52 protein-coding genes and 3 pseudogenes (1 of these 55 cut by a window edge) are annotated in these 52,980 nt (G+C 65.8%); 22 read left to right on the top strand and 33 right to left on the bottom strand.

Annotation, left to right across the window (positions count from 1 at the left end):
- Nucleotides 1-408: 408 nt before the first annotated feature.
- The gene (locus OG985_RS50020; protein WP_371674797.1) at nucleotides 409-831 is read left to right on the top strand and encodes a DEAD/DEAH box helicase family protein; all 423 of its coding nucleotides are present in this window, start codon (nucleotides 409-411) and stop codon (nucleotides 829-831) included.
- Nucleotides 832-1,096: 265 nt separating this feature from the next.
- On the opposite strand, the gene OG985_RS50015 is transcribed toward OG985_RS50020, so the two are convergent.
- Entirely contained in the window at nucleotides 1,097-1,876 is a 780-nt protein-coding gene (locus OG985_RS50015; RefSeq protein ID WP_331718660.1) for a hypothetical protein, read from the bottom strand.
- 1,803 nt (nucleotides 1,877-3,679) lie between these two features.
- On the opposite strand from OG985_RS50015, the pseudogene OG985_RS50010 reads away from it, so the two are divergent.
- Both OG985_RS50010 and OG985_RS50005 read left to right on the top strand, forming a co-directional pair.
- Nucleotides 3,680-3,787 (top strand): annotated as a pseudogene (locus tag OG985_RS50010) (IS5/IS1182 family transposase); the annotation flags it as partial.
- A gap of 222 nt (nucleotides 3,788-4,009) precedes the next feature.
- Nucleotides 4,010-4,498 (top strand): hypothetical protein, encoded by a 489-nt coding sequence (locus tag OG985_RS50005; protein ID WP_331718658.1) that lies wholly within the window; start codon nucleotides 4,010-4,012, stop codon nucleotides 4,496-4,498.
- A gap of 6 nt (nucleotides 4,499-4,504) precedes the next feature.
- Here OG985_RS50005 and OG985_RS50000 read toward each other — a convergent pair whose 3' ends face one another.
- From OG985_RS50000 to OG985_RS49990, 3 genes are all read right to left on the bottom strand, one after another.
- Nucleotides 4,505-4,672 (bottom strand): hypothetical protein, encoded by a 168-nt coding sequence (locus OG985_RS50000; protein ID WP_331718657.1) that lies wholly within the window; start codon nucleotides 4,670-4,672, stop codon nucleotides 4,505-4,507.
- A gap of 499 nt (nucleotides 4,673-5,171) precedes the next feature.
- Complete coding sequence (locus OG985_RS49995) at nucleotides 5,172-5,465, bottom strand: hypothetical protein (RefSeq protein WP_331718656.1); 294 nt, start codon at nucleotides 5,463-5,465, stop codon at nucleotides 5,172-5,174.
- Complete coding sequence (locus OG985_RS49990; RefSeq protein WP_331718655.1) at nucleotides 5,414-5,773, bottom strand: hypothetical protein; 360 nt, start codon at nucleotides 5,771-5,773, stop codon at nucleotides 5,414-5,416. The genes OG985_RS49995 and OG985_RS49990 overlap by 52 nt, the downstream gene beginning before the upstream one ends.
- Nucleotides 5,774-5,952: 179 nt before the next feature.
- Between OG985_RS49990 and OG985_RS49985 the strand changes: the two genes are divergently transcribed.
- Complete coding sequence (locus OG985_RS49985) at nucleotides 5,953-6,675, top strand: putative transposase (RefSeq protein ID WP_331718654.1); 723 nt, start codon at nucleotides 5,953-5,955, stop codon at nucleotides 6,673-6,675.
- Here OG985_RS49985 and OG985_RS49980 read toward each other — a convergent pair.
- From OG985_RS49980 to OG985_RS49960, 5 genes and pseudogenes are all read right to left on the bottom strand, one after another.
- The gene (locus OG985_RS49980) at nucleotides 6,656-8,821 is read right to left on the bottom strand and encodes a putative transposase (RefSeq protein ID WP_331718653.1); all 2,166 of its coding nucleotides are present in this window, start codon (nucleotides 8,819-8,821) and stop codon (nucleotides 6,656-6,658) included. The genes OG985_RS49985 and OG985_RS49980 overlap by 20 nt on opposite strands.
- A 563-nt stretch (nucleotides 8,822-9,384) precedes the next feature.
- Nucleotides 9,385-9,594 (bottom strand): annotated as a pseudogene (locus OG985_RS49975) (transposase); the annotation flags it as partial.
- Between the two features lie 101 nt (nucleotides 9,595-9,695).
- Complete coding sequence (locus tag OG985_RS49970; RefSeq protein ID WP_331718668.1) at nucleotides 9,696-10,205, bottom strand: flavin reductase family protein; 510 nt, start codon at nucleotides 10,203-10,205, stop codon at nucleotides 9,696-9,698.
- A gap of 148 nt (nucleotides 10,206-10,353) precedes the next feature.
- On the bottom strand, nucleotides 10,354-10,644 hold the full coding sequence (locus OG985_RS49965; protein WP_371674796.1) for a hypothetical protein: 291 nt from the start codon (nucleotides 10,642-10,644) through the stop codon (nucleotides 10,354-10,356).
- 45 nt (nucleotides 10,645-10,689) lie between these two features.
- Entirely contained in the window at nucleotides 10,690-10,917 is a 228-nt protein-coding gene (locus OG985_RS49960) for a hypothetical protein (RefSeq protein WP_371674795.1), read from the bottom strand.
- A gap of 165 nt (nucleotides 10,918-11,082) precedes the next feature.
- Here OG985_RS49960 and OG985_RS49955 point away from each other — a divergent pair, with 165 nt between their 5' ends.
- On the top strand, nucleotides 11,083-11,832 hold the full coding sequence (locus tag OG985_RS49955; RefSeq protein ID WP_331718638.1) for a transposase family protein: 750 nt from the start codon (nucleotides 11,083-11,085) through the stop codon (nucleotides 11,830-11,832).
- Nucleotides 11,833-12,064: 232 nt separating this feature from the next.
- Here OG985_RS49955 and OG985_RS49950 read toward each other — a convergent pair whose 3' ends face one another.
- The 10 genes and pseudogenes from OG985_RS49950 to OG985_RS49905 form a co-directional block, all read right to left on the bottom strand.
- A complete protein-coding gene (locus OG985_RS49950; protein WP_371674794.1) occupies nucleotides 12,065-13,378 on the bottom strand; it encodes an NtaA/DmoA family FMN-dependent monooxygenase in 1,314 nt (437 codons plus the stop codon).
- A gap of 95 nt (nucleotides 13,379-13,473) precedes the next feature.
- Nucleotides 13,474-14,625, bottom strand: a complete 1,152-nt coding sequence (locus OG985_RS49945) for an extracellular solute-binding protein (RefSeq protein WP_331718650.1) — start codon at nucleotides 14,623-14,625, stop codon at nucleotides 13,474-13,476.
- Nucleotides 14,618-15,769, bottom strand: coding sequence for an ABC transporter ATP-binding protein (locus OG985_RS49940; protein ID WP_331718649.1), 1,152 nt, complete (start codon nucleotides 15,767-15,769; stop codon nucleotides 14,618-14,620). Before OG985_RS49940 ends, OG985_RS49945 begins: the two co-directional genes overlap by 8 nt.
- A complete protein-coding gene (locus OG985_RS49935) occupies nucleotides 15,766-16,503 on the bottom strand; it encodes an ABC transporter permease (RefSeq protein WP_371674793.1) in 738 nt (245 codons plus the stop codon). Before OG985_RS49935 ends, OG985_RS49940 begins: the two co-directional genes overlap by 4 nt.
- A gap of 35 nt (nucleotides 16,504-16,538) precedes the next feature.
- Nucleotides 16,539-17,417 carry an ABC transporter permease gene (locus tag OG985_RS49930; protein ID WP_371674792.1) on the bottom strand — a complete coding sequence of 293 codons (879 nt, stop codon included), beginning with the start codon at nucleotides 17,415-17,417 and terminating at the stop codon, nucleotides 16,539-16,541.
- Nucleotides 17,418-18,405: 988 nt separating this feature from the next.
- Nucleotides 18,406-18,888: pseudogene (locus tag OG985_RS49925) on the bottom strand (IS6 family transposase); the annotation flags it as partial.
- A 38-nt stretch (nucleotides 18,889-18,926) separates the two neighbouring features.
- The gene (locus tag OG985_RS49920; RefSeq protein ID WP_331718632.1) at nucleotides 18,927-19,469 is read right to left on the bottom strand and encodes a hypothetical protein; all 543 of its coding nucleotides are present in this window, start codon (nucleotides 19,467-19,469) and stop codon (nucleotides 18,927-18,929) included.
- A gap of 94 nt (nucleotides 19,470-19,563) precedes the next feature.
- Nucleotides 19,564-20,406, bottom strand: a complete 843-nt coding sequence (locus OG985_RS49915; RefSeq protein WP_331718633.1) for an IS5 family transposase — start codon at nucleotides 20,404-20,406, stop codon at nucleotides 19,564-19,566.
- Between the two features lie 39 nt (nucleotides 20,407-20,445).
- Nucleotides 20,446-21,054 carry a transposase gene (locus OG985_RS49910; RefSeq protein WP_331718646.1) on the bottom strand — a complete coding sequence of 203 codons (609 nt, stop codon included), beginning with the start codon at nucleotides 21,052-21,054 and terminating at the stop codon, nucleotides 20,446-20,448.
- A gap of 556 nt (nucleotides 21,055-21,610) precedes the next feature.
- The gene (locus OG985_RS49905; RefSeq protein ID WP_331718645.1) at nucleotides 21,611-21,913 is read right to left on the bottom strand and encodes a hypothetical protein; all 303 of its coding nucleotides are present in this window, start codon (nucleotides 21,911-21,913) and stop codon (nucleotides 21,611-21,613) included.
- A gap of 47 nt (nucleotides 21,914-21,960) precedes the next feature.
- On the opposite strand from OG985_RS49905, the gene OG985_RS49900 reads away from it, so the two are divergent.
- Entirely contained in the window at nucleotides 21,961-22,407 is a 447-nt protein-coding gene (locus OG985_RS49900; protein ID WP_331718644.1) for a DUF6233 domain-containing protein, read from the top strand.
- Nucleotides 22,408-23,955: 1,548 nt separating this feature from the next.
- Here the strand turns inward: OG985_RS49900 and OG985_RS49895 are convergent.
- The gene (locus OG985_RS49895; RefSeq protein WP_371674791.1) at nucleotides 23,956-24,798 is read right to left on the bottom strand and encodes a GNAT family N-acetyltransferase; all 843 of its coding nucleotides are present in this window, start codon (nucleotides 24,796-24,798) and stop codon (nucleotides 23,956-23,958) included.
- 190 nt (nucleotides 24,799-24,988) lie between these two features.
- Entirely contained in the window at nucleotides 24,989-25,687 is a 699-nt protein-coding gene (locus OG985_RS49890) for a hypothetical protein (protein ID WP_331718640.1), read from the bottom strand.
- 468 nt (nucleotides 25,688-26,155) lie between these two features.
- Here OG985_RS49890 and OG985_RS49885 point away from each other — a divergent pair, with 468 nt between their 5' ends.
- Nucleotides 26,156-26,368, top strand: coding sequence for a DUF1918 domain-containing protein (locus OG985_RS49885; RefSeq protein ID WP_331718639.1), 213 nt, complete (start codon nucleotides 26,156-26,158; stop codon nucleotides 26,366-26,368).
- A 388-nt stretch (nucleotides 26,369-26,756) separates the two neighbouring features.
- On the opposite strand, the gene OG985_RS49880 is transcribed toward OG985_RS49885, so the two are convergent.
- On the bottom strand, nucleotides 26,757-27,506 hold the full coding sequence (locus OG985_RS49880) for a transposase family protein (RefSeq protein ID WP_331718638.1): 750 nt from the start codon (nucleotides 27,504-27,506) through the stop codon (nucleotides 26,757-26,759).
- 484 nt (nucleotides 27,507-27,990) lie between these two features.
- Between OG985_RS49880 and OG985_RS49875 the strand changes: the two genes are divergently transcribed.
- From OG985_RS49875 to OG985_RS49865, 3 genes are all read left to right on the top strand, one after another.
- Nucleotides 27,991-29,199, top strand: a complete 1,209-nt coding sequence (locus tag OG985_RS49875) for an IS701 family transposase (protein WP_371674790.1) — start codon at nucleotides 27,991-27,993, stop codon at nucleotides 29,197-29,199.
- 67 nt (nucleotides 29,200-29,266) lie between these two features.
- Nucleotides 29,267-29,401, top strand: coding sequence for a hypothetical protein (locus tag OG985_RS49870; protein WP_371674789.1), 135 nt, complete (start codon nucleotides 29,267-29,269; stop codon nucleotides 29,399-29,401).
- 105 nt (nucleotides 29,402-29,506) lie between these two features.
- The gene (locus OG985_RS49865) at nucleotides 29,507-30,034 is read left to right on the top strand and encodes a hypothetical protein (RefSeq protein ID WP_331718636.1); all 528 of its coding nucleotides are present in this window, start codon (nucleotides 29,507-29,509) and stop codon (nucleotides 30,032-30,034) included.
- Nucleotides 30,035-30,775: 741 nt separating this feature from the next.
- On the opposite strand, the gene OG985_RS49860 is transcribed toward OG985_RS49865, so the two are convergent.
- The gene (locus tag OG985_RS49860; protein ID WP_331718635.1) at nucleotides 30,776-31,339 is read right to left on the bottom strand and encodes a Uma2 family endonuclease; all 564 of its coding nucleotides are present in this window, start codon (nucleotides 31,337-31,339) and stop codon (nucleotides 30,776-30,778) included.
- Between the two features lie 225 nt (nucleotides 31,340-31,564).
- Nucleotides 31,565-33,772, bottom strand: a complete 2,208-nt coding sequence (locus tag OG985_RS49855) for a putative transposase (RefSeq protein ID WP_331718634.1) — start codon at nucleotides 33,770-33,772, stop codon at nucleotides 31,565-31,567.
- 114 nt (nucleotides 33,773-33,886) lie between these two features.
- Here OG985_RS49855 and OG985_RS49850 point away from each other — a divergent pair, with 114 nt between their 5' ends.
- Together OG985_RS49850 and OG985_RS49845 are read left to right on the top strand one after the other, a co-directional pair.
- Nucleotides 33,887-34,729 (top strand): IS5 family transposase, encoded by an 843-nt coding sequence (locus OG985_RS49850; protein ID WP_331718633.1) that lies wholly within the window; start codon nucleotides 33,887-33,889, stop codon nucleotides 34,727-34,729.
- Nucleotides 34,730-34,823: 94 nt separating this feature from the next.
- Nucleotides 34,824-35,366, top strand: coding sequence for a hypothetical protein (locus OG985_RS49845; protein ID WP_331718632.1), 543 nt, complete (start codon nucleotides 34,824-34,826; stop codon nucleotides 35,364-35,366).
- 38 nt (nucleotides 35,367-35,404) lie between these two features.
- On the opposite strand, the gene OG985_RS49840 is transcribed toward OG985_RS49845, so the two are convergent.
- The 9 genes from OG985_RS49840 to OG985_RS49800 all read right to left on the bottom strand — a co-directional run bounded on the left by OG985_RS49840 (nucleotide 35,405) and on the right by OG985_RS49800 (nucleotide 44,323).
- The gene (locus OG985_RS49840) at nucleotides 35,405-35,941 is read right to left on the bottom strand and encodes a hypothetical protein (protein WP_331718631.1); all 537 of its coding nucleotides are present in this window, start codon (nucleotides 35,939-35,941) and stop codon (nucleotides 35,405-35,407) included.
- A gap of 37 nt (nucleotides 35,942-35,978) precedes the next feature.
- Nucleotides 35,979-36,551, bottom strand: coding sequence for a transcriptional regulator (locus OG985_RS49835; RefSeq protein WP_331718630.1), 573 nt, complete (start codon nucleotides 36,549-36,551; stop codon nucleotides 35,979-35,981).
- Nucleotides 36,552-36,648: 97 nt separating this feature from the next.
- The gene (locus OG985_RS49830) at nucleotides 36,649-38,205 is read right to left on the bottom strand and encodes a helix-turn-helix domain-containing protein (protein ID WP_331718629.1); all 1,557 of its coding nucleotides are present in this window, start codon (nucleotides 38,203-38,205) and stop codon (nucleotides 36,649-36,651) included.
- 22 nt (nucleotides 38,206-38,227) lie between these two features.
- Nucleotides 38,228-39,670 (bottom strand): hypothetical protein, encoded by a 1,443-nt coding sequence (locus OG985_RS49825; RefSeq protein ID WP_331718628.1) that lies wholly within the window; start codon nucleotides 39,668-39,670, stop codon nucleotides 38,228-38,230.
- Between the two features lie 276 nt (nucleotides 39,671-39,946).
- Nucleotides 39,947-40,225, bottom strand: coding sequence for a helix-turn-helix domain-containing protein (locus tag OG985_RS49820; RefSeq protein WP_371674788.1), 279 nt, complete (start codon nucleotides 40,223-40,225; stop codon nucleotides 39,947-39,949).
- Between the two features lie 82 nt (nucleotides 40,226-40,307).
- Nucleotides 40,308-40,781: a PCC domain-containing protein gene (locus tag OG985_RS49815; RefSeq protein WP_331718626.1), complete on the bottom strand. Its 474-nt coding sequence runs from the start codon at nucleotides 40,779-40,781 to the stop codon at nucleotides 40,308-40,310.
- Nucleotides 40,782-40,809: 28 nt separating this feature from the next.
- Nucleotides 40,810-41,787, bottom strand: a complete 978-nt coding sequence (locus OG985_RS49810; protein WP_331718625.1) for an asparaginase — start codon at nucleotides 41,785-41,787, stop codon at nucleotides 40,810-40,812.
- Between the two features lie 41 nt (nucleotides 41,788-41,828).
- Nucleotides 41,829-43,466 carry a helix-turn-helix transcriptional regulator gene (locus tag OG985_RS49805; protein WP_331718667.1) on the bottom strand — a complete coding sequence of 546 codons (1,638 nt, stop codon included), beginning with the start codon at nucleotides 43,464-43,466 and terminating at the stop codon, nucleotides 41,829-41,831.
- A gap of 518 nt (nucleotides 43,467-43,984) precedes the next feature.
- Nucleotides 43,985-44,323 (bottom strand): GntR family transcriptional regulator, encoded by a 339-nt coding sequence (locus OG985_RS49800; protein WP_371674787.1) that lies wholly within the window; start codon nucleotides 44,321-44,323, stop codon nucleotides 43,985-43,987.
- A 598-nt stretch (nucleotides 44,324-44,921) separates the two neighbouring features.
- Between OG985_RS49800 and OG985_RS49795 the strand changes: the two genes are divergently transcribed.
- From OG985_RS49795 to OG985_RS49750, 10 genes are all read left to right on the top strand, one after another.
- Nucleotides 44,922-45,335 (top strand): hypothetical protein, encoded by a 414-nt coding sequence (locus OG985_RS49795; RefSeq protein WP_371674786.1) that lies wholly within the window; start codon nucleotides 44,922-44,924, stop codon nucleotides 45,333-45,335.
- A 334-nt stretch (nucleotides 45,336-45,669) separates the two neighbouring features.
- A complete protein-coding gene (locus OG985_RS49790) occupies nucleotides 45,670-45,978 on the top strand; it encodes a WhiB family transcriptional regulator (protein ID WP_331718621.1) in 309 nt (102 codons plus the stop codon).
- A gap of 206 nt (nucleotides 45,979-46,184) precedes the next feature.
- The gene (locus tag OG985_RS49785) at nucleotides 46,185-46,400 is read left to right on the top strand and encodes a DUF5999 family protein (protein WP_331718666.1); all 216 of its coding nucleotides are present in this window, start codon (nucleotides 46,185-46,187) and stop codon (nucleotides 46,398-46,400) included.
- On the top strand, nucleotides 46,393-46,521 hold the full coding sequence (locus OG985_RS49780; RefSeq protein WP_371674784.1) for a hypothetical protein: 129 nt from the start codon (nucleotides 46,393-46,395) through the stop codon (nucleotides 46,519-46,521). Before OG985_RS49785 ends, OG985_RS49780 begins: the two co-directional genes overlap by 8 nt.
- Nucleotides 46,522-46,576: 55 nt before the next feature.
- Nucleotides 46,577-47,770: a hypothetical protein gene (locus tag OG985_RS49775; RefSeq protein WP_331718620.1), complete on the top strand. Its 1,194-nt coding sequence runs from the start codon at nucleotides 46,577-46,579 to the stop codon at nucleotides 47,768-47,770.
- 237 nt (nucleotides 47,771-48,007) lie between these two features.
- Nucleotides 48,008-49,648, top strand: a complete 1,641-nt coding sequence (locus OG985_RS49770) for an FtsK/SpoIIIE domain-containing protein (protein ID WP_331718619.1) — start codon at nucleotides 48,008-48,010, stop codon at nucleotides 49,646-49,648.
- Between the two features lie 166 nt (nucleotides 49,649-49,814).
- Nucleotides 49,815-50,813 (top strand): bifunctional lytic transglycosylase/C40 family peptidase, encoded by a 999-nt coding sequence (locus OG985_RS49765; protein ID WP_331718618.1) that lies wholly within the window; start codon nucleotides 49,815-49,817, stop codon nucleotides 50,811-50,813.
- Nucleotides 50,814-50,816: 3 nt separating this feature from the next.
- Nucleotides 50,817-51,092, top strand: a complete 276-nt coding sequence (locus OG985_RS49760) for a hypothetical protein (protein ID WP_331718617.1) — start codon at nucleotides 50,817-50,819, stop codon at nucleotides 51,090-51,092.
- 5 nt (nucleotides 51,093-51,097) lie between these two features.
- Nucleotides 51,098-52,375: a hypothetical protein gene (locus OG985_RS49755; RefSeq protein ID WP_331718616.1), complete on the top strand. Its 1,278-nt coding sequence runs from the start codon at nucleotides 51,098-51,100 to the stop codon at nucleotides 52,373-52,375.
- Nucleotides 52,376-52,465: 90 nt separating this feature from the next.
- A protein-coding gene (locus OG985_RS49750; RefSeq protein ID WP_331718615.1) for a hypothetical protein crosses the window boundary here: on the top strand, nucleotides 52,466-52,980 show its start. The gene runs 559 nt beyond the window's last position; the window shows 515 of its 1,074 coding nt (coding positions 1-515); its start codon is at nucleotides 52,466-52,468; the stop codon falls past the right edge of the window.

Raw genomic sequence — 52,980 nt, 5'->3', positions numbered from 1 at the left:
TTCCCGCGCTCCGCGCGGGAGGGCGGAACTCCGTTCTGCCTGGCCGTATCGCTCCGCGATACGGCGATCCGGCTGACGCCGGATCAGTCCCGTACCGGCCTGCTCCGCAGTCCAGTACGGGACCTGACGCACCCTCCGGGCGGCCCAAAAAGGCGGCAGTAAGGAGAGGGGCTCGCTCGTATCTCTGACCGCTGACTCTAGGTCGACTCATCACATCTCCACACTTCCAGAACAAACGGCGTGCGTCACTTCTGCTGGGTAGATAGAGTCTGGGATGTTAGGTAGGTACCTCTCCAGGTAATTTTGGGTCGGAGCGGTGAGGGACTGGATGGATTCCAGTATCTGAGTTCCTTGAACTGAGCAGCCCTCGATTCGCCTCGTGGAAAGAAGCGAGAGAAGGAGTAAAGAATGTCACCTGTGACGTTGCGTCCGCATCAGGTTGAGGCCGTTGATTCGGTTCTGAGGGTTCTCTCTGAGCCGCCGGAGGGGTTGCGGGCGCAGGTAATTGCTGCGACTGGGTCCGGTAAGACGCTGATCGGTGTGGAGTCTGCGAACCGTCTTTCGGCGCGCCGGGTGCTGGTTTTGGTGCCGACGTTGGATCTGCTGGTGCAGATGGCCGGCGCGTGGCGTGGTGGTGGTCGGCGTGGGGCGATGGTTGGGGTGTGTTCTCTGCGTGCTGAGGAGAGTCAGGGTGTGCCGTGTACGACGGATCCCGGCGAGTTGGTGGCGTGGACGGCGGGGCCGGATCTGGTGACGGTGTTTGCGACGTATGCCTCGGTCGGGCAGGGCGTGTTGCAGGCCCGACGCGGAAAGCGGTCTTGCGATCAGTGAGCTTGTTCAGCTTGGCACCGATCGGGTGACGGCCGTCTCCGCAAAGTTGCCGATCACTGCAGGCCGTGCCGCGGTCAACCTTCGGCACCCATTCACCTTGGGGAGTGGCCGCTGAAGAGGCTCAGTGAGCGTGTCCGCCTGAGGGAGCAGGAAACGGCGCATCCACTACCTGGTGACTGGACCCCTGATGGAGCCCGCAGCGACACGCACTCGGAGAGAACCACCCCCCGATTGGCCACTGGAGCTCACGACGGATCGAGGCTGACTACGGCTGCTCCGCGTAGATACCGTATGCGATCCCGCCGGTGGTGCCCTTATCTGCTTCGAAACGCACTTCGAGAGCTCGGCTGTCAGACGTAATCCCGAAGTCCGCCGTTGCAATGGATCCATCATTCCAACAGGGGTACTTCTTGCTGGCCATGGCCTTTCCGGAAACAGCCGAGATGGTGACCGATCCGACGCCTTTGCATGCAGCCTGAATTTTAATTGCTTGCCTCTTCTTGACGGTTATCGGGGAGAGGTCTGTGAGCTCGCGCACACCAAGGATTCCTCCGCCTATATATTCTTTTTCACCATCGTCGAACAGTGTAGCCTGTGCTTGACTAGCCATCATTCGGTCTTGGGCAGGGGCGGTGGCTGTATTGATCTGATGGGTGATGGCTGCAACGGCGCCCCCGCTGCGCCCTGTGATAAAAACGTCTATAACACTTCCCATCGCAGTGAAAAAGTGTGGCTCTACCGAGGCGGTGTCGTTGGGACACGTGTCTATGATGGTTTTGCTGCGGTGGCTGGACGTGACGGTGAGCGAGGCGGTTCTACCACCAGTACAGGCGAGATCGACTTCTACCGTCTCGCCTGGCTGGAGTTGGCTGTGGTATTTTGCGCGCAATGGTCCTTGCCGGTTCACACCAGCCAGCATCCCGAGCTTGCGAGCTTGGGGAAAAAGGTGCTCAGATTCAGGGCTATCCAGTGCTATGTTCACCCAGTTCAGCCGCTGCTTTTCAGTACGGGTGAGTTTCGCGGCTCGTGTTTCCTTGTGACCCACTGCGTCAGTGTCGGGTAGGTTGCTGCTACATGCGCCAGTCCCAGCCAGTGTTGCCATGACTATAACTCCGGTAACGACGGCGCCGCGGGAACGGGACAGCCACGCGAGGTTCATGTTTTCTCCTAGCTAGGGCTTGATCAGGTCGGTTTTTGTGGTGCGTGTCCTTTGGGCCGGGTGTTGCGTTGAGGGCGTGTGACTCCGGACGGGATTGCTGTGGTGCGTGGTGAGTTGGAGGCGTTCGCGGCGGAGGTGTTCGAGCCGTTCGCGCGCAAGGATCACCTGCCCCACCTGCCAGCGCGGCAGACCACACCCGTACGCCCGAGGCCTTGGACCGCTGTCATCAGCCATGTGATCGTCAGGCTCCACGCCCTGCCGAACCCCGGTTGACCAGCCACATCGCCCGTCCCGACAACACGCACCACCACACCGGTGAAGTGGAACCCGGCGCCCACCCGACGCGAGAGCCGGGCCCTCGGCCTGCCCCAGCCCCGAAAAGACCCCACCACACAAACGCAGAGTCCCCGTCAACAAATCGACGAGGACTCATGAACGATCGAGGCTAAGCTCGTCGCAACACTGAAGTGATCATGTATTGCAACGTTCGCTGGAATGTGCCCCTACATTTTGGCGTCACTCCGCCCGGGTGCAAGTCAAAGGCGACCCACTCTACGGGAATCAGGACATGCTGCGACGGTTCAGCTGCTTTTAGCATCAAGCCACAGGTGAGCCTGCGGTAAAATATGTGCCGTTACTCAGGGTGATTTGACTGTTGTTCGCAAACTGCCCGCCGGAGGGGTTAGTGAACGGCCCGATACAGGCTGTCGGCGAGCTGCCCTTCGGGACACTCAGAGAAACGCAACCAGTTACTGGAGCATTTGGGACAGTAAGCCTCTGTGTGACGGTCGCGGTCATGGTGGACACCGTGTTCCGAACGTACGTAATCGGACGGACCATGGTACCTGAGCGTTCTATACATGACAGCAAAGCCGGGGCCAGAGCTCGCACTCCAGTTACCACAGAATGTGCCACTTTGGAGCGCAAAAGCAGTCCCAGGGGACCAGATGAGACCTGTAAGTGCTACCGCAAGCGAACCAGCCGCGATAGTCGACTTCCTGCGTATTTTATACTTCATGCGCTCATTTCCACTTTCATGAGTCATTTGGGCTCAGTCGCAGACGTTAATATAGAGGGTTGCGGTCGCATCGGTTGCACTGATGGCGATAGGGGCTTCAGAATATGCGAAAGATCGATTGCCGCTCGATCGTCTCAATGACGACACGATAATAGGCGAGTAAAAATTGCTCAGATCAGATTGACCGATACCGACGCGCCCGCTACCGAGGACGTGCCGAGACCCACCTCGAACACGTCTATAGTGCCGCCGTCGCCCTCAACATCTTCCGGCTGGCCTGGTGGCACGACAAACTCGAACCGATGCCACACCAGCAGCCTCGCAGGACTCGACCCGCCGGCGTATGCCTTCAGGCCGCGGGCGTCGGCGGATGCGGTCGTCTCCGATCTCGGCGAGCACCCGGGCTCCGACTGGTGCCGAGGCCGGGGAAGCTGAGGATGATCTCAGCGTCCGGGTGCTGGGGGGAAAGCGCGGTGGCAGCTCGACGGCACCTGGAGGCGGATCCTGGAGCAACTACATGCCCAGGCCGACGCGCAGGGTCTGATCACCTGGGGATGTGAGCGTGGATTCGACTGTCTGCCGTGCCCACAGCACGCCTCCGGTGCGCGTAAAAAAGGGATCTGCAGCGCGAGCCGCCCGGCGGGATCGACACCGAGCCGGACGACCATGGCCTCGGACGCTCCCGAGCCGGCCTGACTACAAAGATCCACCTCGCGACCGAGCAGGGGCAAAGGCCACTGTCGCTGCTGATCACTGCCGGGCACCGGCACGACAGTCCGTAGATGACTGTCCGCTTCTCCATCCGAGACCAGATCACCGGCCGCCGCGGCCTGACCGAGAGCCGACTGCCGCCTCGACCACGTCCTGACACACCGCCAGACGCCTCCACCCCCGACAACGCCCCTGCCACGGTTCGGGAAAATGAGCAAACATTACCCACCCCTTTCCGTTCCCCGTGAACGTCTACTCTTTTAAAGCCACTAGCGTGCAAAGGAAAAAAGATGCGCAAAGTCAATTTTCAGTCCTCTCGAATGGCGATGGTCGGACTGGTGGCCGGGTTGCTACTTGCCCCGACCGCTGCTACGGCCGCCACATTCTTCACGATCCAGGGCGCGAACGGTTTCAATGCCAACGTCACGAGTGCGCACAGGCTTTTGACCAGTTCAGCAGATGAGGCGAAGGCTGTTCACGTATTCAGCGTCTCTCCTGGCTCGGAGAAGCAAATCTACGTGGTGCCGACAGGGTCAAAGCTAGTGGTAACCGATGTAACTTCTCACGTCGCCCCCTTCAATGGGCAGATTTCAGGAGTAAATGTGCGCATCTGCGGATCCGAGGAAAGCGGCCTGATCTCCACTGCGGCCGGCAATCAGGACGAGACGGTTTCGGAACATCTGGGAGTCGGGAAGGCTTTTCCTGCTGGAACGAAAATCTGCACTAACAGCTCAGGAAGCCAAGGGGCGTTCGTGAATATGCACGGCTACCTGCAGTGACGCTTCTCAACGAAAATGTACGTCGTCGACCAGGACCAGCTGGGTGCCCATCTCGCACAGCAGCTCGCATACGGCGTTGGTGATCTGGATTTGGTTCATCCGCTCCAGCATCGGCAGGCCGAGGAAGCGGGCGAACTCGCTGATGAGCATCTTCGGGGTGGAGGACGGCGGCACGGTGATGAACAGGACCGGCAGACGCCGGTCCTGGTTCGGGTGGCGGCGCCGGTCGGCGAGTTGGTCTTCTCGGTGGTGGCTGGCCCGGAGATGATCAGGCCGCGTCTGGCTCCGCCCTGCTGGCCACGGTTGAGCAGCTGCAGGCGGCGTACCGCGGTGGAGATGGTGTCCATGGCGGGGGTTTTAAGCACCACGAAACGTGCGTGGTACTCCTCCCGTTGCTCCAGCGCCCTTTAAAGGCCGTACCGCAGGACTCTCCTCGAAGAACGACGTCCTGAGCAGCCTCAAGCCACGGGACCTGACGCGAGCACCCCAGAGGGTCCCGAAAACGCACATCGATCAGGCTGGTATCTACAGCCGCAGCATCTTCGCGTCGAACAGCACCGCCCGCACTGTGCCGCTCGGGGATGCGGCACCCCGCCCCGGGCACCGCGGACGATGCGGCCTCCTGGCTGCTGTCGATGATCACGTACTCCACACAACGCCAACACCGTTGCGTTTATCGTCGCGGGCGGGATGCAAGTCCGTGTTCGAGGAACATGACGTCGGCGTGGAAGGTGTAGTTCTGGCTGGTCGTGGGGTGTTGTCCGGCGTTCGGGCCGTACTTGCTGGTGGGGCTCTTGCGGGTGCGGGCCTTGATTCGGGGACGGCGCCAGGCGGGCAGGAGTGCGTCCAGGACGGCCCGTCCGATCGCGCCGACCAGGTCGGCCGGACCGTGGGTGAGGATGTTGCCCGCGGTGATCACCTGGTCGGCGGCGCTCTGGAGCAGGACGGTGAAGCTGATCCGGTCCATGTCCAGACCCGGCGGGTGCCGGCCGCGTCCGAAGCGGTGCGGATGAGTGCCTGGTAGGTGGTGAGCAGGGCGTAGACCTCCTGGTCGAGGCCGGGCAGGCTGCGGGAGCGCAGGACACGGCCGTCCAGCATCGTGGCCTTGATCGAGAAATACGTCGTCTCCGCCTGCCCCCGATCATGGTAGAGCCGTACCAACTCGTCAGCCGGGTAGCGGATGGGGTCGAGCAGGCTTGTGAGCAGGCGCCACTGCTCGTGGCGGACCGTTCCGTCGGCCAGGCGCACGGTGATCTGGGCTTCGATGACCCGCACGCGGAGGAACGAATGAGGAACTGTGCACCGCTGGCCTGCACGTCGCGCAGGAACTCGTTGGCGTCGAAGGCGGCATCGGCCAGCAGCAGCATGGAGCGGTCCAGGGCGCCCAGCAGGCGGCCGGCGTAGGTGAGTTCACCATCGGATTCGGACCGAAGGCGGCGGCCAGGATCGCGCGGGTGCCGGGAGCCGGAGCCGAAGCCGAAGCCGGAGCCGAAGCCGGATCGGGCGAGGTGGTGTATCTGGCGGATGAGCTGGTGGAGTTCGACGGCTACGGAGTGTGCCGGCAGCTTTCCCTGTTCGAGGACGGGGTGCTGCGACTGCAGGTGCTGACCAGTGACATGACCGCGGGCGCCGCGTCGCTGCTTGCCTGGCTGCGCTCGCGCTGGCGGATCGAGAACGCCATCAAGGACCTGGCCCGCCTGCACGGCATCGACTGGCTGTGCGACTACCGCATGACCGAAACCGATGACACCACACCGGTCGACAACCCCGCCCGCGCCGCCGCCCTGCAGACCGTCCGCGACCGGGAAAAGGACCTCGCCGCCGCCGAACGCCGCCTGGCCCGCCTCATCGAGTCCCCGCTCCGCCCCGTCGCGAAGATCAACCAGCAGATCCCCGCCGCCCGCACCGACGTGGACGAGGCCAAAAAGGCCCTGACCACCGCCAAGACCGAGCTGAAGCAGATCCCGGTCAAGATCCCCGCCAACCAGCTCCACCCCGGCCGGCAGCGTGCCCTGCCCGCGATCGGGCGGCGCACCCTCCAGATGGTGCTGCGGATGCTGGCCTACAACACCGAACTCTGGCTCGCCGACCGCCTCAACAACTACCTGCGCGACAACAACGAGTACCGGACCCAGACCTCCGGAATCGGGTTCTTGATCACTGTTGAGTCGGGGTGAGGTGGTAGGTGATCGGGCGGGGGTCGCCGGGGAGGTGGGGTGGGGTCTGGTTGATTTCGTCGATCAGCAGGGTCAGGGCGTGGGTCAGGCGGGGGCTGCCGGGTGGGTCGAGGGTGACGGTGATCTTCTTCGGCTGGTAGTCGAGGGTGCCGTGGAGGTGGAAGAGGCTGCGGGTCAGGGTCCGGTACTCGTTGTTGTCGCGCAGGTAGTTGTTGAGGCGGTCGGCGAGCCAGAGTTCGGTGTTGTAGGCCAGCATCCGCAGCACCATCTGGAGGGTGCGCCGCCCGGTCGCGGGCAGGGCACGCTGCCGGCCGGGGTGGAGCTGGTTGGCGGGGATCTTGACCGAGATCTGCTTCAGCTCGGTCTTGGCGGTGGTCAGGGCCTTTTTGGCCTCGTCCACGTCGGTGCGGGCGGCGGGGATCTGCTGGTTGATCTTCGCGACGGGGCGGAGCGGGGACTCGATGAGGCGGGCCAGGCGGCGTTCGGCGGCGGCGAGGTCCTTTTCCCGGTCGCGGACGGTCTGCAGGGCGGCGGCGCGGGCGGGGTTGTCGACCGGTGTGGTGTCATCGGTTTCGGTCATGCGGTAGTCGCACAGCCAGTCGATGCCGTGCAGGCGGGCCAGGTCCTTGATGGCGTTCTCGATCCGCCAGCGCGAGCGCAGCCAGGCAAGCAGCGACGCGGCGCCCGCGGTCATGTCACTGGTCAGCACCTGCAGTCGCAGCACCCCGTCCTCGAACAGGGAAAGCTGCCGGCACACTCCGTAGCCGTCGAACTCCACCAGCTCATCCGCCAGATACACCACCTCGCCCGATCCGGCTTCGGCTCCGGCTTCGGCTCCGGCTCCGGCTCCGGCTCCGGCTCCGGCTCCGGCTCCGGCTCCGGCTCCGGCTCCGGCTCCGGCTCCGGCTCCGGGGGAAGGGTAGGGGTGGGCGGTGGGCTTGATGAGGGAGATCTTCAGTTTGCCGCGCCGGTAGGTGATCCAGTCGGTCTCGAAGGACCGGCAGACGTTGAACACGCTCGCGTAGGCGCCGCCGCGGTCGAAGCCGAGCATCAGTTTCGCCGCGGGGCCGGTGATGGCCCGCAGTTGTTCCAGTGCCTCGGGCAGGGTCCGGGTCAGCCCCGAGGGCTCGCCGGTGAGGAACGCCACCGCGCGGCCCCGGTAGTCGGTGACGAGCGTGTCACCGTGGCCCTTCTGGGCCTGCTTGCGTTTGTTGTTCCAGCCCCGGCCCACCGGGCGGGCCCCGGCATAGGGCACGAAGTGATCGTCCACGTAGTACACGCCCAGCGCGGGCGCGTCCACGGCCAGCATCGCCGCGGCCAGCTGCCGCTGCACCGCCAGGGGATCGCACGCATCGGCGATCGCCGCCAGCTGCGGGCGCAGCGTGCGCAACTCCGGGAGGCGGGCCAGGCCCGCCAGCGCGCCGGCCTCCCGCCGGTCCAGCAGTTTCGCCCCTTCGAGCGAGGAGATCCCCAGCCCGAACGCCAACGTCACCGCGCACAACAACGCGGCGTCATCAGCCTCGCGCGACGAGGTCGTCCGCAACGAGGCGAAGGTATCCGGCACTCCGGAGCGGGCCAGGAACGCATGCCCCAGCATCGCCCCTGCATACCGCGAGCGGACCTGCCCAGCCCGCACACCCTCCAGCTCTGGAGCAGCGTCCCCGGCCGGCCCGGGCTGCTCCGCTCCCTCGGCAGGCAGCTGGAGTTCAGGTTGTGGCGCTATCGCGCCATGCCTGGCGAGCAGCAGGCTGATCTGGGAGCGGTGGATGCCCAACCGCGCCGCGATCTGTTCCTGAGACCATCCCTGACCGGCCCACCGCCGGGCCTGCTCCACTTGACGCGGAGACAGCTTCGGGCGCCGCCCCATCGGCTTGACCAGGCCGGCCGAGCCATCCCGGCGGGCCCGCCCGCGAAGCATCGACACGTACTGCGGGGTCAACCCGAAGGCGGTGGCCGCTTCCTGAACCGCGACGCCCGCATCAGTGACGGCCACCACCGCGAGATTACGCATCCCGCGATCCGCCGCGTCATACACGAACAACACCGACACACCGCGGCTGACCAGGCACTTCCCATCGACCTCAACCCGGCGCAGCACAGAGGGTTCCGGCATCCCCGGAAGCTCCAGCACGATGGTCTCGGTCACCAGGAGACCCTATCCATTCGCCAGCCATCTCAACAACTTTCACACAATCAGCACCGCAGAAAGCACGCAGGTCAGCGAGGTTATCCACAGGTCACTACCGGAGGTCTGGGACCCTGACCCGCAGCCTCTTCCACCTCCACGGCACCCTCGACTACCAGCCGAAGAAGATCACCGTCACCCTCGACCCACCCGGCAGCCCCCGCCTGACCCACGCCCTGACCCTGCTGATCGACGAAATCAACCAGACCCCACCCCACCTCCCCGGCGACCCCCGCCCGATCACCTACCACCTCACCCCGACTCAACAGTGATCAAGAACCCGATTCCGGAGGTCTGGGACCCTGACCCGCAGCCTCTTCCACCTCCACGGCACCCTCGACTACCAGCCGAAGAAGATCACCGTCACCCTCGACCCACCCGGCAGCCCCCGCCTGACCCACGCCCTGACCCTGCTGATCGACGAAATCAACCAGACCCCACCCCACCTCCCCGGCGACCCCCGCCCGATCACCTACCACCTCACCCCGACTCAACAGTGATCAAGAACCCGATTCCGGAGGTCTGGGCCCGACATCGGTCAGCACGGTCTTCGTCCGGGTCCCGTTGCGGCTGTTCCCGCTGTTCCTGCCCACCGCGTCGTGCTTTTCATACCCGACGTGGTCGGTGATCTCGCCCTCCAGAGCAGACTCGAGCACCCGCTTGGTCAGCTGCTGCAACAGCCCGCCCTCACCGGTCAGTTGCAGCCCGTCCGAACGTGCACGGTCCACGAGCATCGCGATCAGCTGCTGGTCCGACACCGCCCCCGCGGCCGACTCCTGCACACACTCCGTCTCGACAACGGACTCACTCAGCTGGCGTCTCTTACGAGCCGAAGTCAGTAGTCGCTGAGAGTGTGGAAGCGTCCTTGGTGGTGGAGTAGTGGGCGGCTGTTTCCAGTCGCCTCGCCGGAGACGGTTTCGGCGATGACGATGCAGTGGTCGCCTGCCGGTATGTGCTGCACGATATGGCACACCAGCCAGGCGAGGACGTCGTCCAGTACTGGTACGCCCTGTGGTCCCCGGCGCCAGTGAGTGGGGAGGGCGAAACGGTCGGTGCCGCTGCGGGCGAAGGTGGCGGCCAGGTCGCTCTGGTGCTCGCTGAGTATGTGCACGCCGACGTATTCGGCCCGGGACACGGCCGGCCAGCTGGAGGAGCGGGTGCCGATGCCGAACGAGATCAGGGGCGGTTGGGCGGCGACCGAGGTGAGCGAGGTGGCCGTGAATCCGACGGGGCCCCGGTCGCCGTGGGCGGTGATGACGGCGACGCCGGCCGCGTGTCGGCGGAAGACGGAGCGCAGCAGGTCGGGCGGGTCAGGGCACGGGGGTTCGGCGCTCGGGTGGGGCATGCGGTGGGCCTGACGGTCATTGTTGGTCGCAGTCATGCGCACGGCACCGGCGGGATCACACTCCTCGGTCCGGCTGTCACGACGTGCCGCCTGCTCCAGGGTTTCGTTTGCTCGCACGGTCATCTCCGTGAGGATCCTTGAGGGCGGGTCAGCCTGTGCTGGTTCTGGTTCTTTCAAATGCTGGACGGGTTAGGCGGCGTCGAGGTTGGCCCAGTGGTCGATGAGTCCGTCGGTATCGGAGTTGGTTCCCGGTGTGGTCGGCGAGTGCGGTGATAATCATGTCGCCGCGGCCGTGTTCGTCGTCGGCGCGGGTGGCGGCCCAGCTGGTGGCGGCTGAGGCGGGCTGGGGGCCGCCGTCGCCGACGTGGACCTGGACACAGCCGGAGCGGTCCGCTGCGGCGTGCAGGTGCAGGACGACGGTCGGCAGGGCGTGGGTCACAGCGTTGGTGACCAGTTCGGAGATGATCAGGAGGGTGTCGTAGATCTAGTCTTCGTCGAGTCCCCAGCCGGCCAGGATCGGGCGGGCTTCGTGGCGGGCGGTGGCGGGTGCAAGCGGCCCGTGTTCCAGCGGCAGGCCGAACACGTGGTCACCGGCTGGCATGGCATGCAGCGACCGGCGCGGCTGCCGAGTGGGGGAGATCGTGGTGGTCGTCATCGGGATCACTGCCTGGCGGGAGGGGGCCGGAATGCTTTTTCTGGCTACTTCCAGCACACCCCAGAGGGTACAGATGACCCTGAGCAATCAATACCCAGAGCCTTTTTCACTTGTACGGCCTGCGGGTGAGCGTCGGTGAAGTGTTGACGGTGGCGTGCCGAACGGGGCATCCCGTTGGTTTGGAGAGTCGCCAGACATAACCTTCACCTGCGGAGATGCCCCGTGTTCTCCTATCCTGCCGGATGCGATGTCGATCCGGAGCTCCTGGAGCTGGTCACGATGGTGATCGCGTCCTGTGAAGCCGGCCGGCGCTGCAGACTGCGTCCGTACGACCGGGCCCGGTGCACCCTGGTCTACCTGCGCAAGCACGACACCCTCGAACAGATCGCCGCAGGCTTCGGCATCAGCACGGCCACCGCCTGGCGCTACGTGAACCACACGATCGGGCAACTTGCGGAGCACGCGCCGTCGTTGACCGAGGCGCTCACCAGTCATCACACGGACGGCTACGTGCTGCTGGATGGCACCGTCGCGGAGACCGACCGGGTCCAGGCGCCGGGGCACTTCTCCGGCAAGGTCCGCCGCGAGGGCGTGAATCTGCAGGTCATTGCGGCAGAAGAGGGCAAACTGCTGTGGATGTCACCCGCCCTTCCGGGCGGCACCCACGATGTGACGGCCGCCCGCGAGCACGCCATCGTCGACACCTGCGCGCGACTGGACCTCGAGATCCTCGCGGACAAAGGGTACGTCGGGACCGGCGGCACTGTGATCACCCCGATCAAACGACGGCCCGGAACCGAACTGCCCGACAAGCACAAGACGTCGAACAAGGTCCACGCCGCACTGCGTGCTCCCGTCGAGCGAACCATCTCCCGGATCAAGCAGTGGCGGATCTTCCGGCATGCCCGCGTCAGTCCGAACAGACTCACGTCAGTAGCTGCCGCGATCCTCACCCTCATGATCTACACGTGAAAAAGGCTCCCAGATGCGGGAAAATCGGACATAGGTATGCTTCGCAGGTAGAATCCATCAGTGATGTCCTGCTGCCGGTACTACAGCCGGACTTCGGCGGTACCGCAGGTCGGCGCCCTGTAGGTGACGGCAAGTTACTGACGGTCTGTGAGATTTGAGACGGATGATCACGCAAGCCGAGAAGGCCCCCACTCAACCTGACAACACCCGATTCACCTCAATAACCCACAGGTCAATCGTCAGAGAGATGTTCGCGAAGAGTGGATCCTTTGTATTCTTGCCGGAACCGACCGCGATCTTGAAGGACGGGAATTACGAGTTCTACGAACTCGTGGAGCGACCCGGGGAGGTAGTGTGTCATCAACAGAAATCCGTCACCGCCTGCCTCATCGTAGAGGTGCTCCAGCTGGTCGGCGACTTGCTCGGCAGTTCCGACTACATGTGGACTGATGCCGCAGCCATAGAGCTTTCCGGCTTCGCCGACGGTCACCGCGCGACCGTAATTCTTCGCAAGGGTATCCAACAGTCCTCGACTTCCGGTATCCGTCCCAGCACTTTCCAACGGATCATCGAGCTCGAAGATCGAGCCGTCAATTCCGAAATGTGCCGACATGAAGGCGAGACCACCTTCTGCTGGCACCGAATTAAAGATCATTTGCTCTTTCGCGTGTGCCGCCTCTGACGTCTCGCCGATGATCGGGAGAACACCCCACAAGATACTCACACTGTTCGGGTCGCGCCCTTGCGCTACCAGTTTCTCCCTGAACTTTTCTCGTTGCCTTCTCATGGCATCGCCGGTGAACTGGATCGCGAAAACGACCTCGCTGTGGCGTGCACAAAATTCAAGGCCCCGGTCGGACTGCCCGGCTCCAGCAATCACGGGTGATCCTTCAGGGGCTGGCGATACATTCAGAGGGCCCTTGCTTTTGAAGAAACGACCCTCATGGTTGATCGGTCGAATTTTGGTGGGATCTCCCCAGATTCGTTCCTCCTTGTCCAGCACCATGGCGCCTCGGTCCCAGCTTTCCCAGAGCTTTTTGCAGACTTCCACATACTCATCCGCTCTGTCATAGCGCTCGGCGCTCGGCATGACACTATCGCGCCCGAAATTCTCACTCTCTGCACGGTGTGAGCTCGCGACTGCATTCCAACCGACACGGCCTGAGGTCAGGTTGGCGAGTGTCGCGAACGTGCGGGCGGTCGTGTAGGGATGCGTATAAGTGGTGGACGCGGTTGCCACCAGGCCAATCCGACTGGTCACAGCCGCCATGTAGGGGAGGAGTGGCATTGGGTCGTGTGCTGGAAACTGAAGTGAGTACTTGATCGCCGCATCGGGGGAACCAGCGTAGTTGTCGTTCGCCGCCATGGTATCCCCAAGGAATACCATGTCGAATTTTCCCCGTTCGAGGGTGCGTGCGATATCTTCCCAAAAAGCAGGGCTTCTCCAGTCATGCCCAGTGATCTGGCGTGGAAGTGACCATTCACCTACGATGTGTTGTGTGGGGCCGTTCACGAGAACGACCCCGAGATGCATTCTCTTGGTCACTGCGATTCCTTGCTTTCGACGGCTCTACAGCCCTGCCGAATTCGAGTCTTCTCCTGATCGAGGTCTCATGGCCCTAAGATCAGTCGGCGAATCCGCTAGCCGACCTGCCAAGCCGTATATTTCTCAAACGCGGCAACGTAGTTTTTTGACCACCACTCCGGGTCGGCAATGATCGCCTGGCCTGCATGCTCCTTCGTGGTCGGCAGAAACGACGTTTGAAGCTTGTCTAGCTTGGGCTCTGCCTTGGGATTGACAATGCCATAGGCGATGAGTTCAGGAATCGGCGCCTGCGCCTCAGGCGTCAAGGTGAAGTTGATGAATTCCATGGCTGCATCAATGTTTTTCCCTCCTTTTAGGGCGAGCGAGCAGATGGTGTAGGTGAAGCTCTGGTTCCACTGCGCCCCAAACTGGGCACCATTCTTCACCGCGTCGTATCCGCGGCCTGATGGGATCAGGCTCAGTGCTACCTGTTTCGACTCGAGTTGCTGCGACGACTTGGCAAAGTCGTCATAGAAGACAATGTGCTCCTTGAGGGGTTGGAGCTTAGTCAGTGCTTCGTCGATGTTCATTGGGTAGAGTTCATCTGGAGCAGTTCCCGTTCCGAGCAGGGCAACTTCCAGCGGGGCGATCGCAGCATAGGTGGGGAATCCACGCTTGCCCGGGTACTTTTCCAAGTCGAAGAAATCGACCCAGGATTTCGGCGGGTCTGCCGCAAACTTGTTGTCGTACATTTGGATCATCGAGTACACGAGATTTGGCACCGCGAACTTCGTCGCCTGGGATCTAAATTCTGGCGCGAGTTGGCTGATGTCTACCACTGACGTATTGATCGGCTCGAGCCAGTCTTCGTGCGCCAGCGCCCACCATGTGGTCTGGTCCACAACGTCCCATGTTACGTTCCCGCTGTCGATCTGGACCTTGATTTTGGCGTCCTCGTATGCAGGACCGTCTTGCCGGATTGTGGCTCCGGTCGCCGCCGCGAAGGGCTTACACCAGGCCGTGTTCTCAGCCTGTTGATAAGCCCCGCCTGAAGATGCGAACGTGAGCGTCGTCCCGGTGAGGTTCGGCAATGTGCCCGTCGAAGTGGCCTCGCTGGATTCGGGTTGGGTGGCTGTGCTGTTCCCGTCGTTGTCGCTGCAGCCAGCGAGGCTCATCAAGCTGAGGCCGGTCACCGCTCCGGCGGCTTGGCGCAGAAACGTGCGCCTCGGCCACTGCTGTTCTTCGTGCTTAGGGGTGATGTTAGGCATGCGCGTCCATCTCCTTCTCTGGGACAATGACTCCGCTGTCGGCCTGCCAGCTGACTGTGACTCGCTCGCCTCGCCGAATCCATGAGATTCGATCCCAGTCGTCTCTTGCGTAGCCGGCTCTACCATCGAGGTAGATGAGCTTGATTTTGGTGCTTGCGCCGAGATATGCGATCTCGGCGACGACGGCCTCGGTATGGTTCATAGCGTGAGGTTCTGACTGAGTGAAACCTGCATCACCGGGTGTAAGCCGCAGATGTTCTGGTCTCACGACCAGCGTTCCCCGGGCTGGGAAGTCACCGATTAATGCGGGCGCTCGAAACTCGAAGCCTCTTCCGTTGACGATGACATATTCACCGCTTCTTGTCAGATCGCCGTTGAAGCAATTTGCCTCGCCGAGAAACTCGGCCACAAATGTACTCCGCGGATGCTGATACAGATCTCGCGGCGTTCCCTGCTGCTCGATCGATCCCTCTGACAGCACTGCGATCCGGTCGGACAGTGCAAGGGCTTCCTCTTGGTCGTGCGTAACGTGTACGACCGTAACAGCTAGGTCGTGGTGAATTCGCCGGATCTCGATTTGCATCTGGTCTCGAAGCCTCTTGTCAAGTGCACCCAGTGGTTCGTCCATCAGAAGGATCTGAGGGGAGAACACCAGAGCCCTGGCTAGGGCTACCCGCTGCTGCTGACCTCCTGACAGTTCACGTGGATAGCGACTGTCATGCCCGCGAAGGAGAACAAGATCCAGCGCTCGCGCGACTTTTTTCTTTGTTTCTGCTCTGCCGACCTTCCTCTGGCGCAAGGGAAATGCGATATTATCGAACACGGTCATGTGCGGGAATAGGGCATAGTTCTGAAACACCACGCCAATGTTCCGGCGGTGAGCGGGAAGGCTATGCACAGGAATGCCATTGACGAAGACGCCTCCCGCATCTGGCAGGATGAACCCCGCAATCACATTAAGCGTCGTTGTCTTCCCAGAGCCGCTTGGGCCGAGAAGAGTCACAAATTCCCCCCGGTCAACTCGCAGGTTGATTGACCGCAGCACATGGGTGTCCGAAAAATCTTTCTTGATGTCGCGCAGCTCCAAGGCCGCCACGCCGTCAACTGGCCGACCCTGATGCTCGACCTCAGGTGAACTGATCATCTTGTAACCTTCCGAGCAAGGGCCACTGCCAAGGCTGCCGAGATGGTGATAAGCATCGTGAAGGTGGAAGCTACTGCAACGGTCGGGTCGATATTAAAGCTTAGGCTGCTGAACATCACCACGGGCAAGGGTCGAACGTCAGAATTCTGCAAGAGCAGCGAGACAACCAACTCATCAAATGATGTGGCAAACGCCAGGACGGCGCCGCCCGCAACGGATGGCAGGAGGATCGGAAGCGTGACTTTCCTAAAGGCTCGCCACGGGGTTGCCCCAAGACTTGTTGCGGCTAGCAAGAGCTGCCTATCCAGGCCGATGAGGCCGGAGAATACTGTTACCGTGACCAGCGGGGTAGCGAGACAGGAATGAGCAAGCATCAGTCCTAGAAATGTTCCGGCAAGTCCCCACTCAATGTATACCGCATAGATCCCGACCGCCGAGGCAATTAGTGGGATCGCCAGTGGAGCCAAGACGATCACCCACAGGAGGATCTTCCCGGCGAACTCACGGTCCAGTGCGAACGCCAGCGAGACGCCCATAACTGTTGCAATGGCGGTAACGGCGAGCGCAAGCTCGATGGAGGTTGCGAGTGATCTGCCCCATTCTGGATTATCGAGAAACTCCCGATACCAGCGAAGTGACCAGATCTCTGGAGGAAATTGAAGTGACCTTTTTCCGGTGAAACTCAGCGGAATAACAACAAAAGCTGGTGCCACCAGAAGCAGGGAAATCGCCACCCCCCAGAGTACCAAAAATGCCCGACATATCCGCATCATACCTTCTCCATGCGCGAACGCTTGAGGACCCATGTGCAACTGCCGAGAATGACAGCAGCTACGCAGACTAGGACACCTGCCATGGCACCCCCTATTCCCCAGTTCAGTAGCTGAGAAACTTGCAAGAAGACCAGTTGGGACAGAAACGAATTCTGCGGTGATCCAAGCATGGCCGGAGTGATATAAAATCCAAGGCAAAGTACAAAGACTAGAGTCGAAGCAGCTACCACCCCAGGAATCGTCAACGGTAGATACACGCGGGCAAACGCAACTCGCGGAGTAGCACCGAGACTCGCGGCAGCCAGTAGAAGCTTGCGATCGATCCGCAGCATTGAAGAGAACAGCGGGAGCACAGCAAAAGGCAGCATGACTTGCGTCATGCCGATCGCAACACCTACGTTGCTTCCAATTAGCTGAACATGCCCGAGGCCAACTGCCGTCAAGGCGTTGGTTACCACTCCGCCGTCCTGCAGAAGTACGAGCCAAGCGTAGTTTCTCACCAGTAGACTGATCCATAGCGGCAGTGTGACGATAATTAGGAGGGTAAGGCGCCACCCTGGAGATGCCACAATCGCGAGATATGCGTAAGGGTATCCCATTGTCAGAACCAGTAGGGTAACAATAGCTGACACGGTCACTGTGCGGCGCAGCACCGTCCGGTAGATTTCGTTACCCAAGAAGTTTGAATAGTTCCCGAAACCTACTCTAGGTTCGGTAAAGCTTCTCAGCAGGATCTCAAATACTGGGTAGAAGAAGAATAGCCCTAGGAATGCGACAGCCGGGAGCGTCATGAGCAGGCCAGTCCAGCCAGCGCGGCGTCCTCGACTCTGTGCCGGTCGTGGCGCAGGTCGCTTGCGATTCCATCCCAGAGTCATGATCACCCACCGTATGAATCAGGGACCGGCGCAAGGTGTTCCCTTACTTTGGCTGATGTCCGAGATGTCCGTAAGTTAGTCGCTGTCTGCCTGAAGCCCCAGCACCCTCCACCGTCTGCGTGTCGCAGTGCCGCGCAGCAGGAATACGGCAGCTGTAGATACTGATCTTTGACGTCGCGTTTGATGATCTGGTCATGTTCGGCGGCGTTGTCATCTCTGAAGGGGTGGGGCTGGTCAAGTGCCGGTGGTGTCCGGGTTGTTGCCGGTGCGGGTTGGTTTCGGGGCAGGGGCGGATTGTCCATCCCCCCAGCAGCCACCGCACCCGCTTGATCACCCACCCACCCAACAGCCGCTGACCACCGGTCACCGGCCGTCACCGCACGCCCAAAACCGTCACACAGCGCAGCCCTGCTGAATGATTGCACTCGAAGGTGTCCAGATAAGGAGATCTACGGCCGGTTCGAGCTGGATATGAGCAACCGGCTCGAACTCGGTCCGCTTGGGAGCAGAGCAGGCCGCTGACCTGCCGCTGACGGCGGGAATCGGACAGTGAGATGGATCTTTGTGATCGTCCACAAAGAGTTCCGTCCCTGACACTGCTCTGGCGTTCTGCGTGATCAGCTTTTGACAGGGCGTCGGCCGGGAAGCAGTGCGTACTCAAGTGTGATCCGAATTCGCTCGCGCAAGCTGGTTGAGATTGGTAGGGGGTCTCTGGGACCGCTGAGGGCGCCCGGTCCCCGCCTTTGTGATAGGGATCACTGCAATGCGTGCGGCTGGTCGGACAGGACTGTGCGTGGACATATCACTACGCGCCCGGGTACGGGCCGGGGACCCGGCCGCATTCGGGCAGATCTTTGATGCGCACGCCCGTGTCGTGTACCGGCACGCGGTGCGCTGGACGGCGTTGTCACGTTAACGGGTGTGTGATCGTCTGGCGGTGTGTCGGGGTGTGGTGAGGGTGTGGTGCGGCCCGGTTTCGAGTGTTGGGTCAGGCCGTGGTGGGCAGGCCGATGCTCTCGGTGATGTGGTCCCAGATGGTGAAGCGGACGGTCATCTCGAGGCGGTGCTGAGCGGCGGTCATCAGGTGGCGGCGGGGCCGGAAGTGGGGTGAGATGCCGCTGAACGCGGACAGGAACCGTTGGGCGGCGCCCGGTGAGCGGAAGTACTTCATCGCGCGTTCGCGCTGGCGAGTGGGCTGGTGGCTGTTCTCGGCCCGGTTGTTCAGTCCCTTGTGCGAGCGGTGCTCCACCGAGGCCATGAGCTCGCGGTGCGCGACCGGGTAGCTCTTCATCTTGTCGGTGACCAGCACCCTGGGCACGCGCCGCTGCTTCATCAGCTTGGCCAGGAACCGCTTGGCGGCCTTCGCGTTCCGCCGGGACTGGACCAGGATGTCGAGCACGTTCCCGTGCTGGTCAACGGCCCGCCACAGGTACTGCCGCTCGCCGTTGATCTTCACGAAGACCTCGTCTAAGAGGTCACGCAGATTGGTGGCGGTGCAGTTTGGCGGGTTCAGTTCTCCCAGCGCAGATACCAAGTCGGCTTGGTCACTGTGCGTGCTGAGAATCCGTCGCGGGTGGCTTCCGCCTCGGTCGTACTGACGTAACGCAGCCAGTCGAGTTGCCAGCCGAGTTCTTCCTGTACTGCCCTGTCCTGATCGTCGTTGCATGCGTGAGCTGCGCGGGCGATGCCGCCCGTCGCGAAGTTCGCGGCCGCTTCAGCGTCTTTGGGGTCGCCGAAGAAGGCGGCCTTGAGCGCGTGGCCGACGGCGGTGATCACCTCAAAGGGAATGTCGATGCTCTCATCTAGATCGTCGCAGTAGCTGGCTGCTTCTTGATCGAGGGCTTCTGCCAGACGAGCGGCGGTCTCGCCAGGTATGGTCTCGCCGGATGCCCGGCCCCATGCAGCTGTGATCGCTTCCCAAACGTTGCTGCGGTACGGCCGTGCGCAGTCCATGTACAGGTCGAAGACCCGCTCGGCTACCCCTGCGACGAAGGCCGCACGCTGTTCGGGGGACATCCCGAGGATGACGGCGAATTCCGACTCTGGCAGCATGCCGACTTCTTTCTACGGCGGTTGGCCGTCTTCTTCGGGTCACCCATCCTGTGCTGGCGGCTTCGGCCTCATGGTAGGCGCGCAGGGCGGGTACTCAAGGGCGACGGTGGGGGCGTTCGTCCCAGCGATGGGTGGCCCAGGCTCGACGGATCAGGCTACGGATGGTGATGATCGTGTCCGCGAGATCGAAGAAGGCGTTGACGACGGTAGCGCGGCGTTCGTAGCAGCGGGAAAGGCGGTAGAAGGCGTTCTGCCAGGCGTGCGTACGCTCGACATGCCACCGCCGGCTCGCCTGGATCGGCGCCTTCTCACCCTTGTGCGCGATGCGTCCGCGCAGGTCGCGGGCCGCCAGTTCAGCGCGGGTCTTGTCCGAGTCGTAGCCGGCGTCCAGGTGCACCATGATGTCGTTGGGCAGCGGCCCGAGGTCGTCCAGCAGGTCCAGGGTCGGCGAGAGCAGCGGCGAGTCGTGGCGGTTCGCTCCGGCCAGGACCCGGCCGAGCGGGATCCCGTAACCATCCGTCATGCCCGAGCGTTTCAAGCCCTGTTTGCCGCGATCGACCGGTGAGCGCCCGGCGACCTCGCCGCCGCCGGGGGCCTTGGTGATGGAGCCGTCGACGGCGATCTGGTCGAGCACGAGCCCGACGATCCGGTCGTAGGACTCCAGCGTGATCTGCTTGAGTCGGCCAAAGACGCCGAGCCGGATCCATTCGTCGCGGCGGTTGCGGATGGTGGTCGCCGAGCAGGTCGTGTCGGAGATCGCCTGGTAGGAGCAGCCGAACCGCAGGAGTTGCAGCAACTTGTCGAACACGATCCGGTCGCTGATACGGCGCCGGTGGCACCCCAGCGGGTGGGACGGATCGACCGTAGGGCGCTCGGGCAGCAGCGCCGCGAATTGTTCCCAGAGCGGGTCAGTCAGCCATGATGGAAGCACGGGCACAGGTCCCCCCAGTAATCACAGAGCGTCGCAACTCCATGATCACCGGGACCTGTGCCCACCTTGTCGCTGGGGGCTCCCCACGACGTCTATCTGCGCGAGCTCTAAGCCCCTCGACCTCCCCGACATCCCCCGCTGACCAGGGCGAACGTCGGATAAAACAGACCTTGCAAGAGCCTGGGTCATGACGGCCCGGGCCCGGGTCAGATCGCGCAGTTCACGGACCGGCTTCGGGGGTACGAACGAGGGCCGGAGCATGCCGCGTTCGGTGAGATTGGCCAGCCAGACCGCGTCCAGGCGGTCGGTTTTGGGCCGGCCCGGGACGTTCTTGACGTCACGGGCGTTGACCAGCCAGCACTCCAGGCCACGCGATTCCAGGAGAAAGAAGTACGGCTTCCAGTAGGTCGACGTCGCCTCCATCACCACCCGGGTGACGCCCTGGCAGATCAGGTGGTCGGCCAGGTCCAGAATCGCGCCTCTGGTCGCGACGGTGTTGGAGACCCGCTGCACGCGCTTGCCGGGCTTGTCCTCGTGCGGCACCCGCACACAGACCATGCCTGACGCCTTGGCGATATCGATCGCCACGACACGGGCCACGAGCTCCTCGGCCTGCTCGATCTCCTCGACGCCACCGTCGTCGGTGTCCGCCATGCACAACTCCCTGGTATCGATCCGTACGGGCCGACGCCTGCCCAGGGGGCCGCAGGGGGAACGAAAATCTGACCGCGCTCTCGCCTGGCGGGAGGGCCCCGGCGTGGCCTGGCTGCTGAACTGGCGCGTGAGCACGGGGGCGTGGCGCGCAGTTGGCAGGAGCCGTCACCGAGGCTCTCGCGGCGTGCGCGAGCGAGCAGACGTCGACGGGGACGTGTCGCCCTGACGGTTGTCGCCTCACTGCTCCGCACCCTGGGCGGGGTGCCGGCCTCCGGGCGGCGCGAGCGCGGAGGGCCGCCGCCCGACGCGCGATGGCCACCAGGCGGGCCCGGCCCTTTTCCCGAGCCCCGCCGTGCTTCTGTGTCTGCGCCCCACCCACCACCAACCATCACAAGGGCGCAGGCAGGAACGGAGGGAGAGGGAAAAGGGTTGTCGGGGGGGCCTGGTCAAGGGGTCTGACCTGCGTACCTCGTGAGCACGCCCGCGAGGGTGCCGGTAGGGGACCTGGTAGGGGGTACGGTAGGGATGCTGGTAGGGGGATTGGCGGGCCTGTTCGCTACTGGCGGGCCAGGCCCGCCGGGTCGATGTCCACCAGGAACGGCGCGTCGATGCGGGTGGTGGTGCCGGCGAGGGCGGTGACCGTTTCGACGTACCGGCCGCCGTGGAGCTCGCTGACGATCAGGCGCGGAGCGGGCTCGAACTCCAGGCGCCAGAAGTGCGGGATCGCGGCCTCGGCGTAGAGCAGGGGCTTGAACTTGCGGTCCATCGTCTTGTTGCCCGGGGAGACGAGTTCGTCCTGATCAGCCCCGCAGCCCTGAGATCGCGTGCCGTGTCGCAGCCGGCGAGAATGCAGCAGCACCGCAGGGCCGCATCTTCGAGAACCATGTGATGAGAGAGGGAGCGCGGATGACGGGAGCCGGTGCGCGGGTGATCGCGGTCATGCCCGACGGTCAGGAACTGCGGGCCTCCCTGTATGAACGTCGTCAGACCTCTGCAGGCTGGGAGTACCGGGTCGGGATCACCGTCTGGGGGACAGGGAACGGAGGCCGTCCGGAGCCGGTCGAGCACCGCGTGTGGCTGGGAGCCGACCATGTGCGTCCCCTGGAAAGCGGCGACTACAGCAGGGTGCCGACCCGACCGGCCGGCACGCCCGCTGCCTTCGCTGCCGGCCGGCAGGCGTGGACGGTGCAGCAGCTGCCCCACCGGCCCGGCCACCCCGGGGCGACCCTGATCCACGTCATCGGATGCCAGCCCGGCGGGATACCCCTCGACCTCGACCAGACCCTCGACGCCCTCAAGCAGCCGCGCGCCGTCACCTGCCGCGAGTGCAACGCCGCCTCCTCACTTCCCTGACGCCGGAACTCCGACAAGTAGGTCACATCGTTTCGCCGGATCCGGTAGGCGTCACCGGCGGGGAGGGCGTGCGGGCCTCGGCATCCTTTCGGATGCCGAGGCCCGGATGCGGTCCGGCTGTACCCAGAGCGCGGGAAACCGGTCCTGGCCCGCGCACCCGTGTCGGCGCGGACTGATCATGAACCTAGCGGGGCCAGTGCCACGCTGTACCCCGGAAGGGAAAAGGCGAGGCGACGACGCGCGCCGTGTGGCGCTGCAGCTCTCCTTCAGTGCGTCTCAGGAGGACCGAACGCCCCTACACCGACGCCCGCACAGGCCCTGGCAGCAAGCAGGGCTCGGAGGCGTTCGAACGCTTCTTCCGGAGTTCTACCGGCGGTAGAATCGGGGTATGTAATCTGAGCGTGAGTAGCGCGCCGTCGAGGCGGCCCGTGAGCTTGGCATCGAGTACAGCAAGCAGGTCCAGCAGGTCGGCCAGGACGCCTGGGCGAAGATCCGCTCCCATCAGAGCGGCGCCGCCGCGTGAACCTGACGGCCGTCCTGGACCATACCGTTCTGACCGCTCTGTATCGCGCGATCCCTTCTTCACCGGCCTCTACGTCGAAGCCTCGCGCGGCGCCGGCCGCGTTCTCATCCCGTCGCTTTCCATCGTTGCTGCTGAGCGGCAGGACGCCGGCGCGGGCAGGCACGCGGCATCGCTGCGGTTCGCGGAGAGCGTCCCGTTCACCGCCGCTCATGCGGTGGATGCGATGGACTGGAGAGATACGGATTGGCCGGTGGCTCACGCGGCTGCCATCGCCTGGCAGGCAGTGAAGGCGGGGGATCCGATCACGGTCCTGTCACTGGACCCCGAGCTGTATGCGGGCACCGGCATCACCCCGCTGAACCCCACCTGACAGTGAGGATGTGAGTGGTGGTTCTGCTGATGCGTCTGACTCGCCACCTGACTGACGTCTTGGACTGTCCTGTTTGGGATTGTCGGCGCGTCGGCGGGGCCTCCATGCACGCGGCGGACGGGCGCTTGTGACTTCATAGCTTGGTCGAGAAGCCCCGTCACTGTCTTGTCCACCCGCCCGGCCGGCGCGTGCCGCCCTCGGAACGGACTCACAAGGACGGACATGACCAGCATGACGCACGACGGCCCGGAGATCACCGGCGGAGTCGACCCATGGTCTGACGCACCACGGGGCGGTGATCGACTCCATCGGCCGGCACCTGGCCGACCGGGAGTTCCCCGCCTCCATCCGCGGTTACCGAGACCTTCTGGACTGGATGCGCTCTCATGTGGTGAGCTCGTCGCGGTGGGAGTTGAGGGCACCGGCGCCTACGGAGCCGGGCTCGCCCGCGTGCTGACCGCGGCCGGGAACGACGGCGAGGCCCCGCCGAAAGCGCAGCCCGGCGCACAGGGTGGAGCTTTGGCGGGGAGGGGAGGGGATGCTGGCACCGTAGTGCAGCGTGGAGCCACGGTGCTGGCGCACTGCCGGTGTCCCGTGTCTGTGTCGCTCGGCCAGGCGACCGGCCCGCTCTGGCCCGGACCGGGAGCCGCGCTGGCTAGGGGCGGCGGTGGTGGATGGTCAGGGTGTCGAGGGCGGTGAAGCCGCCGCGGGTCAGGAGGTGGGCGGCGGCCTGGTCGTCTTCGTCGGTGTGGGCGATGAGGCTGGTGGCGCCGCGGGTGTGGGCGGTGTGCAGGCACAGGGCCAGCAGGTGGGAGCCGATGCCCCGGCGGCGGCGGTCGGCGCGGACGGCCAGGTGCCACAGCAGCCAGTGGTCGTTGCTGGTGTGCAGGATGGCGGTGGCCAGCGCGCTGCCGTCGGTCTCGGTCAGCGTCAGCTGCACGCCGGACGGATTGGTCAGCGGGCGCAGCTCGGCGAGGGGGAAGACCGGCCGGGGCGGGGCGGGGGCCAGCGGGTGGTGGAAGTAGAGGTGGCTGCTGGCGGGGGTGAACCCGGCCGCGCGCAGGGCGCGGGTGGTGGCCGGGCGGCGGCGCTCGGCGATGCCCGGCAGGGCGAAGGCGACCGTATCGGGCGGTTGGGTGGGGCCGGTGCCGGCGTACAGGGTGCGCACCGGGCCGAGGCGGGCCCGCGCCGCGGCGATCAATGCGGCCAGCGTGTCGAAGTCCTCGCGCGCGTGCAGCCAGCCGATCAGTCCGGCACCGTCGTACGTGCGCACCGTGCTGTGCACCACGCCGCCGATCGCGCCGTCGGCTCCGGTCAGGACCAAGGTGACCGTTTCTGCCAGGCCGTCCCGTCCCGGCCCGGTGACCAGGCGCGGGTCGGGCGCGGGGCGGCCGGGCAGCCGGTCGCCTGCGATCAGCGCGAGCACCAAAGGCTGATCAGCCGGTTCCATCAGCCGTACCCGCACACCGCCTGCCACCTGCACTCCCGCCGCCCGCACCAGCTTCTCCTCTTGTTCCGCTGCTTGAGGTCCCTCGGGCCGCCGAGTCGTGCGCGGCTCGGTGACCCAAGGGGGTGGAGGCACCTTATCCCCGCAGAGCTCACTTTTCGGTAGTACGCCGTGGTTACGGGCGGGGGGATACCGCCTACTCACGCAGCGTAGAAACCCGCCGTTCAAGAACAGGGGAACGTCACATGTACTTGGGAAGGATGGTCTGGGCGACGATGTGACCCGCGGTGTCGTAGACGGTGACGCTGCGGACGAAGCTGTGTACCTGCTTCTTGTCTGACACGCTCAGATGCGGAAGCTTAGGGAGCTTGCTGGTGGCGTACCAGGCGCCCCAGCCGGGCTTGCCGGCGAGCTTCACCACGGTGCCGGCGATGGTGCCGTCCTGGGTGACGACCTTGACCCGGGCCGCGTCGCCCTTGCCCAGGTAGAGCCCGGACAGGAAGTAGTTCTTGCCCACGGGTTCCTGCTGCATGCTGGCACCCTGGCCACCCATGTTGCCGTCGACCGCGCTACGGAACTGGCCCTCCGGCATATCCGGGGTGGACCAGTGCTTGCCGTCCTTGGTCAGCCACAGCTTCACCCCCGGGGCGGCCTGCACCCGCTCACCCGGCGCCACCACCCGCACCGCCGAAGCCGACGGGATCGTGGTTGCCGGACGCGCTGCGGTGTGGGTCTGTACCGGCGCGGCGATGTGAGGGGCGGTGATCGCCAGGGGCGCCAGCAGCAGGCCACAGCCGACCGCCAGTCCTGCGGCCCGACGGCGGCGTCGTGCGTGGCTGGCCTTCTCGATGGCGGCCAGCGGGACGGGAGACGGTGTGATGTCGTAGGCGGCGTCGGCGAACACCTCACGCAGCCGCTCGGTGTCGGGCCGGGAAGTCATCGGGTTGCCTCGTTGGGGCTGGTGCGGTCGTGTCGGACGTGGGTGATGTGACCGCACGAGTCGTGTTGACACCCCGCGTGTCCTTGACGAGGCCGGGCGCGTTGAGCAGGCGACACGACGCGTGCAACGTGTTGGCGGTCTCGATCTGTCTCTGCCCGGTGGCGGGTCGGGCCGCGCTATCACCCGGCGCACCGGCCGGGTGACGCGGCGGCCCCGGGACAAAGACCCCGAGGCCGTCTTCGTGTCTGACGGCGCCGGGCCACAGCCCCGGGCTGGCATAACCGGGTCGACGGGTGCCGGTCCACGCCCCTGGACCAGGCCTGTTGCCGAACTGTGCGGCGCTCCGCGCTCTGGTCGGGCTCGGGGGCTTCGCGCGTCTGGGGGTGCGACATGGTCGCGGGGGCGGGACACTGCCCATGCTGGACTGGTTTTCCGGCCCCGGCCGGGCAACAGACAAGGGGGCCTGTGATGCGGGCTCAGGTGGGTGAGGTGCTGCGGTTCGCCGGCCGCAGGGTCGGGATGGCCGAGCAGCGGGCGGTGGTGACCGTCGTGCTGGGCTCAGACGGGCAGCCGCCGTACCGGGTGCAGTATGAAGACGGCCGCCAGACAGAGATCTTCCCCGGCCCGGGCTGCTGTGTCGAGACCGGTGAGGCCCACCGGGTCTCCCCGCGCGGGGACTGACAGGGTGGTGCGGCATGCCGCGGCGGCTGATGTCGGTGGAGCTGACACCGGACGGATATGTGATCTCGTGCCCCGGGTCGGATGTGGTCGGGCGCGGGCCAACCGAGTCGGACGCGTGGCGGGATTTCTGGGCTGCGGCGCGGGCGAGCTGGACGCCGCCGCCCACAGACGGACTGCCGGCAGCCTCGGGTGACCGGCTGCCTCCGCGCCGGTTGACCTGGCGAAGGATCCACACGATCCGGGTGCGGGACCTGTTCGGCTGACCCGCCATGCGGCTTCCCCGGCCGATATTCCCGTGTCTGAATGTGTCACGTCCGAGGAGGATGAGCCCGTCGCGAAAGTCTATGAAGCCGTCGTCGCTGCACCCGCCCTCAACCAGGAGCCTTTTTCACGTGTAGATCATGAGGGTGAGGATCGCGGCAGCTACTGACGTGAGTCTGTTCGGACTGACGCGGGCATGCCGGAAGATCCGCCACTGCTTGATCCGGGAGATGGTTCGCTCGACGGGAGCACGCAGTGCGGCGTGGACCTTGTTCGACGTCTTGTGCTTGTCGGGCAGTTCGGTTCCGGGCCGTCGTTTGATCGGGGTGATCACAGTGCCGCCGGTCCCGACGTACCCTTTGTCCGCGAGGATCTCGAGGTCCAGTCGCGCGCAGGTGTCGACGATGGCGTGCTCGCGGGCGGCCGTCACATCGTGGGTGCCGCCCGGAAGGGCGGGTGACATCCACAGCAGTTTGCCCTCTTCTGCCGCAATGACCTGCAGATTCACGCCCTCGCGGCGGACCTTGCCGGAGAAGTGCCCCGGCGCCTGGACCCGGTCGGTCTCCGCGACGGTGCCATCCAGCAGCACGTAGCCGTCCGTGTGATGACTGGTGAGCGCCTCGGTCAACGACGGCGCGTGCTCCGCAAGTTGCCCGATCGTGTGGTTCACGTAGCGCCAGGCGGTGGCCGTGCTGATGCCGAAGCCTGCGGCGATCTGTTCGAGGGTGTCGTGCTTGCGCAGGTAGACCAGGGTGCACCGGGCCCGGTCGTACGGACGCAGTCTGCAGCGCCGGCCGGCTTCACAGGACGCGATCACCATCGTGACCAGCTCCAGGAGCTCCGGATCGACATCGCATCCGGCAGGATAGGAGAACACGGGGCATCTCCGCAGGTGAAGGTTATGTCTGGCGACTCTCCAAACCAACGGGATGCCCCGTTCGGCACGCCACCGTCAACACTTCACCGACGCTCACCCGCAGGCCGTACAAGTGAAAAAGGCTCCAGGTACGCGGCTCCCCATAGCGGCCACAGGTAGGCGGAATGCCGCGTTTCGACATTTTTTATGGCGAAGTCGACGATTTCCACCGACAATCTCCACATCCCGCCCGGACCCTTCGACCCCCGACTCGACCTGCACAAACCCGAACCACAGCGCTGAGCCTCCCAACGGTGGGCGTTCGGCAATCCATGCCGACTGGAGCGAAGTACTTCCATCAAGATCGTGATCTTGCCTGCCAAGAGCCCACCCGATGCCCATCCGGGTTGAGCAGCGATTACTTGGACGCGTGGCCGTCCGGTACTACAGCCGGTCGTTCACGTGACGTGATGGTGATCGGTCTCGTTGGTGGTGTATGGGGCTGATGCTGCCGCCGGGTCTGGTCCGGCGTGATGAGTTGACCGCGGACGAGGTCCGGTGCTGGGACGCGGATCTGGAGGCGTTGTGTGCGTCGGTGGACGATGTGTTCTGTCGGCCGGCTTCGCGGGAGAATCTGCGGGCGGTGGTGCGTGGGCTGTTGTCGGATGTGCCGCGCAAGAACATGTGGCAGGTTGCGGAGGCGGCCGGGCATGCCTCGCCGGACCGGCTGCAGGACTTCCTGGCCCGTGCGTCCTGGGACGCGGATGAACTGCGGGACCGGGTGCGGGAGTTCGTGGTGGACTCGCTGCGGGACCAGGATGCCGTGCTGATCGCGGACGAGACCGGTGACATCAAGAAGGGCACCAAGAGTGCCGGCGTGGCCCGCCAGTACACGGGTGTCACTGGACAGGTCGAGAACGCCCAGGTCAGCGTGCACCTCTCCTACGGATCCTCGCGCGGGCGGGCGATCATCGACCGGGAATTGTATGCCGGGCAGCACTGGGCGGGCCATGGCGAGGAACACCGCCGGCGCTGCGAGGAGGCCGGGGTGCCCGAGGAACGGGCCCGCACCGTGGTCACCAAGCCGGAGCTGGCCCGGCGCATGGTCGAGCGCGCCCTCGCCGCGGGGGTGCCCTTCACCTACTTCCTGGCCGACGAGCTCTACGGCGGATCGCGGTCCCTGCGTGCCTGGCTGGAAGACCACCAGGTCCGCTACGTGATGGCGATCCCGAAGAACGAGGTCCTGCCGCTCGCCGACGGCCGTGCCCAAGAAGCCCGGCAGCTGTGGGCGAGGGTGCCCGAAACGGTGCTGGAGCGCCGCTCGTGCGCGGACGGCGCCAAAGGCCCGCGCGCCTACGACTTCGCAGCCGTCCACCTGGCCGACACCCCACACGGCCTGGCACGGACCCTGCTGATCCGCCGCTCCACCGTGCCGAACAAAAAGAACAACAACGGTGAACTCGTCTGCGAGGCGGCCTACTTCCTGTGTCACCACGCCCCCGGCACCACTCCGGCCGAGCTGGTGATCGCCGCTGGTCAGCGATGGATGGTCGAGGAGACCTTCCAGGCCGCGAAGAACGAGGCCGGCTTCGACCAGCACGAAGTGCGCAAGTGGATCTCCTGGTACCGGCAGACCACCGTGTGCATGCTCGCCCTGGCCTTCCTCGCCGACGTGCGGAGCCGACGCATACGCCCCCACCGAACCACCCCCTGAGCGCACCGATCCAGCCGACGAGCACGAGGAGGCCGCCGTTCCGCTGTCCCTGAACGAGATCCGCCGCATGTACGACCGGATCGTCCTGGCCCCCGCCCGCGCCGCCAGGACCTGGCTCGCCCTGCACTGGAACCGCTGGCGACGCCGCCACCAGACACAAGCCCGCATCAGCCACTACCGCCAACGAGACCACCCACCGTAACAACACCGGCTGTAGTACCGGGGCGCGTCCTCATTGATGTAACCAGCCAGCACGGCTGGTGGACCCACTCCCCAGCTCATGGGGTCCCGGAAAAAGAGGACCAGCATGTCATTTCTTCGCAAGGCACTCGCCCTGGTAGGCACCGGTGCCGCAGCGGCCACGCTCGTCGCGCTGCCCGCCTCGTCCGCCTCCGCGGCGACCCTGCAGAGCAACCGGGTGACGCTGAACAACGTCTGGTTCTCTGCGGTCGACGACGACAGCACCATCTTCGGATCGAGCTTCGAGTACGCCTCCGGCTGGGCCGCGCAGAAGACCTTCCTCATCGGCCCTGGCCAGACGAGCGTCTACGATAACGAGGGCATCAGGTCGGTCTGTGCTGGCAACGAGGTCGACGGCGTCGTCAACACAGAGATCGAGCAGGTTCCCGGCACTGCCGGTGACGTCAGGGTGACCGTCTACTTCGAACTGCACGAAGGCAACTACTGCTACAACCCTGACGTGGACAGTCTGGCCTCGAAGACCTTCTACGTCCGCCCCGGAAACACCCATCTGAAGTTCAAGACCAACCCGTCGAACGAGGGCAGCAAGGACGCGGTGAACATTGACTTCTGGGTGGCCAACACCCGCTACTGATCACAGGCATCACTTCGCGGATCTCCAGCCACACAGCGAGCGACGCGACAGAAACGGCCGACGGGACGCGGGATGGGAGCTGGGGAGCTTTCCCCGCCCCGCCGGGCCCACCAGATGAGAAAACGGGCCGGTACCTGACAACCACACCGCCCGGCGGACCAGAGCCTGCCGCCCCCAGGCCCCGCCTCATCCCCGATGCGCCGGCATCTTCAAAGATGCCGGCGCATCGACGCGCACGGGGGCATCGCAAGCGCGATGCGAGCCCAGACCTTCCTCGACACGTCGAACGCCACCCACCGCTCATCCATCACTCATCGTGAGCATTCGGCAGGCCGCCGGTCTCGGGCGTATCTCCTCCCAAGACCTCGCCGAGGCTCTCGCGGCGTACGTGAGCGAGCAGACGTCGACCGGGGACGCGTCGCCCTGACGGTTGTCGCCTCACTGCTCCGCACCCTGGGCGGGGTGCCGGCCTCCGGGCGGCGCGCGGAGGGCCGCCGCCCGACGCGCGATGCCAAAAGGGCCGGGCCCGGCCCTTTTCCCGAGCCCCGCCGTGCTTCTGTGTCTGCGCCCCACCCACCACCAACCATCACAAGGGCGCAGGCAGGAACGGAGGGAGAGGGAAAAGGGTTGTCGGGGGGCCTGGTCAAGGGGTCTGACCTGCGTACCTCGTGAGCACGCCCGCGAGGGTGCCGGTAGGGGGTGCGGTAGGGATGCTGGTAGGGGGATTGGCGGGCCTGTTCGCTACTGGCGGGCCAGGCCCGCCGGGTCGATGTCCACCGGGAACGGCGCGTCGATGCGGGTGGTGGTGCCGGCGAGGGCGGTGACCGTTTCGACGTACCGGCCGCCGTGGAGCTCGCTGACGATCAGGCGCGGAGCGGGCTCGAACTCCAGGCGCCAGAAGTGCGGGATCGCGGCCTCGGCGTAGAGCAGGGGCTTGAACTTGCGGTCCATCGTCTTGTTGCCCGGGGAGACGAGTTCGACTATGAGCTGGACGGCGTCGGCGTCCACGCTCACGGTGTCCTCGGCGGTGGCGCCCGCGTCGGTGACCACCAGGTCGGGCACGACCAGGCCGGACGGCAGGACGACGTTGATGGCTTCCAGGACTTCCACCGGGGCGCCGGCCGCGCGGGCCGCGGCATCCAGGATGACGTGGAGCCGGAATGACGCCCGCTGGTGACGGACTCCGGGAGCGGGCGACATCACCAGGGACTCTCCCAGCAGCTCATAGCGGGTCGTACGATCTTCCGGTAGCGCCAGGACGTCATCGACGGTCCACGGGCCTGTGTGATCAGTAGCAACGCTCATCGACTCCACCTCCTCCAGTTCGAGCGGTTCTCTCAGTGTGCCGCTGGCGATGTGTCGTTGTCTGCGCCGGTCCGGGATGCTCGCGCATTGTTGGATTTAGAGCTCGCGCAGATAGACGTCGTGGGGAGCCCCCAGCGACAAGGTGGGCACAGGTCCCGGTGATCATGGAGTTGCGACGCTCTGTGATTACTGGGGGGACCCAGACCTCCGGAATCGGGTTCTTGATCACTGTTGAGTCGGGGTGAGGTGGTAGGTGATCGGGCGGGGGTCGCCGGGGAGGTGGGGTGGGGTCTGGTTGATTTCGTCGATCAGCAGGGTCAGGGCGTGGGTCAGGCGGGGGCTGCCGGGTGGGTCGAGGGTGACGGTGATCTTCTTCGGCTGGTAGTCGAGGGTGCCGTGGAGGTGGAAGAGGCTGCGGGTCAGGGTCCGGTACTCGTTGTTGTCGCGCAGGTAGTTGTTGAGGCGGTCGGCGAGCCAGAGTTCGGTGTTGTAGGCCAGCATCCGCAGCACCATCTGGAGGGTGCGCCGCCCGGTCGCGGGCAGGGCACGCTGCCGGCCGGGGTGGAGCTGGTTGGCGGGGATCTTGACCGAGATCTGCTTCAGCTCGGTCTTGGCGGTGGTCAGGGCCTTTTTGGCCTCGTCCACGTCGGTGCGGGCGGCGGGGATCTGCTGGTTGATCTTCGCGACGGGGCGGAGCGGGGACTCGATGAGGCGGGCCAGGCGGCGTTCGGCGGCGGCGAGGTCCTTTTCCCGGTCGCGGACGGTCTGCAGGGCGGCGGCGCGGGCGGGGTTGTCGACCGGTGTGGTGTCATCGGTTTCGGTCATGCGGTAGTCGCACAGCCAGTCGATGCCGTGCAGGCGGGCCAGGTCCTTGATGGCGTTCTCGATCCGCCAGCGCGAGCGCAGCCAGGCAAGCAGCGACGCGGCGCCCGCGGTCATGTCACTGGTCAGCACCTGCAGTCGCAGCACCCCGTCCTCGAACAGGGAAAGCTGCCGGCACACTCCGTAGCCGTCGAACTCCACCAGCTCATCCGCCAGATACACCACCTCGCCCGATCCGGCTTCGGCTCCGGCTTCGGCTCCGGCTCCGGCTCCGGCTCCGGCTCCGGCTCCGGCTCCGGCTCCGGCTCCGGCTCCGGCTCCGGCTCCGGCTCCGGCTCCGGCTCCGGCTCCGGCTCCGGCTCCGGCTCCGGCTCCGGGGGAAGGGTAGGGGTGGGCGGTGGGCTTGATGAGGGAGATCTTCAGTTTGCCGCGCCGGTAGGTGATCCAGTCGGTCTCGAAGGACCGGCAGACGTTGAACACGCTCGCGTAGGCGCCGCCGCGGTCGAAGCCGAGCATCAGTTTCGCCGCGGGGCCGGTGATGGCCCGCAGTTGTTCCAGTGCCTCGGGCAGGGTCCGGGTCAGCCCCGAGGGCTCGCCGGTGAGGAACGCCACCGCGCGGCCCCGGTAGTCGGTGACGAGCGTGTCACCGTGGCCCTTCTGGGCCTGCTTGCGTTTGTTGTTCCAGCCCCGGCCCACCGGGCGGGCCCCGGCATAGGGCACGAAGTGATCGTCCACGTAGTACACGCCCAGCGCGGGCGCGTCCACGGCCAGCATCGCCGCGGCCAGCTGCCGCTGCACCGCCAGGGGATCGCACGCATCGGCGATCGCCGCCAGCTGCGGGCGCAGCGTGCGCAACTCCGGGAGGCGGGCCAGGCCCGCCAGCGCGCCGGCCTCCCGCCGGTCCAGCAGTTTCGCCCCTTCGAGCGAGGAGATCCCCAGCCCGAACGCCAACGTCACCGCGCACAACAACGCGGCGTCATCAGCCTCGCGCGACGAGGTCGTCCGCAACGAGGCGAAGGTATCCGGCACTCCGGAGCGGGCCAGGAACGCATGCCCCAGCATCGCCCCTGCATACCGCGAGCGGACCTGCCCAGCCCGCACACCCTCCAGCTCTGGAGCAGCGTCCCCGGCCGGCCCGGGCTGCTCCGCTCCCTCGGCAGGCAGCTGGAGTTCAGGTTGTGGCGCTATCGCGCCATGCCTGGCGAGCAGCAGGCTGATCTGGGAGCGGTGGATGCCCAACCGCGCCGCGATCTGTTCCTGAGACCATCCCTGACCGGCCCACCGCCGGGCCTGCTCCACTTGACGCGGAGACAGCTTCGGGCGCCGCCCCATCGGCTTGACCAGGCCGGCCGAGCCATCCCGGCGGGCCCGCCCGCGAAGCATCGACACGTACTGCGGGGTCAACCCGAAGGCGGTGGCCGCTTCCTGAACCGCGACGCCCGCATCAGTGACGGCCACCACCGCGAGATTACGCATCCCGCGATCCGCCGCGTCATACACGAACAACACCGACACACCGCGGCTGACCAGGCACTTCCCATCGACCTCAACCCGGCGCAGCACAGAGGGTTCCGGCATCCCCGGAAGCTCCAGCACGATGGTCTCGGTCACCAGGAGACCCTATCCATTCGCCAGCCATCTCAACAACTTTCACACAATCAGCACCGCAGAAAGCACGCAGGTCAGCGAGGTTATCCACAGGTCACTACCGGAGGTCTGGGACCTGTGCCCGTGCTTCCATCATGGCTGACTGACCCGCTCTGGGAACAATTCGCGGCGCTGCTGCCCGAGCGCCCTACGGTCGATCCGTCCCACCCGCTGGGGTGCCACCGGCGCCGTATCAGCGACCGGATCGTGTTCGACAAGTTGCTGCAACTCCTGCGGTTCGGCTGCTCCTACCAGGCGATCTCCGACACGACCTGCTCGGCGACCACCATCCGCAACCGCCGCGACGAATGGATCCGGCTCGGCGTCTTTGGCCGACTCAAGCAGATCACGCTGGAGTCCTACGACCGGATCGTCGGGCTCGTGCTCGACCAGATCGCCGTCGACGGCTCCATCACCAAGGCCCCCGGCGGCGGCGAGGTCGCCGGGCGCTCACCGGTCGATCGCGGCAAACAGGGCTTGAAACGCTCGGGCATGACGGATGGTTACGGGATCCCGCTCGGCCGGGTCCTGGCCGGAGCGAACCGCCACGACTCGCCGCTGCTCTCGCCGACCCTGGACCTGCTGGACGACCTCGGGCCGCTGCCCAACGACATCATGGTGCACCTGGACGCCGGCTACGACTCGGACAAGACCCGCGCTGAACTGGCGGCCCGCGACCTGCGCGGACGCATCGCGCACAAGGGTGAGAAGGCGCCGATCCAGGCGAGCCGGCGGTGGCATGTCGAGCGTACGCACGCCTGGCAGAACGCCTTCTACCGCCTTTCCCGCTGCTACGAACGCCGCGCTACCGTCGTCAACGCCTTCTTCGATCTCGCGGACACGATCATCACCATCCGTAGCCTGATCCGTCGAGCCTGGGCCACCCATCGCTGGGACGAACGCCCCCACCGTCGCCCTTGAGTACCCGCCCTGCGCGCCTACCATGAGGCCGAAGCCGCCAGCACAGGATGGGTGACCCGAAGAAGACGGCCAACCGCCGTAGAAAGAAGTCGGCATGCTGCCAGAGTCGGAATTCGCCGTCATCCTCGGGATGTCCCCCGAACAGCGTGCGGCCTTCGTCGCAGGGGTAGCCGAGCGGGTCTTCGACCTGTACATGGACTGCGCACGGCCGTACCGCAGCAACGTTTGGGAAGCGATCACAGCTGCATGGGGCCGGGCATCCGGCGAGACCATACCTGGCGAGACCGCCGCTCGTCTGGCAGAAGCCCTCGATCAAGAAGCAGCCAGCTACTGCGACGATCTAGATGAGAGCATCGACATTCCCTTTGAGGTGATCACCGCCGTCGGCCACGCGCTCAAGGCCGCCTTCTTCGGCGACCCCAAAGACGCTGAAGCGGCCGCGAACTTCGCGACGGGCGGCATCGCCCGCGCAGCTCACGCATGCAACGACGATCAGGACAGGGCAGTACAGGAAGAACTCGGCTGGCAACTCGACTGGCTGCGTTACGTCAGTACGACCGAGGCGGAAGCCACCCGCGACGGATTCTCAGCACGCACAGTGACCAAGCCGACTTGGTATCTGCGCTGGGAGAACTGAACCCGCCAAACTGCACCGCCACCAATCTGCGTGACCTCTTAGCGGTTCCATGGGGCTACGTTGCCTGCAGGGTCAAGGACTGCCGCGGCGCGTAGAGCGCGGTGATCTGCCTGGGCAAGTTCTCGGTCCTGCGCGGCCGTACGGGCCGGGTCGGCGTCAAGGGGGCGGCCTAGAGCCTCATACATCTCCCGTCGGCCCTGCCTGTGTTCCTCGCTTCCACGACGCTCTACCCATTGCCGCAATTGCTGCGCGGCTTCGGCTTCGCTAATGGTGTGCAGATATCCGAAAGCGGCTTCGACGAAAGTCGCGCAGTTTGTCCAACCGGAAGGCTTGCTGTCTTGGTATACGGAGATGGCAGCAAATAGCAGGAGTTCCTTTTCGGAGCCATTTTCTCCCCATACCTTTGGTGCAATATTCGACATGACGTAAGCGGCACCATACGAGCAGGCTTCTATCGGGTCTGACTCTCGAGCGGCTTCCACCAGAAGAACGTTTGACGGGTCCTCCAGTCCCTCAAGCCAGTCCGCCACGAACGCGCGAAGATTGTGACCGGCCACTTCGTATGGGTCCTTCACCGTTCTTATCCTTCCTCTGATCTCTTTTGGAACGCATTTACGCGGCGAAGCCGACGTTCGTGACGTACTCGTACTGGCCCCATTGCGAGCCGAGGTCGATGACCTGGTCGACCCACGCTTCATCGAGTTCTTGGTCGTCGCCGGTGGCCCAGGCGGCGACGATCCGGTCCCAGCGGCGGACGTTCATGTGCCGGAATTCCACCGCCCGTTGGTGGGGCCGGTCTACTTGGGACTGGTTGAGCGGGTGAATCTCGACCCGGGTTCCGCGGCCTTCCCGGTTGAGGCGGGCGAGCAGGTAGCGGGCGACGTTCTCGCGCCGCACCGTGCGGTAGGCCTGCTCGATCTTCTCCAGCGTGGCGCGGCGCGGGGTGATGGTGCCGTCGCGCCAGCCTTTGAGCTGCGCCTTGCTGGGGGTGAAGCCGGCGGCCGCGGCGGCGGTGCGGGCGTGGGTGGTGCGGGTCAGGTAGTTGAGGCGGGCGGTGAGGCCGCGGCGGGCGGTGATGGGGGTGGCGATGTAGCCGGCGAGGTTGTCCAGCTGGCGGGCGACGGCCTCGTGGCCTTTGATGCCGCGGGCCCCGTACTTCCCGAACTCGATGTTGCGCTCTGGCATGGTCTCCGGTCCCTCAAGTCTGCGATCACTGTACGGGCTTGTGCGGGCCGATCAGCCGTCCCGGCGGGGGCATTGACGCCGGAACGGGTGATCGGCGCTAGGAGGTGCCGTCAGGGGTGTTCTCGGGCTGCTGTGGATCACTGCCGATGGTGTAGACGTCCTTGACCTTCACCTCGGTGACGCCGCGGCCCTCGGGGAAGACCGCCCGCCAGTCACCCACGACGTGGAGTTCGTCGGTGCCCATGGCGCGGACGACCATGAGGCCTTCGTCGTAGGCCTTGAACGCTTTGGTCCACAGGTTCGCGAACGCCTGGGAGCGGATGAGGTGCATCCAGTCGGTGCGGTACAGGGCCCTGTTGTAGTTCGACTCCCCCAGCGTGGACACGAACTTGGAGTACATGGCCTTCACGTACTCCAGCGTCACCTCGTCGCCCTGGCTGATCGCGCGGTCGCGGGCGTCGCGGAGCGTGGTCCGGAACTTCTCCAGCAGGCCCTCGGTGGAGCCGGACGTCCACGATTCGTGGATCTCGGGCGGGTCGCACAGCCCGTACTTCGGGCCGGCCAGGCGCAGCAGCAGCCGCAGCGTCGGTTCGGTGACCCACAGCGGGCCGGGTTCGTCGCGCTGGCCGACCGGGTTGGGCAGGACCGCGTTGTGCTCCCACACGGGCGGGGCGATCAGGTGCAAGCCGGAGCGCTTCTTGTCGTGCGCGTTGCCGGTGGAGTGTTCGAGCTGTCCCAGCGGCAGGTGCGTCTTGAGGGCGGACAAGTAGGCGCCGTTGATGTCGAGGGCGGTCACCTCGTGGCGGCCGGCCGGGAGTTCGCCCCGCGTCCATTTGGGGCGGGCTTCCCAGATCTGGTCGGCGCCGCGGGCGGTCTGCTTGCGCAGGATGTCCGGTAGCCACGGATGGGCGACGACGTCGTAGCGGCCGCCCTTACGCGTGTGGTCGAGCAGGGCCATCGCGTCGGGGATCGCCCGCTTCACCAGCGCGGCCGTCGCCGCCTCCACGTCACCGGCGTGCTCCGCGAGGACGGCCGCCACGGCGGAGCCGATCGGGTCCGCTCCGGTGTCGGAGGCCGCCTGTACCCGGCGGCCGGCCGCCACGACCTTGACGCCGCCGCGCGCCGCCCTGTTGGTACGCGCGTCGGCCGCCGGCTGCCGAGTCTTGTGCTGCGGGGCGGGTGTCTCCGGCTGTGCGGGCGTGGCGGTCTGGGGTGGCTCGTCTGTGCCGCACTCGGCGGGGTCCAGGTGCTGGGGGAATCCTTCGACCTGGTGGCGGGCCGGCTGCCCGCACAGCACGCACGGCTGCGGCGCGGTCAGTTCGCCGACGTCGTCTGTGTCGACGGCCTGGTCTGTTTGCGCCGGTGCGTCTGCGGGTTTGTCGGCGGGGGCCGGCGCCTGTGTTTCGGCCGTGTCCAGCTTGGTGCGGGCTCCTTCGAGGAAGTACGCGTACTTCTCGCGGGTCTCGCCTGCCGGGTCGCGCCCGGATTCCCAGCCCCCGATCGTGGACGGGCTGACTCCTAGGGCCGATGCGAGCTGGGCGCGCGAGAGGTGCAGCTCCTCGCGCAGCCGGCGCCGCTCCTGGGCAGGCGGCAGTGGAGCCAGGTTGGGCGCCGTGGCCGCGAGCAGGGCGTCAATGGCCTGGAAATTCGTCATTGTCTGTCCCTTCTGCGACAGGTCACGGTGCGTCGACGGTCTGTACAGCGGACACAGCCGCCGCTACGGCCTGCTGCCAGTCTTCCGGGCCGTCCGGGTGGCCGGTGGGTTCAGCAGATGCTTCGGTCTGCTGGGTGCAGCGGGCGCAGAGATGGGAACCGGGCAGCGCGAGCCGGTCACAGAACGCGGTGCCGATCTCCCCCTCGCACGACCGATGCGGCGCGGGTGGTGTCGGTGCCTCGAGTACGCGGCTGACCGTTACCCAGGCGTCCGCGGCAGGCGCAAAAGCTTGGGCGGGAAGCTGTCCGCTGAGAAGGGGAGGGGGAGGAGTGATGGCGGACAACCGTGCGGCGATCAGCGCGGCCATCGAGTGGGTGCGCTCGGACGGCTCCGGGTAGGGCCGGTCGATGAGCACGGCGCGGATCTCCTCACTCGAGACCCCCGAGGCCAGCAAACCGGTCACCACGCGCGCCTGGTCGGCCAACGTGGCCCCCATGGCCAGACCCGCTGCGATCTCTGGGTGGTGCCTTCCGATACGGCGCAGTAGCCGCTCTCCGGGAGAGGCCGCTGCGCTGTCGGCCGCTTTCGCCTTCACCGTCCTCCGAGGCGCGGGTGCTTTCTGCTCCTGGTCCTCGATGACGCCGCCGCTTCCGTCCCTCCCTCCGTCCGTGCCGGGATCCGCGCTTTCACCTACAGACACGGACGGATGGACGGAACCCCCACTCTCTGAACGGGAAGTCTTAGCGGAAAGTCTGAACGGGGGGTCGGGAGTCTGCAGGTCAGACCCCGAATCCGGGCTAGAAATCTGGCCCCGCGGGCTAGAAATCTGGCCCCGCGGGCTAGAAATCTGGCCCGTTTCATCGGGCGGGCCAGAAATCTGGCCCGCACAGTCAGCCCTCAGCGCCCGCTTGCGCGCGGCCCGCTCACGCTCTTTACGAACAGCACGCTCCGCGGCCTCCGCGGCAGGCTGACGCACCTCATCAAGGAGTGCGAAAGCGTTCCGCGGGCCGTCATAGCCTCGGCGAGGCCTGTCGTTGATACGAATCCGCAGCGGCGCCCCCGACGCGCTCGCACGGCTCGACGTTTTGATCAACCCGCCTTCCGGAGTACTGATCAGCCCCAGCTGGGACAGCTCCGACAGCAGCGATCGCAGACGGGCCAGACTCGACGGCTGCGCCTGCTCGCCCGGCTTCATCTGCTTGGACGGCAACAAGTGGCACAGCTGCAGCAGCGTCAGCTTCCGCACCGGTCCGCGCTTCTCGATCACCAGCGCACGCATGATCCAGTACAGACGCACACCACTGTCCCGCAGCTGCGGGCACAACGGAATCCAGTCGTGCAGCTGGCTGGTGTAGAAACCGTCATCGTCATCAGGACCTAGGAGTTCCGCACGCTGACTGGTGTCGGAGCCCGCGTCGTACCCGAACAGATCGGGTCCGGCGGAAGGATCTTTACGGCCTTGCAAGGGTGGGTCATCTCCCCAGGTAGGGGAGCCATGACCAGCAAATGTGACCTAGCAGGACCCCGGAGTAGTGGCGGCGCGCAATCGAGAGCGCATACTCTGGGTATAGGTGACCACGCAGGCCCACGGGCCTACGGGCATCACCCGGCAGACGAGGTCACCTCGCTGCTCACGACTCGAGAGCTTTGCAGGGTCAAGAGTCGAAACGTTGGGAAGCGGCTTCCGTTGTGGCGACGGGGGCCGCTTCGCGTTTACGGGGGGCGGCTAGACACGCCCACGTCAGCCGGCCTCCGCTAGCGTGAAGCCTTCAGCAGCCTCCGGGTGTTGCTGGGCCCAGCCCTTGAGGAGGCGCAGGTAGGCGGCACGGGCTTTGGGGCGTGGCATGGACTGGCCATTCTCCCAGCGCAGGAAAGCCATGCGATGTACGCCGAAAGCTTCGGCGACTTCTTCCTGAGTCAAGCCGGAAGCTTTGCGAAGCTTGGCCCTGACCTCAGGAGAAGGCAGGACGTCAGCTGGCCGGCTGAGTAGGTCGTCCACGGCCTCGAAAAGGTTGGTCATCACTCCTCCTTCCCACGTGTGATCGGAACTGTACATGGATTGCTGCGTTCAGTGGTGCATTGAGGCACTGTCAGTTTTTCGGTCACGCACCGTTTCCCGCCCCGAAGGTCAATAGGGGTACGTCGTAGAGGTCAGGGTTCCTGGGTCGCGTCATCACGGGCGCAGTGATCTCGACCACGAGCATCTCGACAAGAAACTGGACGCGGGCACTGAGTAGATGGCTGGTGTGACCAGTGGCTGAGCGGGCCTTCTCCCCCAGCGAGGTATGGATGTGCGGTAGGACGGAGTCCGTCTCTGCGTCGTAGGCGAGCGTTCCGCACCCCATCGCTTCGACGCCGGACAAGTGGACCTTGCTCCAAACCGGGGCCTCAGGGTCCTCCAGTTTCTCGCATGCACCAACGATCTCCGCTTCAGCGAAGCCGGCGATGAACATCGGGATGTAGCCGTGCCGGACGTTGTTCTGGCGGCAGAATGCGTCAAGGGTGGGAAAGAAGTCGTCGCCGTGGTCGAAGTTCACGGCGAAGGTCCGACCGGTCGTCAGTTCGTGGCTACGCAAGATGGGTTCCAAGAGGTGGCTGGGACAGTTACGGGACGCTGCTGAAGGCCTCGGCGATCTGGTCCCTGTCGGCGGAGGTCATCAGTAGCAGCTGCAGAAGGATGCGTGCCTTGATCGGGTCCAGCGTGCTGCCCGAGATCAGTCCACGTCCAAGCAGGTCGGATTCAGAGCCGGGGAAGCCGTAGGTCTGTCGGAGCACGGGGCCCGATCCGGTGCGAGTGGTGAGGACGACAGGCTTGCGTTTCGCAAGATCGCCGAGCGCGTCCACGCACGTCATCGGGACATGGCCGGCGCCGAACGCAGCAACGACTAGGCCGTCAACGTGGTCCCCCAGGACGGGAAGGAGCGTTCCGTCGTCTCCGAGACCGACCGTGAAAATCGCCGTGCGCGCAGGCAGGGTGGTATCGCGCGGGTTGATCGCAGGGGATGTGCTGGGGCGTGCCGTGATCCGCACACGGTCCTCGGCGACGTAGCCGATTGGCCCGGGGTACGAGGTAAAGGCCATGGGACTGGTGGCGTGGGTCTTACGGGCCCAACGCGCGGAGTGAATCTCCTCAGCGAACACCACCATGCACCCCATACCGAGTACCTCGGTGCTGGCCGCGACGCGGATGGCGGCCAGCACGTTCGCTGGGCCGTCTGCCCCTGCCATGCTCGCGTTGCGCATGGCGCCGGTCACCACGATCGGCGTGTCACTGCTGGTGACGAGGTCCAGCAAATACGCGGTCTCCTCGATCGTGTCCGTCCCCTGTGTGACGACCACGCCGTCGACCGCGAGCGTCTCCACCATGATGGCGAGTTCGAGCAGGTCGGAGAAGGCCAGTGAGGCGCCGGGAAGCCTGCGGAAGTCGCGAACCTCGACGTCGATGCCCGTCTCGGCGAGGCCAGGTACGGCCGCGATGAGATCGTCAGCTGACAGTGTCGGCGTTGCGCCGCTGTCCGCTTGGGTCATCGCGATGGTGCCGCCAAGTGAGATCACCGCGACGCGGCGGGCCTTGTCGGCCATGGTCTGTCTTCCCTTCGGGGTCCGTCGGGTTGTGCTCTGGGTCAGTGGTCGGTGGGGAGGGATCCGACGTATGCGCACGCGGCGTCAATGCCAGCTGCTGAGACCAGTCGACTGCGGGACTGGACCAGCCCAGACGATCCGTACCGGGCGAGCTGGCCGCATCGGTCGATCAGCCAGGACCATGGCAGCTCGAGGTACTGCGCAAGCGCGCGGAGCCGTCCAGCGGCTGTTGGCGCGGCGGTAATCGAGTCCGCGTTGACGTCGCGTGCTGCGATCGTGAACTCCCGGACGACGGAGGACCGGGCTGTCACGTCGACGTGCCACATTCCGTCCCCGCGGACCCAGTTGGCGATCACCGCTTCCTTGTCGGGAGCGACTACGAACCCTTCGACGGCTTCGTATGCGGGATCGGCTGTGAACTGGGCATGAATCCCCAGCGATTCCATCAGCGCCACGGCCAGGAACAACAGGATCCGTTCATACCGCGGGGAGGAGCGGACGACTTCCTCCGGGATACAGAAAGCCCGGGTGCTTGTGCTGCCGAGAGCCGTGGTGGTCTCCCGCAGGTACGGAAATTTGTGATCGAAGATCAGCCATGAGCTGGCCTCCTCCCCTCGCTGCTCACGCGTCCAGAACGCGGGTAGCGTCGGCAGATCCGGCAGTGCGCGCAGGATGTGGCGAGCGCAGAAGTCTGAGCCGAGCCACATGTGGGCGACGGTGTTCAGCCCGGGTGCCGCCTCGCGGCTGACCGCAGAGGCAGACAGCCGCTCATACGCCCGTAGGTCGCTGCGCGTCTCGGAAAGGGCCTGGTCATCTGCCTGCAGCGCGTCGTCGTAGTTGCTGACGGCCCACAAGATGCCGTAGGTGAGGTCGTCTAGTTCGTAGGCAGTGGGCGCGGTGACTTCGTACACGCCGCCGCTTCTCGTGAGCTTTGTGCGGGCAGCGCGGCCGTCCAGGGCATAGAAGGTCGGGGGACCTGCGGTGTTGACTGCTCCGACAAGCAGACCGCGATGGGGCCGCGTCAGGAACTCTTCTGCACGCCGCTGGTCAGGTACAGAAACGATCACCCGGCGTCCGTCGATGCGCGCGGGGTGGACCTGGAGTGAGAGCTGGGAGCCGAGCATGGAGCGGCCTCCCGGGAGGAGTGCGTGCCAGTCGACACCGAACTCGGGGGACGGGCGGGACAACCGAAGTCCGGGCCAGCTCGCGGTGAGGCTTTTCGCGAACCCGAAGGGATCTTCCGCAGCTGCTGCGGACGCTGGCATGGGAATGCCAGCCACTGCTGCTGCACCAATCCCCGCGCCGGCGCGCAGGAGTGCGCGTCGATCGAGTGCCACGAGCACCACCGTTCCATCATCGAGACGTCGAGGGACGAAGATCCCCTTGCCGTCCGACGCTGCCGCCTGGGACAGGGCCGTGACCAGGTCCAGCGATGTATCGGATACATGGGACGCCGCATCGGATACATGGCCGAGTTGGGAATCCCGGCCGATCTCCTGCCACAGCTCGATCAGAAACCCGCCAGCGTCAAGCGCCCGGTCGATGAGCTCCACCTCTCCCAGGTCCTTGGGAGGGCGGTCGCCGTTTTCCCATCGCTGCACCTTGGAGTGCGAAACGAACGTCCTAGCGGCCAGCTCCCGCATGGACAGACCATGTGCCTCGCGTAACTCTCGGATCACGTAACCAAGACGGTGCTGAGGCGACTGATCCGGCGTCAGCGCATTCGGCTGCTGCCCCACTTCGAGCCCCCTCCATGTATCCAAGTCCCTGTATCCGGCGGACGGATACAGGACAACCGTAGAAGTCACTGAAGATCACGCCTACACCTGGAGTGGCACCAGTCGGAACCCCCAGGAGGGCGAGATGAACAAGCTTCCGCACGCCGTATCCCACACTGTGGCCGACGCGCATGGCCGGCACGTCGACCTCACGCTCACCGGACCGCCCCTGAGACACCACTGCTCCTGCACGAGCCCCACTGCAGGACCTCGGCCGCGCGGCCGACCCGGCGTCGTAGCCATACGGGTGGCCGCAGTCTTAACCGTCGGCCTGGTCATATCGGTGCTCCTCGTGGTCATCCGCGACATCGTCACCACCGTGGCCAGCACCAGTGCAACCGGACTGATCGTGAAGCCTCTATTGCTGCCTTCCGGCAGGCGAGAGCGATGAGGGCTGTGCCTGACACAGTGACGCCGAGTCAGCTTCTCGTACCGTCACCCGCTTCAAGTCGCTCCAGCCGCTCACTCAGGTCAGCCACCTTCTCTTCCAATCGCTTGATCGCCTGGGAAGTGGGATCGGCCACGGCATCGAGGGCCGACTCCCGGATGAAGGACCCACGGCCTTGATGGGAGTAGACGACGCCCTCTGTGCGGAGATCCGCGAGTGCTCGCTGCACAGTGCCCGGGGCAACGCCGTAGTGGTCTGCGAGTTCCCGGGTGCTGGGCAGCTTGTCGTTGCTCTGCAGTCGGCCGAGCCTGACCTGGTCTTTCACGTCTTGCACGATTCGCTGATAGGGCTGCAGGTCTTCGGCCGTCATGAGCCACATCGTAGAGCTCCCTCGTTGATTTAGACAGCTTCACCAACTTAGTTGACACGGCGCGCGGAGCAGTGCACTGTATCAGTTAAGTTGCGTAAGTCGATTAAGTGGCGCTCGGAAGTTCCTGGTCTGAAAGCGCTCGTTGATTGAGAACTCCATAGCGTGATCCACCACAGCTACAACAGCCGTGACCACACCAGCTGATGTGAGTGGAGACCCGTCGTGAGGCGTCATCACCACTGGTGGTGGCAGTCGGCACGTGCGATGACCCATCAGGTGCTCATTACTGGCGGAGAGCCCGGAGGGCTGACATCCCCACGACGCTAAAGAACGACGCGGCACACCTGTACCGCTGACCCGCCCGGACGGATCTCCCGGTGGCGAGCGGTCCGCGTCCCGTTGAGATCTGGCGCCCACGGCGCCGCGCCAACTTCAGCAGCCTGCGCTGCCTGCTGCTGACCGAGTCCTTGGGGCGCGGTCAGCAGCGGAGTGCGCAGGGCGCACTTCCCGCCTGACGGCGGGCTCAATGCGACGAACCCCCGGGGGTGCCTCCCCGGGGGTTCTTGTCGCAGGTCTCTCTCGCGAAAGGACGACCTGCATGCCCAGCATGACAGCCCTGATCTTTCCTGCCGAGGCTGCCTCCCAGCCTCCGCTGCCGAAGCGTCCGCTCCCGCATGAGCGGACCCCGGACCAGCCGGCTCCGGCCGGTGGCCGGCCACACCCGCCGATGGCACACACCCCCGGCGACCCGATGGTGCTCGAAGCCCTCCGCCGTGTGGTCGACGGTCAGATCGGCCCCCGCCACGTGGGAGCGATCTACCAGAACGTTGACGGGGCTTTCGAGGTCCTCTCCGTCATCCGTGACCCCGAGCGCGCCCGCGGTCTCCTCCGGCGCCGCTGCGCGCAGTGGGCCCTGGTCGTGAAGGACGTCCTGCGTCCAGACGCCGAACCGTTCCCGGTCGGCAGCGCGTGGACGACTTCTGACTACCTCGTACGTGAGGCGGCCGGCTGATGCGTCGTCTGATCGCCGCGTTAGCGCGGCTCACGTCTGCTCCGTGCGGTCAGTGCTCCGTGTGCGGGGCCTGGCTGGAGGGATGGAACGGCGGGGTCTGCGGCGCCTGTAGCTGACCCCGTTCCGCTGAGCCATTTCCGCTCAGCCGACACCGCCACCTCTGTCGGTTGCCTGACACGCCCGGCCCGGCCCCGCACCTCGTGCGGAGTCGGGCCGGGCGGCGTCCAGGGGAGCCGCGCAGCCGCGCACCTCTGCGGCCATAAGGCCGCAGACACGCGAACAGCCCCGGGGGCGCAATCCCCGGGCTGTCGAACGGACCTTCTGGGAGGCCCTGATGAACCGCTCCATCGTACGCATCACCTACTACGGCGCCGTAGCTCCGGCCACTGTCGAGCGCCCCCGCCCGGCCTGCCGTGATGAGGACCCCGACCTGTTCTTCCCGATCGGCGACACCGGCCCGGCGCTGCTCCAGATCGAGGAGGCCAAGGCCGTCTGCCGCCGCTGCCCGCTGATCGAAAGCTGCCTTCAGGGTGCGCTGGAGCGGGGCGAGGACGCGGGCGTGTGGGGCGGGCTGTCCGAGAAGGAGCGCCGCTCCCTGAAGCGCCGCGCCGCCCGCAAGCACGCCGCGGCCGCCTCCGCCTGACTCCCGCCGGACCGGAGCGGCGGGCAACTCCCCGCCCGCCCTGCAGCACCGTCACGAACGGCCGCCCACGCTACGGGCGGCCGGTCCTTCGCACGCCTCCAGCCCGGAAGAGTTCGGGCCCGCACCCCGCAGGAGAGCCCATGCGTAGCAACACCCAGTTCGATACCGCGACGACCGCCACCGGCACGACCCGCCTGCCGGCCTCGCTGTGCACGCACACCCCGAAGTGCCCGACGGCCGACAGCCCGGACCGGGAGGCCGCCCGCGTCGTCGCCAGTCACCTGGAGCAGGGCTGGAACCTGCTCTGCAACGGCGCGATCGTCTTCGACGACACCGGCGAGCTGCTGCCCGACGGCCAGATCGTCGCGCCGCACCGGCCCGCCTCCGCCAACGCGCACGGCTGTGGGGTGCGTCGTGTCTGACGACTTCCAGGACCGCATGTTCAAGGCCAGTGAGGCCGTCTACGAGGCCATCGAGCGCGGCGAGGTCCGCGACGTTGAGGCCGAACTGCTGAAGGCCCAGTTCGAGGCATCCGATGAGTGAGCCCGGATCACGGCAGCCGAACACTCACGCACCTCGCACAGACAACGGAGACGCCATGAAAAAGAAGGAAGAGGCGGAAAAGGAAGGCTTGCGTGTGGAGTTCACCCCGCGCGGGGTGGTGCTCAGCATTCTGGGGTTCGTCACCCTGGGGGTGGCCGTCCTGTCGATGGCTGTCAGCTACCAGATCCTCGAGCCGAAGTTCGGGGCGTGGGCGGTGCCGACCGTGGGCGCTCTGGACGCCCTGTGGTGTGTTTTTCAGGCGACGGAGATCCTGGCCGGCAACAACGCCCGCCGTGTCCGGCGCGTGCAGTACGCCGGACTCGCGCTCACGGCCGTCAACGCAGCCATCCCCACCATCGACTTGATCATGTCCGCGCGCGGCGGTTTCGACCTGGCCATGGTGCTCACGCCGATCGCCATCGTCGCGACCAAGCTCGCGTGGTGGATTGCGCTGCCCTCCCTGGGCCGGAAGGCGTCCGCGGGCACGCGGGAGCACATCGAGTCCAAGCGGCAGGAGGTCGCCGACCGCCTGGAGGAGATGGAGGCGGAAGCCGCGCACCGGATCGAGCTGCTGGCGCTCGCGACCGAGCTGGAAGAGCGAGTGGCCAAGGCGGAGACGGCCTACCGCAAGTCGCAGCTCAAGACGCAGCAGACCATGACCGAGAAGCTGCACAAGCAGGCGGAGGCCACCGCGACCACTGCCGCCGAGAAGATCCTGCCGACCTCGGTCGCGGCGATCCAACTGCCGGAGCTCGGTACGTGGACGCCCACGGCGCCCGCCCTGCCCGTCACGGCCGACCGTGACGGATCCGGCCCTCACCCCCTCGCTCTGCCGGGCGGCCGTGACGCATCCGGCACGGATGCGGAGGGCAGTCACGCAGGTCAGGGCGATACGGGCGGAAACCGTCACGGTGAGGGTCACGGTGGCCGTGGCGCAGGCCGTGACGCCGTCACGCTCGCGCAGCTCGCAACCGTCACGGGCGTGCCCACGCCGGAGCCCGGCGAGACGCTGACCGACGCCCAGATGGACGTCGTGCTGCGGCACCTGCGCTACCGCGACGATCCGCCGGCCTCCTACCGCCAGGCCGTCGGTGACTACCGCGAGGCCGGTTTCGTCGGCAGCGAGAAGCGCATTCGCCATGCCTGGGGAGCCCTGCTGTCCAAGGAGGAGAGCGACGCCCAGGCCGACGTCCCGGCTGACACCGAGACGGAAGAGGCCAAGGAGGAAGAGCCCGAAGACGCAGCCTGAGCATCCCTGTCCGGCACCACCAGTGAGGGCCAGCCCGCAGCCTGCGGGCTGGCCCTTGCTGCGACTGCCGGAAGCACGCACGACCGCAGTCGACCTGGTGCAGACCCGGCGAGTGACCCGGCGAGCGAGACGGAACCGTCCGCAGACCCGGCAAGCAGACCCGGCGAGCACCACACCACCCGCAGAAGCCGAACACGTGGCGGGGGCGCCCGTGTTCACGACCACCACGGAGAGCATGTGGGAAGGAAGAAACAGCAGGCCAGCGCCATGGCCGCTGACGATGGGTACGGGCAGGCGGCAGGCGCGATCGGCACCCTCGCGATCGCGTTCGGCATCCTCGCCGCCATCAAGGACAAGCTCGGTCTGTCCTGGCCGGCCACCGTCCTGCTCACCGCCGGCGCGCTGGTCGCGCTCGGCTACACCGCCTGGCGGACCAAGGCCCTCTTCAAGGCGATGTGGGCGAGAGAGAAGGCGCCGGCGGCAGCTCTGAAGCAGGAATCGTCATCGTCCACGGCATCGGCCGGTGAGGCTGAGGCGGCCGTGGAAAACGTCCCGGTACATCCGGAGTTGACGGCTGCGCTGACCACGGCTGGTGCGATCGGCCGGGACCAGGTCATCCGGCAGGACGAAGCCACCGTCACCGACGTCCAGACCGGCAGCCTCTACGACTTCCTCGTGCCCAAGGGGCGTACCTATGAGGACGTCGAGAAGAAGTTGGGCACGGTGGCCGGCATGTTCGGCGTGACCCGCCTGCATCTGAAAATGGAGCGCAGCCGGGACAACGAACGGCGCGTCAAGCTCCTCAAGCTGCACGAACCGCCGTTCACCCACCCGTTCCCTGCCCCGACCCGGCAGGAGATCGTGACGTTCGCGGGGGTGCCGCTCGGGCATGACGTCACCGGCCAGCTGGCCGGTGTGCCCACGTTCGACAAGGCGTCCATGCTGGTCGCCGGCATGACCCAGATGGGCAAGACCACCCTGATCAACGGGCTCATCACCTGCCTGCTGATCGCCTACGGCGACTTCGAACTGTATCTGCTGGACGGAAAGTTCTGCGGACTGACCCGGTTCGAAAAAGCCGCCTTCCGCTACGAGTCGTCCGACGATCCTGCCGTCTACGAGGACATGGTCGATGAGCTGAACGGCCGCTCGGACAGGCGTTACGCGGAAATCAAGGAAGCCGTCCAGGACCGGAAGCCGTTGCCGAAGTTCAAGCCGGTCATCTTCATCGTGGATGAGGCGGCCGACTTTTTCACCAGCGATGAATCCAAGGAGGGAAAGGAAGACGCCCGGCGGATCGCGGAAAAGACCCGCTCGTTGGTCGCGAAATCCTTGGAATCGGGGATCTCCACGATTCTCATGACCCAGCGTCCGTCTACGAACGCCATTCCGGTCATGGTCCGCGATCAGTTCCTCTACCGGCTGTGCCTGTACGTGGCATCGTCCGGAACGGCCAAAGTCGCCCTCGGGGACACCTACTTCGAGACGGTCGCGCCGATCAATCCGGCGCTCCTGGACCCGGACATCAAGGGCCAGGCCGTCCTGTTCACCCAGGGACGCTCCACGCTGCTCCGCGGATTCAACTTCGAGGATCAGTTCATCTGGGACGTAGTCGACGAAGTGATCGACAGGCAGAAACAGGCGATCGAAGCGATCCCGGAATCTCCGCTCACCAAGGCAATCGCCTTGCTGCGGAGCAACGAGGCAGATTTCATGACCACGGCAGAACTGGCGCCCGCACTCGGCATCCATGAGGACGACGCCACCGAGCGCGGAAAGCAACTGAGCAATTTGCTCGGTGTTTCCGCCAGCCGCACAGGGAAGGGCCGCGGCTACCTGCTGGCCGACCTCATCAAGGCCGCCAAATCCGGCTCGTGACCGTCACGAGGCACCGGCAGACCACCGTCACAGCACCGTCAACCACCGTCATGGCACCGGCATGCCGCCTCGCGCATGCCGGTGCCATGACGGTCCCCCGGCGGTCCCTCGTGACGGTCTTGACCAGTGCAAATGATCAAAAACGTCAGGAAGGAGGGAAACCGCGTTGCGAGCCTCTGTAGCCACCACGATCGGCATCGGGGCAATCGTGGCCGTCGTCGCGGCCGCGCTCGTCCAGGCCGCCGGCGACGACCCCGTCATGGGAGCCGCTCTCAGCCTGTCCATCCCCGCCCAATACCGGTCCCTCGTGCAGGACGCAGGAAATACCTGCCCCGAAGTCACACCCAACCTGCTCGGCGCCCTGCTCACACAGGAAAGCGGCTTCAATCCGAAAGCCAGCTCTCCTGTGGGTGCCGAGGGTGTCGCGCAGTTCATGCCGTCCACGTGGGAAAACCACGGCATCGACGGAAACAGCGACGGTAAACGCGACGTGTGGGATCCCGGAGACGCGATCCCCTCCGCCGCGAAATATCTCTGCGACATCGCCAAAGATGTCAAAGGCGTTCCCGGCAATGCGCAGAGCAACATGCTCGCCGCCTACAACGCTGGATCCGGCGCCGTCAAAAAATATGGTGGCGTGCCTCCCTACAAAGAGACACAGAACTACGTCAGGTCGATCTCCGCACTGGCCGGTAAAACCGCAGGTGGCGGAGCGACCGCGACCACAAATCAGGCCGCCGCTGCCATCAGTGCGGCCAGCGGAATGCTCGGCACACCGTATTCATGGGGTGGCGGCAATCCAAGCGGGCCCAGCACGGGAATCTGCTGCTCCCCCAATGGGCACTCCGGAAAGAAAATTGCCGGGTTCGACTGCTCCGGACTCACGCTCTACGCCTACGCGAAAGCAGGCATCAGCCTGCCCCGCACGGCAGCCCAGCAGTACGCCGCATCCGAACCCGTCAAGCCGGGAGATGTACGCCCCGGAGACCTCGTCTTTTACGGCGCCAGTCCCACCAGCATTCACCACGTCGGAATTGCCATCGGGGGCGGATGGATTATCGACGCCCCCCGGCCCGGCACGAACGTCCGCATCGACCCCATGGACACGATGACCGACCTCTACGCCGTCGCCCGCCCCGTACCCCACCACAACAGGGAGATCTGACCCATGCCTAAGTTCACGACCCTCGCCAAGCCCGTCGACATGAGCGGCGGGTTCAAGGACTTCTTCGACACGATCGGCCTGACCGGCGGTGGTCTGGTCACCAAGGGCATCGCCGCCGTGATCGCCGTGATCGCGGTCAGGATGCTGCTGCAGCTGTCCAACGACCCCAAGGGCGCCCTGAGGAAGGGGTCCATGGCGATCGGCACCCTGTTCGTCGCCGTGATCCTCGCGCTCTACGGCGACACCCTGTTCTCCACCGTCACCGAAGCCAAGGGCTGACGCGCATGGCGTACCTGCAAGAGGACCCATGCGACGCCCTCAAGGGCACGCCCGGCTACGAATACTGCGTCAGCGACCACAGCGGCGGGGGCGGCTCTCCCGGCGCCGGCGGGAGCAGTGGCCTCACCGACGGCGCCTCCGACCACGTCAGACGTCTCGCTGACAGCTTGATCAAGAAGATCAACGGCCTGGTTGCACCGAAGGACGCGTGGGCGCCGACGAAGGCCGACAGCGGCGTGTACGCGCAGTTCCTCTGGCTCGGTCAGCATCTGGCCGTTGCGATCTTCGTGTGCGTGGTCGTTGTGTGCGCCCTGACCGCCTGGCAGGGCGCACCCCGCCTGAAGCAGATGGGCGCTTCCACCGGGTGGTCTCTGGCCGCCGTGGCCGGCATGGCGTCGATCCCAGGGGTGGTGATGCTGCTGAACCGGGCCGTGAGTGCCGCGTTCACGGCCGCGTTCGCCAGCGACGAATCCACCCTGTTCGGCGCGATCAGCACCGACATGGAGCATGGAGCGGACGCGGGGAACCCCCTCGCACTCCTGATCATCTTCAGTGCTCTGGTCGTCGCCCTGGCGTTGGCTGCGCTGGTGTTCATGACCCGCCAGCTCGGCATCCTGGTGTTCGTGTGCATGGCTCCCCTCGTGCTGGCGTCGCTGGCACGAGGGGGCGACACATCCGCGGTCAAGGCATGGGCGGGGAGGCTGCTGGGGCTCATGTTCGCCCCGTTCGCGCTGCTACTCCTCGCACCGTTCGTGAAGCTGGCCCAGGGCTCGCTCGTAGTCGACTCTGTCCTGCTGGTTGCTGCGGACGCGTTGATGCTGCGGATGATTTTCCATGGGGTGCCCTACTTCGGTCCCAAGGTCGCCCGCGGCGCCCGGTCGCTGGTGGAACGCCGCACGGACAACCGGCTCGCCCGGGTGGTCGTGCGGGCCGGCGCCCCGGACGTCTACGAGCGCGAGAACGCGCCGCGTGGACTGCGCACGGTGGACACGCCGGGCCGTGCGGTCCATCAGGACCGGGGTGTGCTGTTCGCCGCGTACGGCGTCACCCAGCGCAAGCGCGAGGGCCAGCTGACCACGGCATCCACCATCACCCAGGTCCGTGAACGCGCAGCCCGCACAGCGGAGATCACCCGCGCACGCCAGCAGGCCCGCACAGCTGTCCAGCCGCAGACCCCCGGACCCGCCGCCCCGGCGGCCGGGACCACCCCACCCCGCACGCCGGGCCCCCGGCGTGCTGCCCCGAACCCGCCACCAGGTCCGGGCCAGACAACCAACCCGTAGCCCGTCCGTCTCCCGGGCCCGACGCCCGCCCGCCTATCCGGGTGGGCGCCGAGGCCGGAACCCGGATGGTCCAACCTCGAAGGAGAGCTCGTGTACTCCCTGACTCCCGGCTACCGGATCCCCGCTGTACAGCGCGGACTCAGCCCTTCCGAGACGCTGCTGACGAAGGCGAACGCCGGACTCGGGAGCGCCGTCCTGATGTCGGCAATGCTCACCCCACCACCCGTGTGGACGTTCGGCGCGGTCGGCGCGGCCGCCGCGCTGCTCAACATCGCGCCGGGCCCGCGTTCGCTCAGCCGATGGGCGGCTGTCGGCTATCGGCACCTGCGCGAACGCACGGTGCCCAACACGATGACGGGACGCCCCGGCGCCACCGCGACGTGGGCCGTGTACCCGGACCACGGCACCATGCAGGACGAACAGCGCCGGACCGCGTTCCACGACCAGTTCTCCCGGGCGCTGGCGTTCGCCGGCGGCCAGGCCCGCAGCGCAGGCGTCCAGGTCCACGTCACCCATCACGCGGCGAACGGCGATCACACCGCCCACACGCAGACGGTCTCCGTCCACGTGCCCAAGGGCCTGGCCGGTCAGCCGGACCGTGTCCT

It is taken from the genome of Streptomyces sp. NBC_00289 (genome assembly GCF_041435115.1).
GTDB lineage: Bacteria > Actinomycetota > Actinomycetes > Streptomycetales > Streptomycetaceae > Streptomyces.
Note: the sequence above shows the minus strand (reverse complement) of the source record. Positions and strands in the feature narration are given on the sequence as shown.

Excerpts from the sequence above, each read along its gene's own strand:
- OG985_RS49900 (WP_331718644.1), top strand. The coding sequence starts at position 21,961 with ATGACGGGAGCCGGTGCGCGGGTGATCGCGGTCATGCCCGACGGTCAG.
- OG985_RS49775 (WP_331718620.1), top strand. The coding sequence starts at position 46,577 with ATGAAAAAGAAGGAAGAGGCGGAAAAGGAAGGCTTGCGTGTGGAGTTC.
- OG985_RS49795 (WP_371674786.1), top strand. The coding sequence starts at position 44,922 with ATGCCCAGCATGACAGCCCTGATCTTTCCTGCCGAGGCTGCCTCCCAG.
- OG985_RS49835 (WP_331718630.1), bottom strand. The coding sequence starts at position 36,551 with ATGCCAGAGCGCAACATCGAGTTCGGGAAGTACGGGGCCCGCGGCATC.
- OG985_RS49995 (WP_331718656.1), bottom strand. The coding sequence starts at position 5,465 with ATGGACCGGATCAGCTTCACCGTCCTGCTCCAGAGCGCCGCCGACCAG.
- OG985_RS49870 (WP_371674789.1), top strand. The coding sequence starts at position 29,267 with ATGTACGACCGGATCGTCCTGGCCCCCGCCCGCGCCGCCAGGACCTGG.
- OG985_RS50020 (WP_371674797.1), top strand. The coding sequence starts at position 409 with ATGTCACCTGTGACGTTGCGTCCGCATCAGGTTGAGGCCGTTGATTCG.
- OG985_RS49845 (WP_331718632.1), top strand. The coding sequence starts at position 34,824 with ATGCTGCCAGAGTCGGAATTCGCCGTCATCCTCGGGATGTCCCCCGAA.
- OG985_RS49790 (WP_331718621.1), top strand. The coding sequence starts at position 45,670 with ATGAACCGCTCCATCGTACGCATCACCTACTACGGCGCCGTAGCTCCG.
- OG985_RS49810 (WP_331718625.1), bottom strand. The coding sequence starts at position 41,787 with ATGGCCGACAAGGCCCGCCGCGTCGCGGTGATCTCACTTGGCGGCACC.
- OG985_RS49885 (WP_331718639.1), top strand. The coding sequence starts at position 26,156 with ATGCGGGCTCAGGTGGGTGAGGTGCTGCGGTTCGCCGGCCGCAGGGTC.
- OG985_RS49830 (WP_331718629.1), bottom strand. The coding sequence starts at position 38,205 with ATGACGAATTTCCAGGCCATTGACGCCCTGCTCGCGGCCACGGCGCCC.
- OG985_RS49760 (WP_331718617.1), top strand. The coding sequence starts at position 50,817 with ATGCCTAAGTTCACGACCCTCGCCAAGCCCGTCGACATGAGCGGCGGG.
- OG985_RS49865 (WP_331718636.1), top strand. The coding sequence starts at position 29,507 with ATGTCATTTCTTCGCAAGGCACTCGCCCTGGTAGGCACCGGTGCCGCA.
- OG985_RS49820 (WP_371674788.1), bottom strand. The coding sequence starts at position 40,225 with ATGACCAACCTTTTCGAGGCCGTGGACGACCTACTCAGCCGGCCAGCT.
- OG985_RS49930 (WP_371674792.1), bottom strand. The coding sequence starts at position 17,417 with ATGACTCTGGGATGGAATCGCAAGCGACCTGCGCCACGACCGGCACAG.
- OG985_RS49890 (WP_331718640.1), bottom strand. The coding sequence starts at position 25,687 with ATGACTTCCCGGCCCGACACCGAGCGGCTGCGTGAGGTGTTCGCCGAC.
- OG985_RS49800 (WP_371674787.1), bottom strand. The coding sequence starts at position 44,323 with ATGACGGCCGAAGACCTGCAGCCCTATCAGCGAATCGTGCAAGACGTG.
- OG985_RS49860 (WP_331718635.1), bottom strand. The coding sequence starts at position 31,339 with ATGAGCGTTGCTACTGATCACACAGGCCCGTGGACCGTCGATGACGTC.
- OG985_RS49920 (WP_331718632.1), bottom strand. The coding sequence starts at position 19,469 with ATGCTGCCAGAGTCGGAATTCGCCGTCATCCTCGGGATGTCCCCCGAA.
- OG985_RS49875 (WP_371674790.1), top strand. The coding sequence starts at position 27,991 with ATGCTGCCGCCGGGTCTGGTCCGGCGTGATGAGTTGACCGCGGACGAG.
- OG985_RS49910 (WP_331718646.1), bottom strand. The coding sequence starts at position 21,054 with ATGGCGGACACCGACGACGGTGGCGTCGAGGAGATCGAGCAGGCCGAG.
- OG985_RS50005 (WP_331718658.1), top strand. The coding sequence starts at position 4,010 with ATGCGCAAAGTCAATTTTCAGTCCTCTCGAATGGCGATGGTCGGACTG.
- OG985_RS49970 (WP_331718668.1), bottom strand. The coding sequence starts at position 10,205 with ATGCCCCACCCGAGCGCCGAACCCCCGTGCCCTGACCCGCCCGACCTG.
- OG985_RS49755 (WP_331718616.1), top strand. The coding sequence starts at position 51,098 with ATGGCGTACCTGCAAGAGGACCCATGCGACGCCCTCAAGGGCACGCCC.
- OG985_RS49945 (WP_331718650.1), bottom strand. The coding sequence starts at position 14,625 with ATGCCTAACATCACCCCTAAGCACGAAGAACAGCAGTGGCCGAGGCGC.
- OG985_RS49940 (WP_331718649.1), bottom strand. The coding sequence starts at position 15,769 with ATGATCAGTTCACCTGAGGTCGAGCATCAGGGTCGGCCAGTTGACGGC.